Source organism: Streptomyces scabiei 87.22, from assembly GCF_000091305.1.
GTDB classification, from domain to species: Bacteria; Actinomycetota; Actinomycetes; order Streptomycetales; family Streptomycetaceae; genus Streptomyces; species Streptomyces scabiei.
Genome location: NC_013929.1, coordinates 6,821,227 through 6,877,859, shown reverse-complemented (window position 1 = coordinate 6,877,859; position 56,633 = coordinate 6,821,227). Strand labels below are relative to the sequence as shown.

General features: G+C 72.7%; 53 protein-coding genes (2 of these 53 only partly in view). 24 read left to right on the top strand and 29 right to left on the bottom strand.

Annotated elements, in window-relative coordinates:
- A protein-coding gene (locus SCAB_RS29695; RefSeq protein WP_013003793.1) for an ROK family protein crosses the window boundary here: on the bottom strand, window positions 1–545 show its 5' end (the start). Its footprint begins 676 nt before the window's first position; 545 of the gene's 1,221 nt are visible here — the first part of the coding sequence; its start codon is at window positions 543–545; its stop codon lies off the left edge, out of view.
- A 155-nt stretch (window positions 546–700) separates the two neighbouring features.
- Between SCAB_RS29695 and SCAB_RS29690 the strand changes: the two genes are divergently transcribed.
- Window positions 701–2,236: an MGH1-like glycoside hydrolase domain-containing protein gene (locus SCAB_RS29690; protein ID WP_013003792.1), complete on the top strand. Its 1,536-nt coding sequence runs from the start codon at window positions 701–703 to the stop codon at window positions 2,234–2,236.
- Window positions 2,233–4,173 carry an amylo-alpha-1,6-glucosidase gene (locus tag SCAB_RS29685; RefSeq protein WP_013003791.1) on the top strand — a complete coding sequence of 647 codons (1,941 nt, stop codon included), beginning with the start codon at window positions 2,233–2,235 and terminating at the stop codon, window positions 4,171–4,173. The genes SCAB_RS29690 and SCAB_RS29685 overlap by 4 nt, the downstream gene beginning before the upstream one ends.
- Window positions 4,174–4,432: 259 nt before the next feature.
- On the opposite strand, the gene dusB is transcribed toward SCAB_RS29685, so the two are convergent.
- Entirely contained in the window at window positions 4,433–5,587 is a 1,155-nt protein-coding gene (dusB, locus tag SCAB_RS29680; RefSeq protein ID WP_013003790.1) for a tRNA dihydrouridine synthase DusB, read from the bottom strand.
- A gap of 81 nt (window positions 5,588–5,668) precedes the next feature.
- On the opposite strand from dusB, the gene SCAB_RS29675 reads away from it, so the two are divergent.
- Complete coding sequence (locus SCAB_RS29675; protein ID WP_013003789.1) at window positions 5,669–7,114, top strand: MFS transporter; 1,446 nt, start codon at window positions 5,669–5,671, stop codon at window positions 7,112–7,114.
- Between the two features lie 132 nt (window positions 7,115–7,246).
- Here the strand turns inward: SCAB_RS29675 and SCAB_RS29670 are convergent, their stop codons facing one another.
- Complete coding sequence (locus tag SCAB_RS29670) at window positions 7,247–8,179, bottom strand: MmyB family transcriptional regulator (protein ID WP_013003788.1); 933 nt, start codon at window positions 8,177–8,179, stop codon at window positions 7,247–7,249.
- A gap of 53 nt (window positions 8,180–8,232) precedes the next feature.
- Between SCAB_RS29670 and SCAB_RS29665 the strand changes: the two genes are divergently transcribed.
- Entirely contained in the window at window positions 8,233–9,729 is a 1,497-nt protein-coding gene (locus tag SCAB_RS29665) for an MFS transporter (RefSeq protein ID WP_086022893.1), read from the top strand.
- 158 nt (window positions 9,730–9,887) lie between these two features.
- Window positions 9,888–10,094, top strand: coding sequence for a hypothetical protein (locus SCAB_RS29660; protein WP_041669800.1), 207 nt, complete (start codon window positions 9,888–9,890; stop codon window positions 10,092–10,094).
- A gap of 13 nt (window positions 10,095–10,107) precedes the next feature.
- On the opposite strand, the gene SCAB_RS29655 is transcribed toward SCAB_RS29660, so the two are convergent.
- On the bottom strand, window positions 10,108–10,512 hold the full coding sequence (locus tag SCAB_RS29655) for an SRPBCC domain-containing protein (RefSeq protein WP_037723886.1): 405 nt from the start codon (window positions 10,510–10,512) through the stop codon (window positions 10,108–10,110).
- A gap of 16 nt (window positions 10,513–10,528) precedes the next feature.
- The gene (locus SCAB_RS29650; RefSeq protein WP_013003784.1) at window positions 10,529–11,188 is read right to left on the bottom strand and encodes a CGNR zinc finger domain-containing protein; all 660 of its coding nucleotides are present in this window, start codon (window positions 11,186–11,188) and stop codon (window positions 10,529–10,531) included.
- 21 nt (window positions 11,189–11,209) lie between these two features.
- Here SCAB_RS29650 and SCAB_RS29645 point away from each other — a divergent pair, with 21 nt between their 5' ends.
- Together SCAB_RS29645 and SCAB_RS29640 are read left to right on the top strand one after the other, a co-directional pair.
- Complete coding sequence (locus SCAB_RS29645; RefSeq protein ID WP_013003783.1) at window positions 11,210–11,668, top strand: VOC family protein; 459 nt, start codon at window positions 11,210–11,212, stop codon at window positions 11,666–11,668.
- A gap of 164 nt (window positions 11,669–11,832) precedes the next feature.
- Window positions 11,833–12,948, top strand: coding sequence for an endonuclease/exonuclease/phosphatase family protein (locus tag SCAB_RS29640; RefSeq protein ID WP_013003782.1), 1,116 nt, complete (start codon window positions 11,833–11,835; stop codon window positions 12,946–12,948).
- Window positions 12,949–13,058: 110 nt separating this feature from the next.
- Here SCAB_RS29640 and SCAB_RS29635 read toward each other — a convergent pair whose 3' ends face one another.
- Window positions 13,059–14,441, bottom strand: coding sequence for a glycine--tRNA ligase (locus SCAB_RS29635; protein ID WP_013003781.1), 1,383 nt, complete (start codon window positions 14,439–14,441; stop codon window positions 13,059–13,061).
- 205 nt (window positions 14,442–14,646) lie between these two features.
- Here SCAB_RS29635 and SCAB_RS29630 point away from each other — a divergent pair, with 205 nt between their 5' ends.
- The 4 genes from SCAB_RS29630 (at window position 14,647) to SCAB_RS29615 (ending at window position 17,867) form a co-directional block, all read left to right on the top strand.
- Window positions 14,647–15,609 carry a metal ABC transporter substrate-binding protein gene (locus tag SCAB_RS29630; RefSeq protein WP_013003780.1) on the top strand — a complete coding sequence of 321 codons (963 nt, stop codon included), beginning with the start codon at window positions 14,647–14,649 and terminating at the stop codon, window positions 15,607–15,609.
- 28 nt (window positions 15,610–15,637) lie between these two features.
- Complete coding sequence (locus tag SCAB_RS29625; RefSeq protein WP_013003779.1) at window positions 15,638–16,405, top strand: metal ABC transporter ATP-binding protein; 768 nt, start codon at window positions 15,638–15,640, stop codon at window positions 16,403–16,405.
- 13 nt (window positions 16,406–16,418) lie between these two features.
- Window positions 16,419–17,375 (top strand): metal ABC transporter permease, encoded by a 957-nt coding sequence (locus SCAB_RS29620; RefSeq protein WP_013003778.1) that lies wholly within the window; start codon window positions 16,419–16,421, stop codon window positions 17,373–17,375.
- A gap of 78 nt (window positions 17,376–17,453) precedes the next feature.
- Entirely contained in the window at window positions 17,454–17,867 is a 414-nt protein-coding gene (locus SCAB_RS29615) for a Fur family transcriptional regulator (protein WP_013003777.1), read from the top strand.
- A gap of 51 nt (window positions 17,868–17,918) precedes the next feature.
- Here SCAB_RS29615 and SCAB_RS29610 read toward each other — a convergent pair whose 3' ends face one another.
- From SCAB_RS29610 to SCAB_RS29595, 4 genes are all read right to left on the bottom strand, one after another.
- Window positions 17,919–18,443: a YcxB family protein gene (locus SCAB_RS29610; RefSeq protein WP_013003776.1), complete on the bottom strand. Its 525-nt coding sequence runs from the start codon at window positions 18,441–18,443 to the stop codon at window positions 17,919–17,921.
- 3 nt (window positions 18,444–18,446) lie between these two features.
- The gene (locus SCAB_RS29605) at window positions 18,447–19,283 is read right to left on the bottom strand and encodes an isoprenyl transferase (RefSeq protein ID WP_013003775.1); all 837 of its coding nucleotides are present in this window, start codon (window positions 19,281–19,283) and stop codon (window positions 18,447–18,449) included.
- Between the two features lie 110 nt (window positions 19,284–19,393).
- Entirely contained in the window at window positions 19,394–20,143 is a 750-nt protein-coding gene (gene recO / locus SCAB_RS29600) for a DNA repair protein RecO (RefSeq protein WP_037723881.1), read from the bottom strand.
- A 157-nt stretch (window positions 20,144–20,300) separates the two neighbouring features.
- Complete coding sequence (locus SCAB_RS29595; RefSeq protein ID WP_013003773.1) at window positions 20,301–20,531, bottom strand: hypothetical protein; 231 nt, start codon at window positions 20,529–20,531, stop codon at window positions 20,301–20,303.
- A 558-nt stretch (window positions 20,532–21,089) separates the two neighbouring features.
- On the opposite strand from SCAB_RS29595, the gene SCAB_RS29590 reads away from it, so the two are divergent.
- Together SCAB_RS29590 and SCAB_RS29585 are read left to right on the top strand one after the other, a co-directional pair.
- Window positions 21,090–24,164, top strand: a complete 3,075-nt coding sequence (locus SCAB_RS29590; protein WP_013003772.1) for an AfsR/SARP family transcriptional regulator — start codon at window positions 21,090–21,092, stop codon at window positions 24,162–24,164.
- A 334-nt stretch (window positions 24,165–24,498) separates the two neighbouring features.
- On the top strand, window positions 24,499–25,155 hold the full coding sequence (locus SCAB_RS29585) for a M15 family metallopeptidase (protein WP_013003771.1): 657 nt from the start codon (window positions 24,499–24,501) through the stop codon (window positions 25,153–25,155).
- Window positions 25,156–25,174: 19 nt separating this feature from the next.
- On the opposite strand, the gene SCAB_RS29580 is transcribed toward SCAB_RS29585, so the two are convergent.
- Window positions 25,175–25,618: a phosphatase domain-containing protein gene (locus SCAB_RS29580; RefSeq protein ID WP_013003770.1), complete on the bottom strand. Its 444-nt coding sequence runs from the start codon at window positions 25,616–25,618 to the stop codon at window positions 25,175–25,177.
- Between the two features lie 225 nt (window positions 25,619–25,843).
- Between SCAB_RS29580 and SCAB_RS29575 the strand changes: the two genes are divergently transcribed.
- Window positions 25,844–26,779 (top strand): dihydrodipicolinate synthase family protein, encoded by a 936-nt coding sequence (locus SCAB_RS29575; protein WP_013003769.1) that lies wholly within the window; start codon window positions 25,844–25,846, stop codon window positions 26,777–26,779.
- A 21-nt stretch (window positions 26,780–26,800) separates the two neighbouring features.
- Here the strand turns inward: SCAB_RS29575 and SCAB_RS29570 are convergent, their stop codons facing one another.
- Window positions 26,801–27,532, bottom strand: a complete 732-nt coding sequence (locus SCAB_RS29570) for a tellurite resistance TerB family protein (protein ID WP_013003768.1) — start codon at window positions 27,530–27,532, stop codon at window positions 26,801–26,803.
- Between the two features lie 220 nt (window positions 27,533–27,752).
- A complete protein-coding gene (gene leuA / locus SCAB_RS29565) occupies window positions 27,753–29,474 on the bottom strand; it encodes a 2-isopropylmalate synthase (protein WP_013003767.1) in 1,722 nt (573 codons plus the stop codon).
- 407 nt (window positions 29,475–29,881) lie between these two features.
- On the opposite strand from leuA, the gene SCAB_RS29555 reads away from it, so the two are divergent.
- The 5 genes from SCAB_RS29555 to SCAB_RS29535 all read left to right on the top strand — a co-directional run bounded on the left by SCAB_RS29555 (window position 29,882) and on the right by SCAB_RS29535 (window position 36,141).
- The gene (locus SCAB_RS29555; protein WP_013003766.1) at window positions 29,882–30,952 is read left to right on the top strand and encodes a M4 family metallopeptidase; all 1,071 of its coding nucleotides are present in this window, start codon (window positions 29,882–29,884) and stop codon (window positions 30,950–30,952) included.
- Window positions 30,953–31,011: 59 nt separating this feature from the next.
- Window positions 31,012–31,278, top strand: coding sequence for a protealysin inhibitor emfourin (locus SCAB_RS29550; protein ID WP_013003765.1), 267 nt, complete (start codon window positions 31,012–31,014; stop codon window positions 31,276–31,278).
- Window positions 31,279–31,366: 88 nt separating this feature from the next.
- Window positions 31,367–32,701, top strand: coding sequence for a GH1 family beta-glucosidase (locus tag SCAB_RS29545; protein WP_013003764.1), 1,335 nt, complete (start codon window positions 31,367–31,369; stop codon window positions 32,699–32,701).
- Entirely contained in the window at window positions 32,698–33,951 is a 1,254-nt protein-coding gene (locus SCAB_RS29540; protein WP_013003763.1) for an MFS transporter, read from the top strand. Before SCAB_RS29545 ends, SCAB_RS29540 begins: the two co-directional genes overlap by 4 nt.
- 240 nt (window positions 33,952–34,191) lie before the next feature.
- Complete coding sequence (locus SCAB_RS29535; RefSeq protein ID WP_013003762.1) at window positions 34,192–36,141, top strand: protein-arginine deiminase domain-containing protein; 1,950 nt, start codon at window positions 34,192–34,194, stop codon at window positions 36,139–36,141.
- Window positions 36,142–36,209: 68 nt separating this feature from the next.
- Here SCAB_RS29535 and SCAB_RS29530 read toward each other — a convergent pair whose 3' ends face one another.
- Both SCAB_RS29530 and era read right to left on the bottom strand, forming a co-directional pair.
- On the bottom strand, window positions 36,210–36,920 hold the full coding sequence (locus SCAB_RS29530; protein WP_013003761.1) for a hypothetical protein: 711 nt from the start codon (window positions 36,918–36,920) through the stop codon (window positions 36,210–36,212).
- 85 nt (window positions 36,921–37,005) lie between these two features.
- Window positions 37,006–37,968, bottom strand: a complete 963-nt coding sequence (era, locus tag SCAB_RS29525) for a GTPase Era (protein WP_013003760.1) — start codon at window positions 37,966–37,968, stop codon at window positions 37,006–37,008.
- A gap of 153 nt (window positions 37,969–38,121) precedes the next feature.
- Here era and SCAB_RS29520 point away from each other — a divergent pair, with 153 nt between their 5' ends.
- Window positions 38,122–39,501 carry an ammonium transporter gene (locus SCAB_RS29520; protein ID WP_041669797.1) on the top strand — a complete coding sequence of 460 codons (1,380 nt, stop codon included), beginning with the start codon at window positions 38,122–38,124 and terminating at the stop codon, window positions 39,499–39,501.
- A gap of 2 nt (window positions 39,502–39,503) precedes the next feature.
- Window positions 39,504–39,842 carry a P-II family nitrogen regulator gene (locus SCAB_RS29515; protein ID WP_013003758.1) on the top strand — a complete coding sequence of 113 codons (339 nt, stop codon included), beginning with the start codon at window positions 39,504–39,506 and terminating at the stop codon, window positions 39,840–39,842.
- A gap of 79 nt (window positions 39,843–39,921) precedes the next feature.
- Here SCAB_RS29515 and SCAB_RS29510 read toward each other — a convergent pair whose 3' ends face one another.
- The 7 genes from SCAB_RS29510 to SCAB_RS29480 form a co-directional block, all read right to left on the bottom strand.
- Entirely contained in the window at window positions 39,922–40,398 is a 477-nt protein-coding gene (locus tag SCAB_RS29510; protein ID WP_013003757.1) for a hypothetical protein, read from the bottom strand.
- A 655-nt stretch (window positions 40,399–41,053) separates the two neighbouring features.
- A complete protein-coding gene (locus SCAB_RS29505; RefSeq protein WP_013003756.1) occupies window positions 41,054–41,413 on the bottom strand; it encodes a hypothetical protein in 360 nt (119 codons plus the stop codon).
- 16 nt (window positions 41,414–41,429) lie between these two features.
- Entirely contained in the window at window positions 41,430–41,789 is a 360-nt protein-coding gene (locus tag SCAB_RS29500; protein WP_013003755.1) for an MmcQ/YjbR family DNA-binding protein, read from the bottom strand.
- Window positions 41,786–43,090 carry a hemolysin family protein gene (locus tag SCAB_RS29495; RefSeq protein ID WP_013003754.1) on the bottom strand — a complete coding sequence of 435 codons (1,305 nt, stop codon included), beginning with the start codon at window positions 43,088–43,090 and terminating at the stop codon, window positions 41,786–41,788. The genes SCAB_RS29500 and SCAB_RS29495 overlap by 4 nt, the downstream gene beginning before the upstream one ends.
- A complete protein-coding gene (gene ybeY, locus SCAB_RS29490; protein ID WP_013003753.1) occupies window positions 43,087–43,584 on the bottom strand; it encodes an rRNA maturation RNase YbeY in 498 nt (165 codons plus the stop codon). Before ybeY ends, SCAB_RS29495 begins: the two co-directional genes overlap by 4 nt.
- Window positions 43,585–43,598: 14 nt before the next feature.
- A complete protein-coding gene (locus SCAB_RS29485; protein WP_013003752.1) occupies window positions 43,599–44,672 on the bottom strand; it encodes a PhoH family protein in 1,074 nt (357 codons plus the stop codon).
- Window positions 44,673–44,823: 151 nt separating this feature from the next.
- Window positions 44,824–45,615, bottom strand: a complete 792-nt coding sequence (locus tag SCAB_RS29480) for an IclR family transcriptional regulator (protein WP_013003751.1) — start codon at window positions 45,613–45,615, stop codon at window positions 44,824–44,826.
- Between the two features lie 109 nt (window positions 45,616–45,724).
- Here SCAB_RS29480 and SCAB_RS29475 point away from each other — a divergent pair, with 109 nt between their 5' ends.
- From SCAB_RS29475 to SCAB_RS29465, 3 genes are all read left to right on the top strand, one after another.
- Window positions 45,725–46,771: a 5-dehydro-4-deoxyglucarate dehydratase gene (locus SCAB_RS29475; protein ID WP_041671042.1), complete on the top strand. Its 1,047-nt coding sequence runs from the start codon at window positions 45,725–45,727 to the stop codon at window positions 46,769–46,771.
- A complete protein-coding gene (locus tag SCAB_RS29470; RefSeq protein WP_013003749.1) occupies window positions 46,768–48,063 on the top strand; it encodes a glucarate dehydratase family protein in 1,296 nt (431 codons plus the stop codon). Before SCAB_RS29475 ends, SCAB_RS29470 begins: the two co-directional genes overlap by 4 nt.
- A gap of 304 nt (window positions 48,064–48,367) precedes the next feature.
- Window positions 48,368–49,477, top strand: coding sequence for a carbohydrate kinase family protein (locus SCAB_RS29465; RefSeq protein WP_013003748.1), 1,110 nt, complete (start codon window positions 48,368–48,370; stop codon window positions 49,475–49,477).
- Window positions 49,478–49,528: 51 nt separating this feature from the next.
- Here SCAB_RS29465 and SCAB_RS29460 read toward each other — a convergent pair whose 3' ends face one another.
- The 7 genes from SCAB_RS29460 to SCAB_RS29430 all read right to left on the bottom strand — a co-directional run.
- A complete protein-coding gene (locus SCAB_RS29460; RefSeq protein ID WP_013003747.1) occupies window positions 49,529–50,521 on the bottom strand; it encodes an adenosine deaminase in 993 nt (330 codons plus the stop codon).
- Between the two features lie 20 nt (window positions 50,522–50,541).
- Window positions 50,542–51,450 (bottom strand): ribonuclease Z, encoded by a 909-nt coding sequence (locus SCAB_RS29455; protein ID WP_013003746.1) that lies wholly within the window; start codon window positions 51,448–51,450, stop codon window positions 50,542–50,544.
- A gap of 6 nt (window positions 51,451–51,456) precedes the next feature.
- Window positions 51,457–51,810: an HIT domain-containing protein gene (locus tag SCAB_RS29450; RefSeq protein WP_013003745.1), complete on the bottom strand. Its 354-nt coding sequence runs from the start codon at window positions 51,808–51,810 to the stop codon at window positions 51,457–51,459.
- A gap of 187 nt (window positions 51,811–51,997) precedes the next feature.
- Window positions 51,998–55,210: a S41 family peptidase gene (locus SCAB_RS29445; RefSeq protein ID WP_013003744.1), complete on the bottom strand. Its 3,213-nt coding sequence runs from the start codon at window positions 55,208–55,210 to the stop codon at window positions 51,998–52,000.
- A gap of 88 nt (window positions 55,211–55,298) precedes the next feature.
- Window positions 55,299–55,763, bottom strand: coding sequence for a hypothetical protein (locus tag SCAB_RS29440; protein WP_037723897.1), 465 nt, complete (start codon window positions 55,761–55,763; stop codon window positions 55,299–55,301).
- A 181-nt stretch (window positions 55,764–55,944) separates the two neighbouring features.
- Window positions 55,945–56,337: a VOC family protein gene (locus tag SCAB_RS29435; RefSeq protein WP_013003742.1), complete on the bottom strand. Its 393-nt coding sequence runs from the start codon at window positions 56,335–56,337 to the stop codon at window positions 55,945–55,947.
- Between the two features lie 43 nt (window positions 56,338–56,380).
- Window positions 56,381–56,633 carry the 3' portion of a 16S rRNA (uracil(1498)-N(3))-methyltransferase gene (locus tag SCAB_RS29430; RefSeq protein WP_013003741.1) on the bottom strand. It continues 488 nt past the right edge of the window, so 253 of the gene's 741 nt are visible here — the last part of the coding sequence; its start codon lies off the right edge, out of view; it ends in the stop codon at window positions 56,381–56,383.

Genomic DNA, 56,633 nt, shown 5'->3' with positions numbered 1-56,633 from the left:
GCCATGCGTGCCCTTATGTCGTAGCCGTCCCAGCCGGGCATGATCGGCGGCTGGACGACCCGGCCGGTCTCGCTGTCGACGGGGCCGGGCACGGCGAGGCCGATGCCGCAGACCGCGTGCGCCGGGCGCCCCTCCTTCGCCAGCAACTCGGCGAACCAGCGCCCCAGTTCGTCCAGTACGGCGTCGGGGCCCTCCTCGATGACCAGGGTGCCGCTGTGTTCGGCCTGGATCTCGCCGGTGAGGGAGAGGACGGCGGCACGGGCGTGGCGGGTGTCGAGGTCGGCGGCGAGGACGAGGGCATGCGCGTCGTCGAACTCCAGGGTGATGGACGGGCGTCCGCCGAGCGGGGAACCCACGGGTCCGCCGGCGCCCTCGCGGAGCCAGCCCGCACGGAAGAGACGGTCCAGACGCTGGCCCACCGTCGCCCGGGACAGGCCGGTGGCCTGCTGGAGCGCGCCACGGGTGGTCGCCCGGCCGCTGCGGACCAGCTCCAGCAGATCTCCGGCACCGGCATGACTGCCCACCCTCACACCCCTTCCGCTCATGCCGCCATTGTCGCGGCTTCTTCCGCATTCACTCCCGCGTACCCTCTTGCGTTCACCAACTCTGCATTACATATTGGGTTTTGCGTGTTAAGTAGACGTAACCCTACGGTAGCTACTGCCGAACCGGTCGGCACCTTGTCCTCAGGGAGCCCTGCGTGGATCGCACTACCCAGCTCACCGCCCGTCGGTCCGGGACGGACGCGCACGTCGGCGGCGATGTATACGATCCGTCCGCGCCGACCGCGGTGACCGGCTCCACCGCCTCCGCGGGCTCGCTGCACCGGGCCGCGGCCAGGGTGCTGGCCGACAACTGGACGGGGCGGTCCACGGTGCCGTCGCGCACGCTCTACCCCCACCAGTGGTCGTGGGACTCGGCGTTCATCGCGATCGGACTGCGCCATCTGTCGCCGCTGCGGGCGCAGACCGAGCTGGAGACGCTCCTCGGTGCGCAGTGGGGCGACGGACGGATCCCGCACATCGTGTTCAACGCCGCGGTGCCGCTGGACGCGTACTTCCCGAGCCCCGACTTCTGGCGCTCCTCGACAGCGGGACGCGCCGCGGGTGCCCCGGCCTCGCCGCAGACCTCGGGGATCGTGCAGCCGCCGGTGCACGCGCTGGCGGCGTGGCTGGTGCACCGGGCGGACCCCGGGCTCTCCCGGGCACGCGGTTTCCTGGCCCGGGCGTACCCGCGGCTGGCGGCCTGGCACCGCTATCTGCTGCACCGCCGCGACCTGGGCGGCGGCGGCCTGGTGTCGGTCGTCCACCCCTGGGAGCAGGGCATGGACAACAGCCCGGCCTGGGACGCGCCCCTCGCCCGGATCGCCCCCGCCCCGGCCCGCTCCTTCCGGCGCGCCGACCTCGACCACGGCGCGGCCGAGGACCGGCCGACGGATCTGGACTACGGGCGGTACGTGCGGCTGGCGGCGGACTACCGGGACGCCGGGTATGCCGACGGACAGGGCGAGTTCGCCGTCGAGGACCCGGCCTTCAACGCCCTCCTCATCGCCTCCGAGCACGCCCTCGCCCGCATCGCCGGGGAGCTGGGCGCGCCGGCGACCGCCCGGCACGCGCGGGCCGAGCGCCTGACGTCGGCGCTGGTGGAGCGGCTGTGGGACCCGGCCGAGGAGATGTTCCTCTGCCGGGACGTCACCACGGACGCCCTCGTTCCCGAGCGCTGCGTCTCCGGCCTGCTCCCCCTGCTGCTCCCCGGCCTCCCGCGCGACCTCACGGCCGCGCTCGTCCGGACGGTCCACGGGCCGCGCTTCGGACTGGGCGTGACCACCCGGCTCGTGCCGTCGTACGACCTGACCGGGGACGCCTTCGATCCGCACCGGTACTGGCGCGGGCCCGCCTGGTTCAACACCAACTGGCTGCTGGAGCGGGGGCTGCGGCTGCACGGGGAGCAGGACCGGGCCGACGCGCTGCGGGCGGCGCTGCTGGAGACCGCGGGTGCCTCCGGGTTCGCCGAGTACGTGGACCCGTACACCGGCGAGGCGTGCGGGGCGCTCGGCTTCGGCTGGACCGCCGCGCTCACCCTCGACCTGCTGCACCGGGGCGGCCGGCACGCCGGCCGGCAGCACGATCGTGACCACGACCATGACCGCGGGCCGCACCACGGTCCGTACGGCGAACGGCAGCACGACGACGAGGTCGTGTTCGGCATGAGTGACCAGGGAGGGGACCGGGGATGACGGACCGGCAGCACCTGCTCGTGCGCGGCGGGACGTTCGCCGCCGTGGGCGACGGCGGCGACATCAGCGGAGTACGGGGCGGCAGCGCACCGGACGGGCTGTTCGTGCGGGACGCCCGGCATCTGAGCCGGTGGCAGCTGACCGTCGACGGGGCGGTCCCCGAGACGCTCACACCGGTGGCCGGCGGGGACACGGCGCGCTGTGTGCTCGTGCCCCGGGGCGGGCGCCGGGAGCCGCCCGCGTACACGCTCTTCCGTGAGCAGGCGGTCTCCGACAGTGCCTTCGTGGAGACCCTGCGGATCACGAGCAACCGTCCGGAGGCGACGACCGTACGGATCGCCATCACCGCGGACGCCGACTTCACCGACCAGTTCGAGCTGCGCTCCGACTTCCGCACCTACGCCAAGAGCGGTGTCGTCAGGAAACGTGACGTGCTCGACGACGGGGTGGAGTTCACCTACCGGCGGGGCGAGTGGCGGTCGTGCACGACCGTGACGGCCGAGCCCGCGCCGGACGGTGTGGAGGAGACCGGGACGGGCGCGCGGCGCCTGGTCTGGGCCCTCGATCTCGCGCCGCACGGCTCGGCGGAGCTGACCTGCCGGGTGATGGCACGGCCGCACGGTGACCGGCGGGCCCTGCGGGTGCCGCGCTCACCGGGCGCCGTGCGGGACCGGCTCCTCGCGGTGGAGGGCGAGTTCATGGAGGGCGTGGCCTTCCCCACCGGCTGGCCGGAGCTGGCCGCCGCGTGCGCGCGCGGGCTCGCCGATCTGGCGGCGCTCCAGGTCCCGGCGACCGGGCCGGAGGGGGAGAACCTGCGGGTGCCCGCCGCCGGAGCGCCCTGGTTCCTCACCCTCCTCGGCCGGGACGCCCTGCTGACCTCCCTCTTCGCGCTCCCCTACCGCCCGGAGCCGGCCGCCGCCACGCTGCTCGCGCTCGCCGCGGCGCAGGCGACGGAGGTCGGCGTCGGTTCGGTGGCCCAGCCCGGCAAGATCGTGCACGAGGTGCGGCACGGTGAGCTGGCGCACTTCGGGCAGGTGCCGTACGGGCGTTACTACGGCTCGGTGGACGCGACCCCGCTGTTCCTGGTGCTGCTCGGCGCGTACGTGGAGCAGACCGGGGACGTCACCCTGGCCCGCCGCCTCGAAGCCCAGGCGCGGGCGGCGGTCGGCTGGATGCTCGACCACGGCGGCCTCACCTCGCGCGGGTATCTGGTCTACCGCGCCGACCAGGGCGGCCTCGCCAACCAGAACTGGAAGGACTCCCCCGGCTCGATCTGCTCCGCCGACGGCAGCAGGCCCGCCGCCGGACCGGTGATGGCGGCGGGCGCGCAGGGGTACGCCTACGACGCGCTGCGCCGCACCGCCGTGCTGGCGCGCACGGTCTGGGAGGACGAGGTGTACGCGGCGCTGCTCGAACAGGCCGCGGGTGATCTCCGGGACCGTTTCCAGCGGGACTTCTGGATGCCCGGGCACGGGTTTCCCGCGCTGGCGCTGGACAGCGAGGGGTGGCAGGTCGACGCGCTCGCGTCGGACGCGGGGCATCTGCTGTGGTCGGGACTGCTGGACAAGGAGTACGGGAAGCAGGTGGGCCGGCGGCTCCTGGAGCCGGACTTCTTCTCCGGCTGGGGGGTGCGGACGCTGGCCGCCGGGCAGCCCGCGTACCACCCGCTGTCGTACCACCGGGGGTCGGTGTGGCCGCACGACAACGCGCTGATCACGCTGGGGCTGGCGCGGTACGGGCTGCACGACGAGGCGCGGGCGGTGGCCTCCGGCATGGTGGACGCGGCGACGGCGGCGGGGCACCGGCTGCCCGAGGTGCTGGCCGGGTACGGACGGGACACGCATCCGGAGCCGGTGCCGTATCCGCACGCGTGTGTCCGGGAGTCGCGCTCGGCGGCGGCGCCGTTGGCTCTGCTGACGGCGGTCGGCGGAGCGTGAGCGCTCCGCTGGGTGGGGCGGGGGGCGCCTATTAGCTCGGGGGTGAGTGTGCTTGGGCGGCTGCGGGTGCGTGGGGGTTGCTCGCGCCGTTCCTCGCGCCCCTGACGGGGCCCCGGGGGTGCGCGTGATTCGACGGCCTCGGGTGCGTCGGGGTTGCTCGCGCCGTTCCCCGCGCCCCTGACGGGGCCCCGGGGGTGCGCGTGATTCGACGGCCTCGGGTGCGTGGGGGTTGCTCGCGCCCCTTGCGGGGCGCCGGTGGCTAGCCTCCGGACGTGTCCAGTTCGGCTTCCTCCGTTACGCCTGCGCAGTCGTAGGGGTCCTTGAGCCATCCGTCCGGGAGGACCACGCGGTTGTTGCCGGAGGTGCGGCCGCGTGGGCCGTCGGCTCCGGTCGGCCAGGGCTGGTCCAGGTCCAGCTCGTCCAGCCCGGCGCGGAGTTCGGCGAGGGAGGAGGTGACCGCGAGGCGCTTGCGCATCTCGGAGCCGACCGCGAAGCCCTTGAGGTACCAGGCCACGTGCTTACGGAAGTCGACGACACCCTTGGCCTCGTCGCCGCTCCACTCACCGAGCAGGGTGGCGTGCCGGACCATGACGTCGGCGACCTCCCGGAGCGCGGGCCGCGCGAGATCCTCCGTGCGCCCCTCGAACGCGGCCACCAGGTCCGCGAACAGCCACGGCCGCCCGAGACAGCCGCGCCCGACGACCACCCCGTCGCAGCCGGTCTCGCGGACCATCCGCAGCGCGTCCTCGGCCGACCAGATGTCGCCGTTGCCGAGGACGGGGATCTCGGGGACGTGCTCCTTGAGGCGGGCGATGGCGTCCCAGTCGGCCGTGCCGCCGTAGTGCTGGGCGGCGGTGCGGCCGTGCAGGGCGATCGCGGTGACGCCCTCCTCCACGGCGATACGGCCGGCGTCGAGGTAGGTGATGTGGTCGTCGTCGATGCCCTTGCGCATCTTCATGGTGACCGGCAGGTCACCCGCCCCGCTCACCGCCTCGCGGAGGATCGCGCGCAGCAAGTTCCGCTTGTACGGGAGGGCCGAGCCGCCGCCCTTGCGGGTCACCTTGGGGACCGGGCAGCCGAAGTTGAGGTCGATGTGGTCGGCCAGGCCCTCCTCCGCGATCATGCGGACGGCCTTGCCGACGGTCGCCGGGTCCACGCCGTACAGCTGGATCGAGCGCGGCGTCTCGGTCGCGTCGAAACGGATCAGCTGCATGGTCTTCTCGTTGCGCTCGACCAGCGCCCGCGTGGTGATCATCTCGCTGACGAACAGGCCCTTGCCGCCGCTGAACTCCCGGCACAGGGTGCGGAAGGGCGCGTTCGTGATACCGGCCATGGGGGCCAGGACGACGGGCGGGGTGACGGTGTGCGGGCCGATCCGCAGGGGGGCGGGCGCGAGGGACACGGGCGTGGACATTCCCCCATTGTCACGCACGGGGACACCTGCCCGCGATTCATTAGTTAGGCGCACTACAGACTCCGGCGTACGATGGGCCGCATGCCCGAGCTCAGCCGCCGCCACCGTCTGCTCGTGCTCGCGATCTGCTGCACCAGCCTGCTGATCGTGAGCCTGGACAACACCGTCCTGAACGTCGCCCTGCCCTCGATGCAGCGCGATCTGGACGCGAGCCTGGCGGGCCTGCAGTGGACGATCGACGCCTACACCCTGGTCCTGGCGGCCCTGCTGATGCTGGCGGGCTCCACCGCGGACCGGATCGGCCGCAGGCGGGTCTTCATGGCGGGCCTGGTCGTCTTCGCGGCCGGTTCCCTGCTGTGCTCCCTCGCGCCGAACCTGGAGTCGCTGGTCGTCTTCCGCATGGTGCAGGCCGTCGGCGGTTCGATGCTCAACCCGGTGGCCATGTCGATCATCACCAACACGTTCACGGACCCCCGCGAGCGGGCCCGGGCGATCGGTGCCTGGGGCGCGGTCGTGGGCATCTCTATGGCCGCCGGACCGATCATCGGCGGGCTGCTGGTGGAGTCGGTCGGCTGGCGCTCGATCTTCTGGATCAACCTGCCGGTCGGACTGGCCGCGCTCCTGCTGACCTGGCGGTTCGTCCCCGAGTCCCGCGCCCCGAAGGCCCGCCGCCCCGATCCCGTCGGCCAGCTCCTCGTCATCGCGCTGCTCGGCTCCCTCACCTACGCGATCATCGAGGCGCCGACCGCGCCGCTCCCCCGGACCCTCGCCCTCGGTGCCGTCGCCCTCGCCGCACTGCTCGGCCTGCTGCGCTACGAGCCCCGCCGCGAGGAACCCCTCATCGACCTGCGCTTCTTCCGCTCGGCCCCGTTCAGCGGGGCGACGGTGATAGCGGTCAGCGCGTTCGCCGGGCTCGGCGGCTTCCTGTTCCTGTCGACGCTGTACCTGCAGAACGTGCGCGGCCTGGACGCCCTGCACGCCGGCCTGTGGATGCTGCCGATGGCGGTCCTCTGCTTCGTCTGCGCGCCCGTCGCCGGCCGGCTGGTCGGCAGCCGGGGGCCGCGGCTGCCGCTGCTGATCGCCGGGATCGCCATGACCGCGAGCGGGGTGCTGTTCGCGGCGTTCGAGGCCGAGACCGGGAACGTCACCCTCGTCATCGGCTACGTCCTGTTCGGCCTCGGCTTCGGCTTCGTCAACGCGCCCATCACCAACACCGCCGTGTCCGGGATGCCGCGCGCCCAGGCCGGGGTGGCCGCGGCGGTCGCCTCCACCAGCCGCCAGATCGGCCAGACGCTGGGGGTCGCGGTGATCGGCGCGGTCCTGGCGGCGGGCATCGGCGCGTCCTCGTACGCCGACGCGTTCGTGTCGGCCGCCCGTCCCGCCTGGTGGATCGTCGCCGTGTGCGGCTTCGCCGTCCTGGTGCTGGGCGCGGTCACCACGGGCGCGTGGGCGCGGGAGACCGCGGCGCGGACGGCGCGGCGGCTGGAGACGCCGGAGGTACGGGATTCGGCGGGCGTGGGGTCGTAGGACGGCGGGGTCCTGGGGCGCGTCGGCGGAGTGCCGGTACGGGTGTGTCGGCGAGTGCGGGTACGTCGTGGTCGCTCGCGCAGTTGCCCGCGCCCCTGAAGGCAACGGCCCCTGCGGGCCGCACCTTGTCCCCTAGTGGTCCCCGGCCCTCCCCCGCTCCTGCTCCAGGGCCCTCGCGTGCAGTTTCTCCATGCGCCTGCGGGTCTCCTCGTCGGCCGGTACGTACGTCACCATGCGCGGGCCGGGGCGGGGGCCGAGCCAGAGGTCGGTGTGGTCGACCTCGAGGAGGCCGACGTGCGCGTTGCGGTACTGCTTGCGCTTGTTGAAGTTCTCGACGACCTCGTGCCGCTCCCAGGCCGCGCGGAACTCGGCGGACTCGGTGCGCAGCCGCTTGAGCAGCGTCTTCCAGGCCGGGTCGGTGAGGTGGTCGGCCATCGCGGCGCGCAGCTTGCCCGCGAGGAAACGGGTGGTCTCCTCCAACTGGACCATGGAGGCACGCCATTGGGGGTGGGTGTAGGCGAGGATCATGCAGTTCATGTCCTCGGGCGGCACCTCGGAGAGGTCGCAGAAGAGCAGTCCGAAGGTGCGGTTGTGGGCCAGGATGTCGTAGCGGCTGTTCTGGATGGACGCCGGGATGGGTTCCAGCTGTTCCAGCAGGGCGTACTGCGCGTCGGTGATCGTGTGGCACCGCGCCCCCGGCGCCGGGTCGGCGGCCCCGGCCAGGTTGAAGAGATGGGCGCGCTCGCCGGGGTCCAGCAGCAGGGCGCGGGCCAGGGCGTCGAGGACCTGGCCGGAGACATGGATGTCGCGGGCCTGCTCCAGCCAGGTGTACCAGGTGACGCCCACCGCGGAGAGCTGTGCGACCTCCTCGCGGCGCAGTCCCGGTGTGCGCCGGCGGCGGCCCCGGGGCAGGCCGACCTGCTCGGGGGCGATGTGCTCACGGCGGTGGCGCAGGAAGGCGGCGAGTTCGTGCCGCCGGATCACCGACTCGGGTGCGGCGGGCGGGCGTTCGGGCACCCCGGCCGCGGGGCGGGCGAGTGTCTCCGGTGCGGACGTGGTCGTCATGACTCCAGGGTGCCGCCCTGCGGATCCTGTTGCCAGGTACCGCCAGTACCAGGATGAAGAGACTCTGGTACCCGTCTGAGCGGCGCGCGAACCTGGCTCGTGTGACCGAGAGCCTTACGACACCGACACCGACACCGACACATTCCGCCGCCCGCTCCCCCGTCTCCCTCGCCGCCCTGGGCGATCTCGGGCTCTTCACCGTCCTGCTCGGCGCGGCGCTGCCCCTCATCGACTTCTTCATCGTCAACGTCGCCCTGCCGACGATCGGCCGCGACCTCGCCGCGAGCGAGGCCGTGCTGGAGCTGGTCGTCGCCGGGTACGGCGTCTCGTACGCCGTCCTGCTCGTGCTCGGCGGGCGACTGGGCGATCTGTTCGGCCGGCGGCGGCTGTTCCTGTGGGGCATGGCCGCCTTCGGGGTGACCTCGCTGGCGTGCGGGCTCGCGCCGGACGCCTGGAGTCTCGTCGCCGCGCGGGTCGCGCAGGGCGCCGCGTCCGCCGCGATGCTCCCGCAGGTGCTCGCCACCATCCAGTCGGCGACGGCCGGAGCCCGCCGGGCCCGTGCGATGAGCCTGTACGGCGCCACGGCCGGACTCTCCATGGTGGCCGGGCAGATCCTGGGCGGGGTGCTGGTGTCGGCCGACCTCGCCGGCACCGGCTGGCGCTCCGTCTTCCTGGTCAACGTGCCGGTGGTCGTCCTCGGGCTGCTCCTGACCGTCCGCTCAGTGCCGGAGACCCGCTCGGCCCGCCCCGAGCCGGTGGACGGGCCCGGCACGGTCCTGCTGGCGGCCTCCCTTCTGACCCTGCTGGTCCCGCTGACCGAGGGCCGGGCGGCGGGCTGGCCGCTGTGGACCTGGCTGGGGCTGGCCGCGTTCCCGTTCGCCGCGACCGCCTTCTATCTCGTCGAGCGGCGCGCCGACCGTGCCGGCCGTACGCCGTTGGTGCCGCCGAGCCTGTTCCGGCTGCTCTCGCTGCGGCGGGGGCTGGTGATGATCCTGCCGTTCTCGATCGGGTTCGCCGGGTTCATGTTCGTCATCGCGGTGGCGCTGCAGGAGGGTGCCCGGCTCGGGCCGACGGCGGCGGGGCTCGCGCTCTCCCCCATGGCGGTGGTGTTCTTCGTGGTCTCGCTGGCCGGGCCGCGTCTGGTGACCCGGTACGGCTCCCGCGTGGTGACGGCCGGCGGCCTGGTCCAGGGTGTGGGTCTCGCCCTCGTCGCCCTCGCCGTGTGGCGGGCCTGGCCCGAGCCGCACTGGCCGCTGCTGCTCACCGGGGTGGCGGTCGCGGGTGGCGGTCAGGCGCTCCAGCTCCCCATCGTCTTCCGGATCATCCTCTCCGAGGTCCCGCCGGCACGGGCCGGTGTCGGCAGCGGCGTGATGATCACCACTCAGCAGTCGGCGCTGGCGCTGGGCGTGGCCACGCTCGGCTCGCTGTTCCTGGGGCTGGTACCGGGGATGGGGATGCGGGACGCGCTGGTGACGGTCCTGCTGGCGCAACTGGCCGGAGTGGTCCTGACCGTGGGCCTGAGCCTGCGGCTGCCGCGCGCGGTGGTGTGACTCCTGGTCCGGGATCGCGCCCGAGGTAACACCTGGGTCAACTCCTGGGACGATCCACCCCGTTGACGCGGGTCCTGCCGGACACTCCTCATGGACCGCACGGACGGCACGGACCGCACGGACCGCACGGACCAACGGACCCTACGGCTGGAGACGTCATGCAGCGGATCGACACGAGCAAGGTGACCCGCTGGGACCAGCACGGCCGGGAGCACACGGTGCGGGTCCGGCGTTCGGGAGTGCAGCGCACGATCAGCTGCGACACGTGCGGCTGGCGCAGGGGCGCGCAGTTCCTGCCGTGGCTGAAGGCCGGGGAACACCTCGCCGAGGTCCATCAGGCGACGGTGGACCCGGCGGGCCCGTGACCGCGCCCGGCTCTCAGGTCCGCCGGTCCAGCGCCTCCACGACCTGCTCCATCACCCGCCGCCAGTGCGCCCGTTGGCGCTCCCGCTCCTCGGGGCCGGCCATGCGCTCCTGATGGAAGACGAGCACCGACCGGCCGCCCCCGGCGGCCGACACGGCGACCTGGACGGTCGTGTCGCCGTAGGTGACGCGGATACGGTCACCGGGGCGGTAGCCGCGCACCTCGCCCGTGGCGCCCGCGTCGGTCTCGTATCCGGCGCCGCGCTCGGGGGTGAGCCGCGCACCGGCCCCGAGCCACAGTGCCAGCCCGCGCGGTCCGCTGATGAACTCCCATACGGTGGCGGGGGATTGGCGCAGGGTGCGGGAGACTCCGACCTGCCATCCGGCGTCCTTGGTGAGTCCGGTGGATCGAGCCGACATGGGGATCACCCTTTCTTCAGGACTTCTGGCGTACGCGGTGGGCGCGGACCTTGTGTCGGTTGCCGCAGTGCTCCATCGAGCACCAGCGGCGGCGGCCGGGGCGTGAGGTGTCGACGTACAGGAGGTAGCAGCGGTCTCCGGCGCACATACGGATCCGCTGTGCATACGGCCCGGTGAGGAGGTCGACGGCGTCCCGGGCGACCGTGGAGAGGAGCTGGGTGCCGGTCGCCGTGCCGGCGGCCCAGCCACGGGTGCCGTCCGCACAGATCGCCGGGGCCAGCGGGCGGCGGGCCGCGGCCTCGTTGACGAGGTCCAGGTCGGCGGTGTCCGCCGGGTCGATGCCCAGCTCGGGGAGCCCGGCGCCGCCGACGGCACGGGAGACGACCGTACGGGTCAGCGCGTCGCGCAGCCGCCGGGCGTACGCCACCTCGTCGTCCGTGATCCGCAGGGCGGGCGGCGTGGGGGCGAGCCGGGACTGCTCGGCCCAGGCGACCAGGTCACCGGGGGTGTGCAGCACCTCGTAGCGGGTCAGGGCGCCGGGGCCGCCGGTGACGAGGAGTTCCAGGCAGAGGGCGCCCGGGTCGAACCGGAAGACGTTCCCGGAGTAGGACCGCAGCGGGATGCCCGACACTCCCGGGGCCTGTCCGGAAGCCGATGCGCTGGACGACGTACCCATGTAACCAATATAACCGGTTACATGACAGCCGCACTGCACTGGAAACTGGTCATCGACTCCCGGGACGCCCAGCACCTGGCGGACTTCTGGGCCGCGGCGCTGGGCTACGTGGTGGAGGATCCCAGCACGCTGATCAGCCAGCTCCTGACCGGCGGGGATCTGCCCGAGGCCGCCGTCGCCGAGCACGACGGCCGCCGCGTCTTCCGCGGCTACGCCGCCGTCCGCCACCCCGACGACCCGTACGACCCCTTCACCGGCATCGGCAAGGGCCGCCGTCTGCTGTTCCAGGACGTCCTGGAGCCCAAGTCGGGGAAGAACCGCCTGCACATCGACGTCCACGCCGGGGCGGAGGGGCTGGAGGCCCTGGCCGTCCGCATGGAGACGCTGGGGGCCACCCGCGTGGAGGAGTTCGACCGGGGCCCGGCCGGCCACTGGTGGGTGATGCGGGACCCGGAGGGCAACGAGTTCTGCGTGGCGTAGCCACGGGGCCTCCCGCCGGGCCGCCCGGTCAGGCCGTCCCGCCCGCCCCTCCGCCGGCCCGCAAATTCTCCGTGTCGTTCCCTTGGACACCTTTCGTCCGCTCTCGGACAATTCGAGATGCCGCCAGCGGACCGGCACCGGCCGCGCGGCCCTCGGGAGGGCGTATGAGCATCCGGATCGCCACCTTCAACGCCGAGAACCTCTTCCGCCGGCCGGCCGTGTTCGGCCTCGCCGACGACGGGCGGCGCAAGGAGATCCTCGACGACTTCGCCGAACTGGTCGCCCTCCTCGACAGGGAGACCTACCAGGAGGCGGACAAGGAGCGGATCGCCGAGCTGATCGTGAAGCACGGCGCGCACGACCCGGAGGCGGGCGGCGCCCGGCCGTTCCTCGTCAACCAGCCCCGCGGCGGCGCCAAGCTCTACACGGTGTCGCCCGGCGCGGGCCCCGCCGTCAGGATCGTCGCCAAGGGGCGGTCGGCGTGGGCCGGTTGGGCGGAGCTGGTGCGGGACGACATCAGGTGGGCGGCGGTGGAGAACACCGCCCGGGTGATCGCCGAGGTCGACGCGGACATCCTGCTCACCGTCGAGGTGGAGGACCGGCTCACCCTGGACCGCTTCAACTCCCAGGTGCTGGGCGGCGCGATCGGGCACGACCCGTACCCGTTCAACCTGCTCGTGGACGGCAACGACAGCCGCGGCATCGACGTCGGCATCCTCAGCCGGTTCCCGGTCACGTCCGTGCGGTCGCACATCTTCGATCCCGGCGCGGGCGGGAAGCCGGTGTTCAGCCGGGACTGTCCCGAGTTCGAGGTGGAGGTCAGCGGCGAACCCCTGTGGATCCTCGGCAACCACTTCAAGAGCAAGGGCTTCGGCCGCGCCGCCGACAACGACAGGCGCCGCAGGGCCCAGGCCGCGCGTGTCAGGGAGATCTACGAGGCCGCCCTCACCCGCTCCCCGCGGGTCGTGGTGGCAGGCGATCTCAACGACTCCCTCGCCAGTCCCCCGGTCCGGCTGCTGCTCGACGCCGGCCTGAGCGAGGCCATGACCCACGAGAGCTACGGCGCCAACCCTCCGGGCACCCACGGCACCGGCAAGCGCGACGAGCAGAAGCTCGACTACCTGCTGTTCGGCCCGGAGTTGTGGGAGCGGGTGACGAACGTGGGCGTGGAGCGCCGGGGCATCTGGGCGCCGAGGACCTTCCCGTCCTTCGACACGGTCACGTCCAAGGCCGACCAGGCCTCCGACCACGCGGCCCTCTTCGCCGACCTGGATGTGTGACGCCGAGTTCCCCGGCCCCGTCAGGGGCGCGGGGAACCGCGCGACCGGCCACGAACGACCTGCGGCCGGTCAACCGCTCAAGCCGGGCAGACGCGTACCCGGCCCTGACATCAGGCGCCCACGAGCCGGCCCGCGAGGTAACCCTCGATCTGGTCCAGCGACACCCGCTCCTGCTTCATCGAGTCGCGCTCACGCACGGTGACCGCGTTGTCGTCGAGCGTGTCGAAGTCGACCGTCACGCAGTACGGCGTACCGATCTCGTCCTGGCGACGGTAACGGCGGCCGATGGCGCCCGCGTCGTCGAAGTCGATGTTCCAGTTCTGCCGCAGCGCCGCGGCGAGCCCCTTCGCCTTCGGGGACAGCTCGGGGTTGCGGGAGAGCGGGAGCACCGCGACCTTCACCGGCGCGATGCGGTGGTCCAGGCGCAGCACAGCACGCTTCTCCAGCTTGCCCTTGGCGTTGGGCGCCTCGTCCTCGGTGTACGCGTCGAGCAGGAACGCCAGCAGCGTGCGGCCGACACCGGCGGCGGGCTCGATGACGTACGGCGTGTACCGCTCGCTGGACTCCTGGTCGTAGTACGACAGGTCCTGGCCGGACGCCTTGGAGTGGGCGTTGAGGTCGTAGTCGGTGCGGTTGGCGACGCCCTCCAGCTCACCCCACTCGTTGCCGCCGAACTGGAAGCGGTACTCGATGTCGGCGGTGCGCTTGGAGTAGTGGGAGAGCTTCTCCTTGGGGTGGTCGTACCACCGCATGTTCTCCTCGCGCAGGCCCAGGCCGGTGTACCAGTTCCACCGCTCCTGCATCCAGTACTCCTGCCACTTCTCGTCCTCGCCCGGCTTGACGAAGAACTCCATCTCCATCTGCTCGAACTCGCGGGTGCGGAAGATGAAGTTGCCGGGCGTGATCTCGTTGCGGAAGGACTTGCCCACCTGGGCGATGCCGAACGGCGGCTTGCGGCGCGAAGTGGTCTGCACCTGGGCGAAGTTGGTGAAGATGCCCTGGGCGGTCTCGGGGCGCAGGTAGGCGACGGAGCCGGTGTCCTGCGTGGGGCCGAGGTGCGTGGAGAGCAGACCCGAGAACTGCTTGGGCTCGGTGAACTGGCCCTTGGTGCCGCAGTTGGGGCAGTTGATGTCCACGAGGCCGTTCTCCGGCAGGCGGCCCTTCTTCGCCTCGTACGCCTCCTCCAGGTGGTCCGCGCGGAACCGCTTGTGGCAGGAGGTGCACTCGGTGAGCGGGTCGGAGAAGGTGGCGACGTGGCCGGAGGCGACCCAGACCTCGGGGGCCAGGATGACGGACGAGTCGATGCCGACCACGTCCTCGCGCGACGTCACCATGTAGCGCCACCACTGACGCTTGATGTTCTCCTTGAGCTCGACACCCAGCGGTCCGTAGTCCCAGGCGGCACGCTGGCCGCCGTAGATCTCGCTGCACGGGAATACGAAGCCACGGCGCTTGCTCAGGCTGACGATGGTGTCGATCTTGTCGGCGGCCACGGTGCTCTCTTCATTACGACGACGGGCGACGAAGCGATGCGCCCCTGGAGGGAAGCGAACGCGCTTCAGAGCGAATGCTTCAGATTACCGGCGCATGCCGCCCTGCAATCAAATCGGTTCGGTGCCAGACCGGACATAGGCCTTACCAAGGGCTTACCACCAGGCTTGTTGACAATCGTTTCCAGATAAGATGAAAATGACTGTCATGAACGTAGGACGACGACGACTTCTGATACCCGCGGCGGCGACCGCGGCGGCCGCTCTCGGTCTCACCACTCTCACGGCCTGCGGCGGCGACAGCGCGGCCGCGGGCAACACCGGCAAGTTCGACGTCGTCGCGTCGTTCTACCCGATGGCCTTCCTCGCCGAGCAGATCGGCGGGAAGTACGTGAACGTCACCAGTCTGACCGAACCCGGCCAGGAGCCGCACGACCTGGAGATCAGCGCCAAGCAGACGGCCGCGCTCCAGGAGTCGGACGCCGTGCTCTACCTCAAGGGCCTGCAGCCCTCCGTCGACGACGCGGTCGCGCAGTCCGAGGTGAAGACGAAGATCGACGCGGCCGGCCTGACGTCGATGGAGCACCACGGCAACGAGGTGGGCGGCCACTCCGCCGAGCACGACGACCACGAGAACGAGGAGCTGGAGGGCAAGGACCCGCACATCTGGCTCGACCCCGTGAAGTACGCCGAGGTCGCCAAGGGTGTGGGCGCCGCCTTCGAGAAGGCCGACCCCGACCACGCCTCCACGTACAAGACCAACACCGAGGCCCTGGTCATGAAGCTGGGCGCGCTCAACGACCAGTTCGAGAACGGTCTGAAGAACACCGACACCAAGGTCTTCATCACCACGCACGCCGCCTTCGGCTACCTCGCCGAGCGCTACGGCCTCACCGAGGAGGCCATCTCCGGCCTCGACCCCGAGTCCGAGCCGAGCGGCGCGCGGGTCAGGGCGCTGGAGAACATGGCGAAGGCCGACGGCGTGACCACCGTGTTCTACGAGACACTGGTCAGCGACAAGACCGCGAAGACCATCGCCGCCGACGCGAACCTGAAGACCGACGTCCTCGACCCGATCGAGGGCATCACCTCCAAGTCGCGCGGCAAGGACTACTTCGCGGTGCAGGAAGCCAATCTGAAGGCCCTCCGGGCAGCCCTGGGAGCCAAGTGACCTCGTTGACCATCCGGAGGCAGCAGGCATGACCGAGCCCGTCATCTCGTTGCGCGGCGTCCGTGCCGAACTGGGCTCGCGCACCGTGCTGCGCGGCATCGACCTCACCGTGCACCGCGGTGAGGTCGTCGCGCTGCTCGGCGCCAACGGCTCCGGCAAGTCCACCGCCGTACGCGCGGTGATCGGGCAGGTGCCCGTCAGCGACGGGGAGATCGAGCTGTTCGGCACCCCGCGCCGCCGCTTCCGCGACTGGCGGCGCCTCGGGTACGTCCCGCAGCGCACCACGGCCGCGGGCGGTGTCCCGGCGACGGTGACGGAGATCGTGGCCTCGGGACGGCTCTCCCGCACCCGTCTCGGCATCCTGCGCAAGGCCGACCACGAGGCGATCCGGCGCGCCCTGGACCTCGTCGGCATGACGGACCGCGCCAAGGACTCGGTGAACGCCCTCTCCGGCGGCCAGCACCAGCGCGTCCTCATCGCCCGCGCCCTCGCCTGCGAACCCGAACTGCTGATCATGGACGAGCCGATGGCGGGCGTCGACCTGGCCAGCCAGGAGGTCCTGGCCGCGACCCTGCGCGAACAGGTCGCCAAGGGCACGACCGTGCTGCTCGTGCTGCACGAACTGGGCCCGCTGGAGCCGCTGATCGACCGCGCGGTGGTCCTGCGCGACGGCTGCGTCACCCACGACGGCCCGCCCCCGGAGGCGGTCGGCCAGCACGCGCTGCCCGGCCACGACCACGTCCACCCGCACGCGGCCCCCGGCATCGAACCGGTCCGCACCGGCCTGCTGAGCTGAGAAGGCACCCACGATGGAAATCCTCGACTACGCCTTCATGCAGCGGGCCCTGCTCGCCGCCGTCCTCGTCGGCGTCACCGCCCCCGCCATCGGCGTCTACCTCGTCCAGCGCCGCCAGGCCCTCATGGGCGACGGCATCGGCCATGTGGCGATGACCGGGGTCGGTCTCGGGTTCATGCTGTCGTGGTCCCCGGTCTGGATGGCGACGCTCGTGTCCGTGGTCGGCGCCGTCCTGATGGAGCTGATCCGCTGGTACGGGAAGACACGCGGCGACATCGCCCTCGCCATGCTCTTCTACGGCGGCATGGCGGGCGGTGTGATGCTCATCAACCTCGCGCCCGGCGGCACCAACGCCAACCTGATGTCGTTCCTCTTCGGCTCCCTGTCGACCGTCTCGCAGGAGGACATCACCGCGATCTGCGTCCTGGCCGCGTTCGTGATCGTGATGACGCTGGCGCTGCGGCGGCAGCTGTTCGCGGTCAGCCAGGACGAGGAGTTCGCGCGGGTCACCGGCCTGCCGGTGCGTGCGCTCAACCTCCTGACGGCGGTCACGGCGGCCGTCACGGTGACGGTCGCCATGCGCGTCGTCGGCCTGCTGCTGGTCTCCGCGCTCATGGTCGTCCCCGTCGCCGCCGCCCAGCAGCTCACCCGCAGCTTCGCGGCCACCTTCGCGGTCGCCGTCGCCATCGGGGTCACCGTGACCATCGGCGGCACGGTCACCTCGTACTACCAGGACGTGCCGCCCGGCGCGACGATCGTGCTGCTCGCCATCGCCGCGTTCATGCTGCTCACCGCGCTGGCGACCCCGCTGGCCCGGCGGCGCGCCAAGGCGCTGGAGGCGTTGGCCGGCGACCCCGCGGAGTGCGTGATCCCGAAGCCCGGCGAGGCCGCCGGGCCCGTCGCCGGGGCGGGAATGCCCCGGGACACCGTGCCGGCCAGCCGGAGCTCCGCCGAGGGGTCCGGGGGCTGACCGGTGTCCGCCGCAACCCGGGGGGCCCGCGCGGGCTGGCACAATGGCCCGGCAGGACCGCTACGTGAGGAGGCAACGGTGACGACCGCCGGACCCGTACGAGGTCGTTCCACCCGGCAGCGGGCGGCCGTGGCCGCGGCACTCGACGAGGTCGAGGAGTTCCGCAGCGCGCAGGAACTCCACGACATGCTCAAGCACAAGGGCGACTCGGTCGGGCTGACCACCGTGTACCGCACGCTGCAGTCCCTCGCCGACGCGGGCGAGGTCGACGTCCTGCGCACCTCCGACGGCGAGTCCGTGTACCGCCGCTGCTCCACCGGGGACCACCACCACCATCTCGTCTGCCGTGTCTGCGGCAAGGCGGTGGAGGTGGAGGGCCCGGCGGTCGAGAAGTGGGCCGACGCGATCGCGGCGGAACACGGCTTCGTGAACGTCGCCCACACGGTGGAGATCTTCGGCACCTGCGCGGAGTGCGCGGCGAAGGCGTCGTAGGGCGCCCCGGACCCACCGGCCCGTCTCCCGTGCCCCTCCCCGCCCCTCCCCCTACAGCCGGGTCAGGCCCTCGCGGGTCAGGACGGCGCGGAGCCGGTCGGCGTCGGCGGGGGTCGCCAGGCCACGTTTGGGGAGCACGGTGAGACGGGGCGCCTGGGCGCCGCCGAGCAGGACGAAGGTGTGCGGCGTCTCCGCGTACCGGGAGACCTGGGACCAGCGGGCCGGGCGCTCGGTGCCCCGGTCGTGCGCGACCGTCACGCCCCACGGATCCAGCACGGCGCGGTGCAGCCCGAGGGCCGCCGCCCGCCGGTGCAGGAGGCGGGCCTGGAGCCGGGGCAGCAGGACGAGCCCGCCCGCCGCCGCCACCGGCATCACCAGGGCCCGCGCGTCGGGCACGGCACCCAGGGCGAGCGTCACGGCCGTGACGAACAGGCCCGCCCCGGCGGCGAACAGCAGCAGACCCCGGCCCCACCGGCCGGCGGAGGAGGCACGCGTGGACGCGCGGACCGCCTCGCGGAAGTCCCCGGCCGTCGTCCGGTACACCAGCTCCACGTTCTCCCCGCCGGCCTGGGCCAAGGCTCAGTCCTCCGTCCGGCCCTCCATGGCCAGCAGCTCCTCGTTCGGGATGGCTCCGCCGAAGCGGCGGTCGCGGGAGGCGAACTCCACGCAGGCGCGCCACAGGTCACGGCGGTCGAAGTCGGGCCACAGCACGTCCTGGAAGACCATCTCGGCGTAGGCGCTCTGCCAGAGCAGGTAGTTGGAGGTGCGCTGCTCGCCACTGGGGCGCAGGAAGAGGTCGACGTCCGGCATGTCCGGGTAGTACAGGTACTTCGCGAAGGTCTTCTCGGTGACCTTGGAGGGGTCGAGGCGGCCCGCGCGGACGTCCTCGGCGATGGCCTGCGCCGCGTCGGCGATCTCGGCGCGGCCGCCGTAGTTCATGCAGAAGTACAGCGTGAGCCGGTCGTTGTCCTTGGTCTGCTCCTGGGCGACCTGGAGTTCCTTGGCGACCGACTTCCACAGCTTGGGCATCCGGCCCACCCAGCGGACCCGGATGCCGAGCGCGTCGAGCTGGTCGCGGGTCTTGCGGATGAAGTCGCGGTTGAAGTTCATCAGGAAGCGGACCTCGTCGGGCGAGCGCTTCCAGTTCTCGGTGGAGAAGGCGTACAGGGAGATGTTGCGCACGCCGATCTCGACCGAGCCCTGGAGGACGTCCAGCACGCGCTCGGCGCCGACCTTGTGGCCCTCGGTCCGCGGCAGCCCGCGCTCCTTGGCCCAGCGGCCGTTGCCGTCCATGACGATCGCCACGTGCTTGGGGACCAGCTCGCCCGGGAGCTTGGGCGCGCGGGCGCCGGACGGATGCGGCGTCGGCGCCTCGTACTCGCGGCGCTGACGCCCCAGGAACCCGCGTACCACCATGTGCTTCTCGTCTCCTCTGTGCTGCTCTGTGGTGCTCGACTCTGTGGTGCTCTGTGGTGCTCCGACGCCGGACGGTGCCCGGCTCCGCCGCGCGAGGGCCGTGCGCCCGCCTACGACTTCTCCACGTACCGAAGAGAGCGCAGGCCGCGCTCCAGGTGCCAGTGCAGATAGGCGGAGACCAGCCCGCTGCCCTCCCGCACGTGCCGCGGCTCGCTCGTGTCCGCGGTCTCCCAGTCTCCCGTGAGGAGCGCGGCGAGCAGCCGCAGCGTCTGCGGTGAGGGTACGACGCTGCCGGGCACCCGGCAGTCCACGCAGACGGACCCTCCGGCGGCGACCGAGAAGAAGCGGTTCGGGCCGGGCATGCCGCACTTGGCGCAGTCGCCGAAGCTGGGGGCGTAGCCGTTGACCGCGAGCGAGCGCAGCAGGAAGGCGTCGAGGACGAGGTGGGGCGCGTGCTCGCCGCGGGCGAGGGTGCGCAGGGCGCCGACCAGCAGCAGGTACTGCTGCACGGCGGGCTCGCCCTCGTGGTCGGTGAACCGTTCGGCCGTCTCCAGCATGGCCGTCCCGGCGGTGTAGCGGGCGTAGTCGCTGACGATGCCGCCGCCGTACGGGGCGATGGTCTCGCTCTGGGTGCACAGGGGCAGCCCGCGCCCGAGCAGCTCGCTGCCCCGCGCGAAGAACTGCACGTCCACGTGCGAGAAGGGTTCGAGCCGCGCGCCGAACTTGGACTTGGTCCGCCGCACCCCCCGGGCCACCGCCCGCACCCGCCCGTGCCCCCGGGTGAGCAGGGTGATGATGCGGTCCGCCTCACCCAGCTTCTGGGTGCGCAGCACCACACCGTCGTCCCGGAACAGACTCACCACTCACCCCCGCGGCCTGCCTGCTGCGGGAGGCACGCTGGGCCTCGCCCGGAGGGCGGCGGCAGCGCGTCCGCCGCACCCGGCATCCGGGTGCGCGGGACGACGCCGCCGTCGCGGAACAGGCTCATGCCGCCCATTCTCGCCTACCGTCACCCCTTCAAGGGACCTCGCCCCGGCTGCGGGCGTTCTCGTACGCGGTGGCCGCGCGGAGCCGTTCTATCGTCGTGGCGGCCCGGACGGCCTCGGGGGCGCAGTCCCACTCCCTTCCGCCGCCGACCGGCCGCAGCTGGACGTACGGGCCCTCGTGGCCCATGACCCGGCCGACCCGGCCCGTGCGGGTGTCGACCGCGTAGGTGCCGACCGCCGGCTTCTTCCCGTGACCGCTCACCGCAGAGCCGCCGCCGAATTACCCGGTACCGGAAGAACAATTCCTGCTTTTCCGGCTTTCCGCCGCAATTCCTCCACCGCATCCTCCGCCTCTTCGGCACACCCGCCGGATCCCGCCCGCCGGGCCTTCTCGCACCGCCTCCACGGTGCTCCCCCGCATCATCGGGTTTCACTCTTCGTATCCCCCCGGTGACCTGCGGTGTCTACACTCGGCTGGAGTCTGTCCCGGGCGATCGCGGGGCGGCGCGAAAGCGCTGCGCCGGGGTGCCGGAACCGAGGGAACCGGGCATGGAAACCGATGGACCGGGGCATCGGAACCGATGAACCGGAAAGGCCGTGGGCGAGAAGCGGCGCAGTCCTCACAGCATCGTCACAGGTGGTCCTCAGACAGGTGGGGAATCTCCGCGTTGTCCACCTAGGATTCCCTTTGGTTCCCCCGTTTTCCGGCAACTCGTCGACGCATCGGGCGTCATGGGAAACCACTCGGCGTGCATGAGCGTCGAACGTTGCGTGAGCAACCGCTGTCCCGGCGGTCCGACAGCACGGAAGATGGGGACCCGTGGAGCTGGAATTCCGACTGCTCGGTCCGGTCGAGGCGTGGCACGGAGACAGACCCCTGCGGCTGGGCGGGCCGAAACCGCGGGCCCTGCTGGCCGTGCTGCTCCTGCGGGCCGGTCAGGTGGTGCCCGCGGACGCGCTGGTGGACGTGATCTGGGGCGACGAACCCCCGGACACCGCGCGGGCACTGGTGCAGACGTACGTGTCGGCGCTGCGGCGGGCCCTGCCCGGCGAGGCGGCGGAGGCGATCGAGACCCGGCCGCCGGGATATGTGATGCGGCCCGGGACCGGCCGGGTTGATCTGCTGGAGTTCGAGGCAGGCACGGCACACGCGCGCCGGGCCGCCGCCGAGGGGGACCACACGGGAGCCGCCCGCTTGCTGCGGGAGGCGCTGGAGCTGTGGCGCGGCCCCGCGCTCGGCGGCGTCGGGGACGCGCTGCGCGGTGAGGCCGGCCGGCTGGAGGAGGCCCGGCAGGCGGCGCTGGAGGAGCGGATCGCCGCCGAGCTGGAGACCGGCGGGCACGAGGCGGAACTGGTCACGGAGCTGACCTCGCTGGTCGAGGCCCGGCCGACCCGGGAGCGGCCGCGCGGCCAGCTGATGCTGGGGCTGTACCGGCTGGGCCGGCAGGCCGACGCGCTGGCCGTCTACGCGGAGGGCCGGGCGGTGCTCGCCGACGAGCTGGGGCTCGACCCGGGCCCGGAACTGACCAAGCTGTACGAGGCCATCCTGCGGGCCGACCCGGCCCTGCTCACCGCCACCACGGCCGCCGCCCCGCAGCCCGTCACCGCTCCCCGGCCCGTGTCGCTCCTGCCGCCCGCCATCGGGGACTTCACCGGACGGGAGGAGGAACTGGGGCGGGTGGTCGGGGCGTTGACCGGCGAGCGGGAGGCGATGCCCGTCGTCGTGGTGTCGGGGGCGGCCGGGGTCGGCAAGTCGGCGCTGGCGGTGCAGGCCGCGCACCGGGTGGCCGGCGCGTACCCCGACGGGCAGCTCCACGCGGAACTGCACGGCTTCAGCGAGCCCGTACCGCCCGCCGAGGTGCTGGGCCGGCTGCTGCGGGCGCTCGGCGCGGACCCGCCCGAGGACACGGCCGAACGCGGCGACCTGTTCCGCAGCCTCGTCGCCGGACGGCGGATCCTGCTGGTCCTGGACGACGCGGGCGGCGAGGCCCAGGTACGGCCGCTGCTGCCGGGCAGCGCCACCTGCGGGGTGCTGGTGACCTCCCGGGCCCGGCTCGGGGGGCTCGTCGGGGCCCGGCGCACCGACCTGGACGTCCTGGACGACGCGCGCGGCCTGGAACTGCTCACCCGGGTCACCGGCCCGGAACGCACCCCGGACGACCCGCGCGAACAGGCCGCGGCGCGGCGCATCGTGGAGCTGTGCGGCGGGCTGCCGCTGGCCCTGCGGATCGCGGGGGCCCGCCTGGCGACCCGGCGCCATTGGACGCCCAGCGTGCTCGCCGAGCGCCTCGCCGACGAGCACCGCCGCCTGGACGAGCTGTCCGTGGGCGACCTGGAGGTACGGGCCGGTCTCGGCCTCAGCTACCGGGCCCTCGACGCGTGCGCCCGCCGGGTGCTGCGCCGGATCGCCACCCTCGGTCCGGCGGACGTCGCCGTGTGGGCGGTGGCCGCGCTCTCGGGCATGCCCGAGGACGCGGCGGAGGAGGTCCTCGAACGGCTCCTGGACGCCCAGTTGATCAACTGCCCCGGCACCGACCAGGTCGGCCAGCCCCGCTACCGCCTGCACGATCTGGTCCGCGTCTACGCCGCCGAACGCGCCGAGGCGGAGGACCCGGTGGAGGACCGTACGGCGGCGGTGGGCAGGGCGTTGGGCGCGGGCCTGTGGCTGATGGACCGGGTGACGGAGAAGTCCCCTTCGGGCGCGGTCACGCTGCGGCAGGGCTTCGCCCGGAAGGGGCACGGGCAGCCACGGCGGACCGGGGGCCGCGCACCGGCGGACGCCCCCGCCCCGGTGGGCGCACGCACCACGCGCCGGGCCCTGGAGGACCCCTTCGCCTGGTTCGACGCGGAGGCGGACACCCTGACCGCCGCGGTCGAACGGGCGGCGGCCCTCGGCCTGCACACCCTCGCCTGCGAAGCGGCTGCGGCCCTGTGCTCCTCCTCGTTCGCCATCAAGAACCGCTTCGACGCCTGGTGGCGCAGCCACGACGCCGCCCTCGCCGCGGCCCGTCGCGCCGAGGACCGCTCGGGCGAGGCCCTGCTCATCATCGGCCTGGGCCAGCTCCGCTACGAGCAGGACCGAATCGCCGAGTCCCAGGAGTACTTCCGCACCGCGGAACGCGTCTGCACCGAGCTGGGCGACGTGCTCGGCCGGTCCGCCGCCCTCGCCGGCCTCGGCAGCGCCTGCCGCGAGGTCGGCGAACTGCGCGAGGCGGAACGGGCCCTGACCGACGCGGCCGAGGGCTTCCGGCGCGTCGGCGACGACACCGGGGTCGGGGTGGCCTGCCGGTACGGCGGTTCCGTACGCCTCGAACTCGGTGACCAGAAGGGCGCGTTCCCGCTGCTCGACGAGTCGCTGCGGGCGTACCGGCGGCTCGGCAGCCGGCGCGGCGAGGCCCTGGCGCTGCGCACGCTCAGCCTGGTGCACCGCTCGCTCGGCGCGTACGAAGAGGCCGCGCGCGTGGCCGAGCAGGCGCTGGAGATCCTGCGGGAGATCGGCGACCCGCACATGGCGGCGTACGCCCTGCGGGCCCGGGCCAAGGCGCGGCTGCGGCTCGGGCACGTCCGGGAGGCGGAGGCGGAGCTGCGCGAGATCCTGGAGGTCTGCCGGGCCCACGAGGACCGCTTCGGGGAGGCGCTGACGCTGCGCACGCTCGGCGAGTGCGCGCTGGCCGACGGGCGGCCGGCGGACGCGGAGGGGCTGCTGACGGCGTCCGCCGCCCTCTGGGGCGTCCTCGCGCTGCCGCTGCCCCGGGCGCGTGCCCTGCGCAACCTGTCCGTCGTACGGGCCGCACGGGGCGACCGGGCGGGCGGGGAGGCGCTGCGGGCCGAGGCGATGGCGGTGTTCGACGCCTGCGAGGCCCGCGAGCGGGACGAGCCCTGGCCCTGGGTGTGATCCCGGCCAGGCCGAAACCCGCTTGCGGCGGACTTGCAGAGAACTTCCAGCGGGGTGCGCCATTCTCGGTGCTCTCGGGGGAACAACGGATCGGCCGGGCGACCACCGCCCGGCCGGTCGGCCCACCGGAGCGCACAGGGGACGGACCGGTGGGAACGTGACGACAGTGGGTTCGGAACAGCAGGACGGACTGGGGGACCGCCCCGACCCGGACCGCAGACCACCACTCAAGGGGGGAAGCCCCCGGGGAGGGACATCAGGGGATCAGGTCCCTCCCCGGGGTGCTGCCGCACCCCCCTCCGCCGCACACCTGCCGCCCGGTGGAAGACGACCCATGCCTTCGATCATCCTCATGAGCGACCCCCGGGTCGCCGGTGTCCCGGTGCAGGAGTGCGGTGAGCCCCTCGTCGATCTGAGGGAGCTGCCCTTCGTGGTGGTCGACTCCCGTCAGGCCGATCCCGAGGGGTCGTACGCGCATCTGCGCGAGGGTGTCGCCTGGCGTCTGGCGCGGGCCGCCCGCCTGCTCCCCGAGGGGCTGCGACTGCTGGTCACCGAGGGGTACCGGCCACTGGCCCTGCAGATCGAGTACTTCGAGGCGTACGCCGCCGAGCTGCGGCTCGCCCACCCGGAGTGGACCGAGGAGCACCTCCGTGTCCAGGCCAGCCGTTCCCTCTCGCCGCCGGAGATCGGGCCGCACGTGGCGGGCGCCGCGGTCGACCTCACCCTGTGCACCGCCGCGGGGGAGGAACTCGACATGGGCACCCGTCTCGACGCGAGCCCCGAGGAGAGCGACGACGCCTGCTACACGGACGCGCCGAACATCTCCGACGCCGCCCGAGGCAACCGCCGCGTCCTGAGCGCGGCCCTCACCACGGCCGGGCTGGTCAACTACCCCACCGAGTGGTGGCACTGGTCGTACGGGGACCGGTACTGGGCGCTGATGACGGGTGCCGCGAACGCCCTGTACGGGCCCGCGAGGACCGCCGGCTAGCCGGTCCGGCCGGAGCCGGTCAGGTCCCGAAGCGCCGTACGTACCGCCGCTGCCAGGGGGTCTCCACGGCGTGCCGGTCGTAGTGCCGGCGCACGTACGACACGGCCTCCTGCGGCGGTACGCCGTCCAGCACCGCCAGGCAGGCCAGCGCGGTGCCGGTGCGGCCCCGGCCGCCGCCGCACGCCAGCTCGACCCGCTCGGTGGCCGCCCGGTCGAAGGCGTCCCGCAGCACCCGGGCGGCCTCCGTCCGGTCGGCGGGCAGCCGGAAGTCGGGCCAGCGCAGCCAGCGGGACGTCCAGGGGACCGTGGGCGGGTCCTGGCCGAGGCAGTACACGGCGTACGTGGGGACAGGTCCGTCCGGGAGCGGACGGCGCAGCCCCCGGCCGCGCACCAGCCGCCCCGAGGGCAGGCGCAGGACACCCGGCGCGGCCGGGTCCCAGGGTTCGGTCGTCTCCGCGGACATGCGCCGCATCGTACGCGCGTCCGGACAAGCGCCGCAGGGCGACGGAACGGTTCGCGGCGCGGAGATCCCGCGGGTGTTCTCGGCCGAGTCGGCCCCCGGCCACCGCTGCGGCTGCCACCATCCTGTGCGGGAGCAGGAGTGGACGCGTGACCGGGCCCGTCCGGGCGCCGGGCCGCGTCCGCGCCGGGCTCCGTACGCGATCCGTAGCGCCGAGGGAGCCGCCAGATGCCCGTGCCCGCCCCGCTGACCGGTGTCGTCCCGCCCGTCTGCACCCCGCTGACGCCGGACCGCGAGGTGGACGTCCCCTCGCTGACGCGGCTCGTCGACCACCTGGTGGCGGCCGGTGTGGACGCGCTGTTCGTGCTCGGCTCGTCGTCGGAGGCGGCGTTCCTGACGGACGCGCAGCGGCGGCGGGTGGTGGAGACGGTCGTCGGGCATGTCGGCGGCGGGCTCCCCGTGCTCGCCGGGGCGATCGACATGACCACGCCCCGGGTGCTGGACCACGTCCGGGCCGTGACCGCCGCCGGGGCGCAGGCCGTGGTGGCGACGGCTCCCTTCTACACCCGGACACACCCGGCGGAGATCGCCCGGCACTTCCGGCTGCTGGCCGCGGGCTCCCCCGTCCCCGTCCTCGCCTACGACATCCCGTCGGCCGTGCACACGAAGCTGCCGGCCGACGTGGTCCTGGAACTGGCGGCCGAGGGGGTCATCGCCGGTCTCAAGGACTCCAGCGGCGATCTGGCCGCATTCCGCACGGTGGTCACGGGCGCCCGTACGGACCCCGCGATCAGCGGTTTCAGCGTCCTCACCGGCTCCGAACTCGTCGTCGACTCCGCCCTCGCCCTGGGCGCGGACGGCGCGGTGCCGGGCCTGGCGAACGTCGACCCGGCCGGGTACGTCCGTCTCGACCGCCTCTTCCGGGCCGGCGACCGGGACGGGGCCCGTGCCGAGCAGGAGCGCCTGTGCGCCCTCTTCGGGCTGACCGGTGTCGGCTCCTCCGCCCGCATGGGCGGCGGCTCCTCCGCCCTCGGTGCCTTCAAGGCGGCCCTGCACCTGCGCGGCGTGATCGCCTGCCCGGCGACCGCGGAGCCGCAGGTCCCGTTGTCGGAGGCGGAGGTGGAGCGCGTAGGGGCGTACCTGGCGGCGGCGGAGCTGCTGTAGGCGGCCGGGGCCGCGCGCGGGCTACGAGGGCGTGCGCGCCGCCGCCAGCAGGCGGGTCACGTCGTCCGAGCAGATCGTCAGGGCCGCCCCGACCGTGGCGAGCGCGTCCCGCTCCGCCGGGGTGTACGGGCCGTCGGCCAGGGCGATCCGGGCGCCCTGGAGGAGGATCGCCTCACGGCCGGTGGAGGCGAGGTGGGGGGCCAGCGGGTCGAGGGCCTCGTGGAGCTCTATGGCGAGGCCCGGGCCGCAGGGTTCGCTGTGGACGCGGCCGGTGTCGGCGGCCAGGGCCTCGACCAGGGCGTCCAGCTGGTCCTCGGTGCAGTCGTCGAAGCCGGCGGAGCGGACGGCGGAGGCGGCGACGGACAGGGAGGTGCGGGAGCGGCTGCCGCCGGCCGCGAGGACGGCCAGGGCGACGGTGTGGACGGCGTCGCGGAGCATCGCGGAGAAGCGGGTGGTGGTGGGGTGGTCGAGGACGTCCGTGGCGTAGTGGTGGCGGCAGGCCGCGCACTCCACCACGGGGCCCGTCTCGCCGCGCGGCAGGACCGGCACGCCGAGGAGGGTGAAGCGGCGGCGGCCGGTGAGGCGTTGGTAGTTGCGGTCGCCTCCGCAGCCGGGACAGAAGAACTCGCCGTCACCGACGCCCGTCCACGCGATCCGCGTGCCCATCACCCGCGACAGACCGGTGGCACGGCTGGTGCACCCGGCGCGGGCGGACGCGGCGGCGTCGCCGATCGGGTCCCGTCCTGGCAGCACGTGGCACCTCCGTAACTCCCCCACACACGGCCCTCTTGGGCGCGGGAAGTGCCCCCTCGGCAACATTGCCGCGCTCGGTGATGTTAGCCACATCCGTGAGGCGCAGTCAGTACTCCGGACGAGCCCTACCCGCGACCTGCACAGGGTTTGGCCGGTAAACGACGGGCCCCGTCCGCCGGATTCCGGTGAACGGGGCCCTTCAAACCGCCGGTCGGGCTGGTCAGCGAGCCGCTCGGTTGACGGCGGAGACGACCGCCTTCAGCGACGCACGCGTCGTGTTCGCGTCGATACCGATGCCCCACAGAACCTTGTCCTCGATGGCGACCTCGATGTACGAGGCGGCCTGCGCGGAGGCGCCCTCGCTCATCGTGTGCTCCTGGTAGTCCAGCAGCCGTGCGTCGATGCCGACGCCCTGCAGCGCGTCGAAGAACGCGGAGATCGGGCCGTTGCCGGTGCCGACCAGGGTGGTCGGCGCGCCGTCGACCTCGGCCTCCACGGTCAGCGTGTCCACGCCGTCCTTGTCGGTGGTCGACTGGTTGTTGCGGACCTGGACCCGGCCCCACGGGTTGTCGGGGTTCGGCAGGTACTCGTCCTGGAAGACGGCCCAGATGTCGGAGCCGGTGACCTCGCCGCCCTCGGCGTCGGTCTTGGCCTGGATCAGCTTCGAGAACTCGATCTGCATCCGGCGCGGCAGGTCCAGCTTGTGGTCGTTCTTCAGGACGTAGGCGATACCGCCCTTGCCGGACTGCGAGTTGACCCGGATGACGGCCTCGTAGGAGCGGCCGACGTCCTTGGGGTCGATCGGCAGGTACGGCACGGCCCACTCGATGTCGTCGACCGTCTTCCCCTGCTCCTTCGCGGACGCCTCCATGGCGTCGAAGCCCTTCTTGATGGCGTCCTGGTGGGAGCCGGAGAAGGACGTGTAGACCAGGTCGCCCACGTACGGGTGGCGCGGGTGGACCTCCATCTGGTTGCAGTACTCCCACGTGCGACGGATCTCGTCGATGTCGGAGAAGTCGATCTGCGGGTCGACGCCCTGCGAGAACAGGTTCATGCCCAGGGTGACCAGGTCGACGTTGCCGGTGCGCTCGCCCTGGCCGAACAGACAGCCCTCGACGCGGTCGGCGCCGGCCATCAGCGCCAGTTCGGCCGCCGCGACGGCCGTACCGCGGTCGTTGTGCGGGTGGATGGAGATGCAGACGTGCTCGCGGCGGGAGATGTTGCGCCCCATCCACTCGAAGCGGTCCGCGTGCGTGGACGGGGTCGAACGCTCCACCGTGGCGGGCAGGTTGAGGATGATCTCGCGGCCCGGACCGGGCTGCCAGACGTCCATGACCGCCTCGCAGACCTCCAGCGCGAAGTCCAGCTCGGTGTCGGTGAAGATCTCGGGGCTGTACTGGTAGCCGAACTCGGTCTCGGGGCCCAGCAGTTTCTCGGCGTACTCCATCACCAGCCGCGTGCCGTCCACCGCGATCTGCTTGATGTCGTCCTTGGAACCCCGGAAGACGACCCGGCGGAAGACGGGGGCGGTCGCGTTGTACAGGTGGACGGTCGCCCGCTTGGCGCCCTTCAGCGACTCCACGGTCCGCTCGATCAGGTCCTCACGGGCCTGGGTCAGGACGGAGATGGTGACGTCGTCCGGGATGACGCCCGGCTCCTCGATGATCGACCGTACGAAGTCGAAGTCCGTCTGGCCGGAGGCGGGGAAGCCGACCTCGATCTCCTTGTAGCCCATCTTGACCAGCTGGTCGAACATCCGGCGCTTGCGCTCGGGCGACATCGGGTCGATCAGGGACTGGTTGCCGTCGCGCAGGTCGGTGGAGAGCCAGCGGGGGGCGACGGTGATCCGGTTGTTCGGCCACGTGCGGTCCGGGATGTCGACCTGGTCGTACTGCCCGTACTTGTGGATCGGCATGGACGTGGGCTGCTGGCGGTTCGCCATGATGCGTGGGCTCCTCGATGGTCCGGAAAGGACGGCCGACGACGCAACGCCAAAGCACCGCGGGGAGGGGGTCGGCCTCGACTACAGGCCCTCGCCGCGGCAGCTAAGGAGAAGCAGCCCGAAACGCATGATGCGGAGCAGCCTAGCCGAGCCGTCCCTGCCGCGCGGGGTCGTATCAGTATGCGGGACCGGCACCGAATAGGGGGCAAAAGGTGCGCAAGCCCACATGGAGCACGGCAGTGCGCCCGTCAGGGGCGCGGGGAACTGCGCGAGAACCCCACCCACGGAAGGCCCGACCCCAACCCTCCGTAACACGGCGGTGACGATCCACAACCCATACGGCGACATTTCACCAATCATGGTGGCCCCTAGTGACACGCCCCTAACGGAGTGCAATCGTGCGGAACATGACGACCAACGGGGGCCACGAGCCCGTCTTCTGCACCGTCGTACCACCCCACGTCCTCGACAAGCTCTCCCGCGCCGAGGACCCCGTGCTCGCCGGCGCCGCGCGCAAGACCCTGGAGCGCGACGCCTTCGAGCGCACCCACCGCCGGCTGACCACGGTCATCGGCGCCCCCGGCATCGCCGCGCCCCTGGGGGCCGAGGCGGGCCGGCCGCACCGCACGATCCACGACGCCCGCCACGGCACGGACCTGCCCGGCAGGAAGGTGCGCGGCGAGGGCGAGGAGCCCGGCAGGGACGCCACGGTCAACCGCGCGTACGCGGGCCTGGGTGCCACGTACGAGCTGTTCTGGCAGTCCTTCGCGCGCGACTCGATCGACGGCAACGGCCTGCCGCTGGACGCGACCGTGCACTACGACCGCGACTACAACAACGCCTTCTGGAACGGCGAGCAGATGGTGTTCGGCGACGGCGACGGCGAGATCTTCCTCGACTTCACCATCCCGATCGACGTCATCGGCCACGAACTGAGCCACGGCGTCACCCAGTACACGGCGAACCTCACGTACTTCGGGCAGCCGGGCGCGCTCAACGAGTCCATGTCGGACGTCTTCGGCGCGCTCATCAAGCAGTACACGCTCGGCCAGACCGCCGCCGAGGCGGACTGGCTGATCGGCGCCGGCCTGCTCGCCCCGCGGGTCACCGGCACGGCCCTGCGTTCGATGAAGGCCCCGGGCACGGCGTACGACGACGACGTCCTCGGCAAGGACCCGCAGCCGGCGACCATGGACGGCTACGTCCGCACGGGCCGCGACAACGGCGGCGTCCACATCAACTCCGGTATCCCCAACCACGCGTTCTACCTGGTGGCCACCGCGCTCGGCGGTCACGCCTGGGAGCGCGCCGGGCAGATCTGGTACGACGTCCTCACCGGGGGCGAGCTGAGCAAGCAGGCCCTCTTCGTCGACTTCGCCACGCTCACGGTGAAGGCGGCGAAGGACCGCTTCGGGCAGGGCGACGAGCTGACGGCGGTGCTGAAGGGCTGGGAGCAGGTGGGCGTGCGGACGCTGTGAGGGCCGGGTCCGGCCACGCGGTGCTGCGGCCGGGCCCCGATCCGTACTAGACATGACCCATGCGTATCGAAGTGCGGCGCACGGGCGGTTTCGCGGGCATCGAGCGGCACGCGGTGGTGGACACCGCCGGACGGCCCGATGCCGAGGAGTGGAGGGCCCTGGCCGAGTGCGCGCTCGCCGCCGGCCGGGACTCGCCGCCGTTCGGGGTGCCGGACGGCTTCCGCTACGAGATCACGGTGGACGGGAGGACGGTGCACTGCGCGGATCCCGGGCTGACCGAGGGGCAGCGGGAGCTGATCAGGAGGGTGCTCAAGGAGGGGGCGTGAGCGGCCCCGCCGGGGCGCCGGGGGTGCGTAACGGGCACTTCACCCCAGGGCGTTGACTTCCGTTACCCGTGGTACGGATGATCCGCCCATGGCGACGATTCCGACGAACCCGATACCCCAGTTCCCGGCAGGCTTCCTGTGGGGCGTCTCGACCTCCGCGCACCAGATCGAGGGGGCCGCGGCCGAGCGCGAGTCGTCCGTGTGGGACGCCTTCACGGCCGGGGCGGGGCACGTCAAGGACGGCTCGACGGCGGAGGTGGCCTGCGACCACTTCCACCGCTACCCCGAGGACGTGGCCCTCCTGCGCGACCTGGGCGTGGGCGCGTACCGCTTCTCGGTCTCCTGGACCCGGGTGAACTCGCCCGGCGGGCTCGACTTCTACGACCGCCTGGTGGACGAGCTGGTGGGCGCGGGCGTACGCCCCGTGCCGACCCTCTTCCACTGGGACCTGCCGTCGTCGCTGGAGGAGGCGGGCGGCTGGCTGAACCGGGACACCGCCGAGCGGTTCGCCGAGTACGCCGCCGTCGTGGCCGCCCGGCTCGGCGACCGCGCCACCAAGTGGATCACCATCAACGAGCCCGCCGAGCACACCCTGCTGGGCCACGCCCTCGGCACCCACGCGCCGGGCAAGCAGCTGATGTTCGACGCGCTCCCGGCCGCCCACCACCAGCTGCTGGGCCACGGCCTGGCCGTCCGGGCCCTGCGCGCGGCCGGGGTCACCGACATCGGCATCGCCAACTCGCACGGGCCGACCTGGGCGGCGTCGGAGGCACAGGCCGACGTCGAGGCGGCCGGCTTCTACGACCTGCTCCTCAACCGCCTCTTCGCGGAGCCGATCATCCTCGGTGAATACCCGGAGGGGATCGGCGAGCTGATGCCGGGGACGGACATCGGCTCCGATCTGAAGATCATCTCCGAGCCCCTGGACTGGTACGGCGTCAACTACTACGCCCCGACCCGGGTCGGGGCGCCCGAGGGCGAGGACATCGAGTTCGGCGGCATCACGATTCCGGCCGAACTCCCGTTCACGGTCAAGGAGATCGAGGGCGCCCCGACGACCGACTTCGGCTGGCCGGTGGTCCCCGCGGGCCTCACCGAACTCCTCACCACGTTCCGTGAGCGCTACGGCGACCGGCTGCCCCCGATCGTCATCACCGAGAACGGCTGCTCCTACGAGGGACTCGACGACCAGGAGCGCATCGCCTACCTGGACGGCCATGTGCGGGCCCTGCACGAGGCGGTCGCGGCGGGCGTCGACGTCCGCGGCTACTTCGTGTGGTCCCTGCTCGACAACTTCGAGTGGGCCGAGGGGTACGCGCGCCGGTTCGGTCTGGTCCACGTGGACTTCGCGACGCAGGAGCGGACCCCGAAGGCGTCGTACGCCTGGTACCGGGACCTGCTGCGGGCCCAGAGCAGAGCATGACGACCACACGACCGACGGAGGCCCTCGCCGAGCCCGTCGAGCGGGTCGGCGGGGGCTGGACCTCCGCCCTGGCGCTGGCCAACGGGGCGATCTGGGTGGGCTGGTACGGCCCGCTGCAGATCCTGCTGGCCTCCCAGGCGGAGGACTTCGCGCCCGGCGCCGGCATGTCGAAGGAGACGATGCTGGCGTGGGTGACCGGCGCCGGGGCGGTCGTCTCGCTGCTGGCCACCCCGCTGTTCGGGGCGCTGTCGGACCGGACGACGTCCCGCTGGGGCCGCCGTACGCCCTGGATCGTGGCCGGGTCGGCGGGCGGGGCGGTGTCGCTGCTGCTGCTCGCGGGCGCGGGCGGGCTGTGGACGATGGCGGTCGGCTGGTGTCTGGTGCAGCTGACGCTGAACGCGTCCTGGGCGGCGGTCACGGCGGCGGTCCCGGACCGGGTGCCCCGGCTGCAACGCGGCGCGGTGGGCGGCTGGCTGGGGGCGGCGCAGATCGTGGGCGTGGTCGGCGGCACGGGGCTGGCGACGCTCGGCGGGGGCGTCGGCGCGGGGTACGCGGCGTGCGCGGTGTTCACCCTGGCGGGCGTGCTGCCGTACGTCCTGGGCCACCGGGACCAGCGGCTGCCCGTGGCGGCGCGCCCGGTGTGGTCGTGGCGCGGGTTCCTGACGGGCTTCTGGCTGAGCCCACGGCGGTACCCGGACTTCGCCTGGGCGTGGCTGACGCGCTTCCTGATCAACCTGAGCAACAGCCTCGGCCTGCTCTACCTGCTGTTCTATCTGCGGGACCGCGTCGGGTACCCCGACCCGGAGGAGGGCGTGCTCATCCTCACGGTGGTGAACGCCTCGACGCTGCTGGCGACCGTGGTGGTCTCCGGGGTGTGGTCGGACCGGGTGGGGCGGCGCAAGCCGTTCGTGTACTGGTCGGGGATGCTGATGGCGGGCGCGACCGGGCTCATCGCCCTGTGGCCGACCTGGCCGGGCGCGCTCGTCGCCTCGGCCCTGCTCGGACTGGGCTTCGGGGTGTTCACCTCGGTCGACTTCGCCCTGATGACCGACGTGCTGCCGAAGGCCCTCGACCGGGGCAAGGACCTGGGCGTCATCAACGTGGCCAACTCCCTTCCGCAGGTGGCCGCCCCGGTGCTGGCCGCGCCGATCGTGACGTATCTGGGCGGCTACCGGGTGCTGTACGTGGTGGCGGCGGTGATCGGGCTGGCGGGGGCGGTGTTCGTGGGGCGGATCCGCTCGGTGGAGTAGACCCCGCGGGCGGGGGCGGCGCGGTGGATCGGCGGGCGGGGTACGGCGGTTCACGGGCGGAGTGCGGTGCGTCACACGGGCGAGTGCGCCAGATCACGTGACGCACAGGCCGTTCACAGACAACGGATCGGTCCCTCCGTACGTCTTCCGTGCTGACCACGCTCGCCGCCGAAGGGACGCTCTGTGCCTACGCGTTCAACCAGACCACTCCGAACCCGCTCCGCACGGCAGGCGATAGCCGTGCTGGCGGTGTCCGGCACGCTGCTCGCGACGCCCTCGCTGGCGGCGCCCTCGGCGTTCGCGGCCGGGGCGCCCCCGACCGATCTGCGCGTGGACACGAACCGGGACGGGAACGTCGACGTCACCGGCACCACCGACACCGCCGGCGAGAACGGCTGGACCGTCGCCCGGGGCGCGCTGATGCTGCCCAACATCGACGACGACACCAAGCGCTGCCCGGTGACCGGCCCGAAGGGCAAGCCCCTCTCGGACGCCAAGCTGGCCGCCTGCAACGACGCCTCCGACACCAAGGTGAACGGCACCGCCGACGCCGCCGACCTGGCCCGTGTGCGGTCCGTGCCGATGGCGGGCGTCCCCGCCGGGGCGCAGGGCACCGTGAAGGTCACGGCGGGCGCCGCGCAGACCCGGGTGTTCGTCAAGCGGGGCACCAAGTGGGAGCCGGTCACGGCGAAGACCCGGCTGTCGCGGGCCGAGCTGAAGGCCGGCGTCGAGTTCGGCGTCGAGGCCCGTGACGTGATCCGGGACACCGCGAAGTGGGACGGCACGGCCCGGGTCCGGCTGACCGTGACGTCCTCCAAGGGCACCACCGCCGACTCCGTGACCCTGCGCGTGGCCCCGCTGCTGACCCACCACCACCTGCAGAACGCCCAGCAGATGCTGGTCACCAAGATCTCCGGCAGCGACCACGGCGGCTACGCGAAACTCAACCGCGTGTTCCGCGAGGGTCTGGACAAGGCCGCCAAGAGCGCCGGCATCACCAAGCCGACCGTGAACTTCACCAAGTACGGCGACATCTGGGCCCAGGACTTCGTCGAGCCGGCGTACGTCAGCATGACCGGCGCGGACGGCAAGCGGCAGGCCATGCGGGTGATGCTCCGCTCCGCCCAGCTGGACCGGGAGGCCGGCCGGGAGCTGTTCGAGAAGATGCGCGGTCCGAACATCGGTGCCGTGCAGGTGACGGGCCGCAAGGACTCGGAGGAGTGGACGCTCAACTCCATGGGCAACCTGGAGACCATTCCGCCCTACGCGCAGGGCGACCGCTCCTACCCGGCGGGCCGGATCATCATGGGCCAGCGCCCGGACACCGGCTCCAAGCCGGCGAAGGTGATGCGGACGTTCCTGAAGTCGCAGGGGCTGCAGGACCCGCTGTTCCTCGACACGTCCTGGCTGCACGTCGGCCACGTCGACGAGTTCGTGCAGTTCCTGCCCGCCGACACCCCGCGCGGCTGGAAGATCGCGATCGCCGACCCCGCCGCGGGCCTGAAGCTGCTGCGTGACGCGAAGGCGGCGGGCCACGGCTCCACGTCGATGTTCTCGCTGCCGGGCGTCCCCTGGGAGAGCATCTCCGAGGCGCTCGGCTCCAAGCACCTGGTCTCCGACAACAACCTCGCCACGCGCCGCATCGAGGAGAACCTCGCGGTGCTCCAGCGCGAGACGGGCGTCACGGACGCCGAGGTCGTCCGCGTCCCGGCGCTCTACACCCGGGGCCGGGAGATGGTCGGCGAGTCGCAGTCGGGCGGCGACGAGAAGCTGCGTCTGCCCCGGCTGACCCGCCTCGGCGCCGGAGCCGAACTGCCCGAAGCCGCACGGGACTACGGCCAGCAGCGCCGGCTCGACGACCGGGCGGCGGACCAGGGCGCCCTGACGCCCGACAGCTCGGCGGCGGCCTCCCCGGCGGCCCCCGCGCCCTCCGTGATGACCAGCGCCTACGTCCCCGGCGCCGTCAACGGCATCGTCCTCAGCCGCACCCACTACCTCGCCCCGCGCCAGTGGGGCCCGGTCATCGGCGGCAAGGACATCTTCACCGAGGCGGTGACGGCCGCGTACACCGCCGCCGGCATGAAGGTGTCGTACCTCGACGACTGGGAGACGTACCACCTGGGCATGGGCGAGATCCACTGCGGTACGAACACCCTGCGCAGCACCTCGGCGGCCTGGTGGACGCGCTAGCCCTCACCTCCGCCCGACCCGTGTGAGACACCCGCCGCCGCCCCGGAGAACCGGGGCGGCGGCTTTTTTCACACCGGGCCCCGCCCCCGCAGGTCCTCCAGCCGCGCCAGCGCGTCGTGGACGGTGTCCCGCTGCCCGTCGGTGAGCGGGACCGCCCCGGCCCGTTCGAGCACGGCGGCGGCCGTCTCCTCGTCGCCGAGCCGGACGGCGATGTCGCCCCGCAGCACGAGCAGCCGCAGCAGCTGGGGTGGGGCCGGCCGGTCGTCGAGCGCCAGCACCCGGTCGATCACCCGTGCCGCGGCCGCCGGGTCGTCCTTGGAGTCCGCCAGCAGGGACGCGTGGTGCAGGGCCCGCGCGAAGGTCTCCTTCGGGGCGGGCCGGTAGCTCTGGTCCGTGCTCGTCGGCTGCCCGACGCGTATGCAGTTGCCGCCCGGGTCGGTCATCAGGAACTGCCGCATGCCGTACGACATGTCCTTCAGCGGCCCGAGCCGGGGCAGCCCCCGGGTCGGGATCCGCCCGTACGTCTCCTTGAGCCCGGCCCTGAAGGCCGTGTACAGGCCGTCGACGTCGTCCGTGACCACGTAGCACGTGCTGAACGAGCTCGCGGGATCGAACGACTTCAGCCCGAAGAACTGCAGCTCCACCTCACCTCGTTCCACCACCGCGTACGGGTTGGGACTGCGCTGTCGCAAGGTCACCTCGAAGCCGAGGGCCTCGTAGAAGTCCAGCACGGGCTGGAGGGTCCGGCAGGGAAGGATCGGAATCGTCTTCTCACCCATCCCTCCACTCTAGTCAAATTTGACCAGTACAGGGAAGAACAGGGGCGCCGGTTTCGCCACGGCGCCCCTGCGTGTCCCCGCTCCGTCAGAAGCCCAGCTTGCGCAGCTGGCGCGGGTCCCGCTGCCAGTCCTTGGCCACCTTCACATGGAGGTCCAGGAACACCGGAGTGCCGAGCAGCGCCTCGATCTGCTTGCGGGACTTGATGCCGACCTCCTTCAGGCGCTTGCCCTTGGGGCCGATGATGATGCCCTTCTGGCTGGGACGCTCGATGTAGACGAAGGCGTGGATGTCCAGCAGGGGCCGGTCGGCCGGGCGGTCCTCGCGGGGCAGCATCTCCTCGACGACCACGGCGATGGAGTGGGGCAGCTCGTCGCGGACGCCCTCCAGGGCCGCCTCGCGGATCAGCTCGGCGATCATGACCTGCTCGGGCTCGTCGGTGAGGTCGCCCTCGGGGTAGAGCGCGGGCCCCTCCGGCAGCAGCGGGACCAGCAGGTCGGCCAGCAGGTCCACCTGCTTGTCGGCGACCGCCGAGACGGGCACGATCTCGGCCCACTCGAAGCCCAGCTCCTTGCCGAGCTGGTCGATGGCGATCAGCTGCTCGGCGAGCTGCTTGCTCTCCACGAGGTCGGTCTTCGTGACGATCGCGATCTTCGGCGTCTTCTTGATGGACGCCAGTTCCTTCGCGATGAAGCGGTCGCCGGGGCCGAGCTTCTCGTTCGCGGGCAGACAGAAGCCGATCACGTCGACCTCGGCCCACGTCGTGCGGACCACGTCGTTCAGACGCTGGCCGAGCAGCGTGCGCGGCTTGTGGAGGCCGGGGGTGTCGACCAGGATCAGCTGGGCGTCCGGCCGGTGCACGATGCCCCGTACGGTGTGCCGCGTGGTCTGCGGCTGATCGGCCGTGATCGCCACCTTCTGGCCGACCAGAGCGTTCGTGAGGGTGGACTTGCCCGCGTTGGGGCGGCCCACGAAGCAGGCGAAGCCGGCGCGGTGGGCGGCCTCGGCCGGCTGCTCGGATGACTGGGTACGGACGCTCATGGCGCCCATTCTCCCTGATCCACGGAGCCCCGCCGCACCCGGCACCGACGGTGAGCTTTCCGAAACCCCCACGCAACGAAACGTCACCGAAACACACTTGTGCGCGTCCGGAAACGCACGCCGATCACCCTCTGACGAGCCCCCGCCCGCCCGAGAAAGGTCCTGCCGACCGTGACCCTCGCCGCGCCCCTCGCCGCGCCGCTCGCCGCGCCGGCCATCGCCGCGCCGTCCGTCGACACCGGCGACACCGCCTGGCTGCTCGCCGCCACCGCCCTCGTCCTGCTGATGACCCCGGGCCTGGCCCTGTTCTACGGCGGCATGGTGCGGACGAAGAGCGTCCTCAACATGCTGATGATGAGCTTCGTGTCGATCGCGCTGGTCACCGTGGTCTGGCTGGCCGCCGGATACTCGCTCGCCTTCGGGGACGACGCCTTCGGCGGACTGGTCGGCGGCCTCGACCATCTCGGCATGGCCGACCTCGGCCCCGCCGACGTCCACGGCACGGTCCCGACCCTCCTCTTCGCCACCTTCCAGCTCACCTTCGCGGTCATCACGGCCGCGCTGATCAGCGGCGCGATCGCGGACCGGGCGAAGTTCGGGGCCTGGCTGGTCTTCGTGCCGGTGTGGACGCTGCTCGTATACGTTCCGGTCGCCCACTGGGTGTGGGGGCCGGGCGGCTGGATCCTCGACGGTCTCGGTGCCCTCGACTTCGCGGGCGGCCTGCCGGTCGAGGTCACCTCCGGCGCCTCGGGACTCGCCCTCTGCCTGGTCCTCGGGCCGCGGCTCGGCTTCAAGAAGGACGCGATGCGTCCGCACAACCTGCCCATGGTCATGCTGGGCGCGGGCCTGCTCTGGTTCGGCTGGTTCGGCTTCAACGCCGGCTCCGCGCTCGGCGCCAACGGCCTGGCCGCCGCCGCGTTCCTCAACACCCTCGCCGCCGGCTGCACCGGTCTGCTCGGCTGGCTCTTCGTCGAGCAGAAGCGCGACGGCCACCCGACGACGCTGGGCGCGGCCTCCGGCGCGGTCGCGGGCCTGGTCGCCATCACCCCGTCCTGCGGCTCGGTCTCGCTGCTGGGCGCGCTGGTCATCGGCCTGGCCGCCGGTGTGGTCTGCTCCTACGCGGTGGGCTGGAAGTTCCGGCTGAACTACGACGACTCGCTCGACGTCGTCGGTGTCCACCTCGTCGGCGGCGTCATCGGCACGGTCCTGATCGGTGTCTTCGCCGCCCGGTCGATGACGGGCGGGGCCGAGGGGCTGCTGTACGGCGGCGGGTTCGGCCAGCTCGGCAGGCAGCTGGTCGCCGTGGCCGCCGTCGGGGCGTACGCGTTCGCCGTCACGTGCGGCATCGGGAGGGTGATCGACAAGGTGCTGGGCTTCCGCGCTGAGGAGGAGCACGAGCACACCGGTCTCGACCTTACGGTGCACGCCGAGACGGCATACGATCACGGCGTCCTGGGCCACGGCGCCCCCGTCGGCGCGTCCGTCGCCTCGCCGTCGTCCACGTCCTCCACGTCCTCCACGTCCTCCACGCAGAAGGCATAGGCATGAGACTCATCACCGCGATCGTCAAGCCGTACCGCCTCGACGCGGTCAAGACCGCCCTGCAGGAGATGGGCGTCCACGGTCTGACCGTCAGCGAGGCCAGCGGCTACGGCCGGCAGCGCGGCCACACCGAGGTGTACCGGGGCGCCGAGTACCAGGTGGACCTCGTGCCCAAGGTCCGGATCGAGATCGTCGTCGAGGACGCCGACTCGGACGCCGTGATCGACGCGATCGTGAAGGCCGCCCACACCGGGAAGATCGGCGACGGCAAGGTGTGGGCGCTGCCGGTGGAGACGGTCGTACGGGTGCGGACGGGCGAGCGGGGTCCCGACGCGCTCTGAGCGCACGGAACGGATCGAGGGGTGGTGCCGCCGGCGGGCGGCACCACCCCTCACCCGTCGCTCGGGGCGTGCGGACGGCTCAGTCGAAGACGAACGGTCCCGGCGACTGGGCCGCGCCCGCGGTGCACGTCACGGGGAACCCGAAGATCACCATCTGCAGCGAGCCGCCGAAGGCGTCCAGCGAGTCCCCGGGGGCGACGGTGCCGGTGAGGGGCCCGACCTGCACGCCGTCCCCGGCGGCCAGGGCCGGGTTCTCGGTGCCGGTGAAGGCGACGGTGCCGCCGCTCGCGTTCACCAGGGTGAGCGTGGACTGGATGGAGTCCTCGGCGAGGGCGATCGGAGCGGTGATGCCCTCGGAGGTGACGGTGACGGTGGCGGAGGTGCCGTCCTGGGTGGCCGTGAGCGTGGCCACCCCGGAACCGCCGATCGTGCAGGTGGCGTTGATCGTCGCGACGTCAGGAGTGACGGCCGCGGCGGTGGGGGCGAGCGCGAGGCCGCCGACGGCCAGCGTCCCCGCGAGGAGCGCCGAGCCGGCTCCGAGTCGTATGCGTCTCATCGAGCGAAGTCCCTTCCCTGGTACGGGAGGTGCACGAGGGCATGGGGGAGCCCCCGTACGTCCCGGTACGGGCGTTGCCATGTGGGGGCGGTGCACTGCGCGGCCGCACAGCGGAATATGACGGTCCGTCAGGAGAACGGCTCCATTGAGACGCGGGCGGCTCAATATTGCAAGGGGCGCTCCCCCGCCGGTGCCGGGGCGGGGGAAAGTGGCCGAACCCGTTCGCCGACGGCACCGCCCGCGCGTCCGGGGCCCGGTGCCGGCGCGCCGGTCTGTCCTGTTCCCCGCCCTTTCGCCGGTGGCCCGGCGGGGAGGTCCACTCGCCCGCGCACGGTTTTCGAGCGGCTCGAAGGGCCGTTACCGGCCGTAACACTCCGCGGTGAGCGCCCCGGCCCCACCCACCGGCCAGGACCGGGCGCCTCGTGACGGCCCCGCCGGGACTGCGGACTCCAGGGCTGGTCCACGCGCGGCGCCCGCCGTCGGCCGGCCGCTCGGGCCCGGCGCCACGCGGCGGCAGCCGTTCGGGCCCGCTCGCGTCACGGGTGGCGCCTCGTCCTGCTCGTCCCGCCGACGGGCCCGGGCGAGCGCACCGACCGGCCGCCGTGACGGCAGCGCGGCGGGCGCCCACACCCCGGCGCCAGTCCCCCGGTGGCTCTCAGCCCGCCCGGAGCGTCGTCCGTACGGATCCGTCCGGGCCGGCCAGGAGGACCGGGGTCTGCGGGCCGCCGAGGTCCCGTACGGCGGCCCGGTCCTCGTCGGAGACGGTGTCGGCGGCGGTCACCACGGCCGCCGCCTCCAGGGACGTGGCGCCGGAGGCGACCGCCATGGCGACGGCCGTGCGCAGCGCGCTCAGCCGCAGGGAGTCGAGGGCCACGGTCCCGGCGACATACGTACGGCCCGTCTCGTCCCGGACGGCCGCCCCCTCGGGCACCGCGTTGCGGGCCCGCGCGGAACGGGCCAGGGTGACGATCTTGCGGTCCTCGGGGTCGAGGTCGAGCGCGCTGCTGTCGGTCATGAGCCGAGCATACGGTTCACGCCCGGTCGAGCCGGAGCCGGTCCGCGCGGGGCAGCCCAGCCACCACCAGGTCGTACGAGTCCTCGATCAGCTCCCGGACCAGACCGTCGGGCAGGCCCGCGTCGAGGGTCACGGTGTTCCAGTGGCGCTTGTTCATGTGATAGCCGGGGGCGATCAGGCCGGGGTGTGCGGTGCGCTGCCGGATCGCGTCCTCGGGGTCGCACTTGAGGTTGACCTTGAGGGGGCGCTGGTCGATCCAGCTGAGGGCGAACATCTTGCCGAGGACCTTGAAGACGGAGATCTCGGGGCGGAAGGGGAAGTCCTCGACGGCCTCGTCGAAGGAGAGGCAGACGCTCCTCAACTCCTCGGGGGTCACTCGGACTTCGCCCCCTCCGGCGGCCCGGCGGGGCCGATCGGCTCCACCAGCACCGTGACGATCTTGTTCCGGCGGCCGGCCGCGGCCTCCGCCGTGAGGCGCAGCTCGCGCTCGTCCGGCAGCGCGACGACCGAGGAGGCCCCGGCGATGGGGACGCGGCCCAGGGCCTTGGCGAGGAGGCCGCCCACGGTCTCCACGTCCTCGTCGTCGTAGGCGTCCAGACCGTACAGCTCGCCGAGGTCGGTGATGTCGAGGCGGGCGGTGACGCGGTAGCGGTCCTCGCCGAGGTCCTCGACGGGCGGGATCTCACGGTCGTACTCGTCGGTGATCTCGCCGACGATCTCCTCCAGGATGTCCTCGATGGTGACGATCCCGGCGGTGCCGCCGTACTCGTCGATGACGACGGCGACGTGGTTGCGTTCCTGCTGCATCTCGCGGAGCAGGTCGCCGGCGTTCTTGGTGTCGGGGACGAAGACGGCGGGGCGCATGGCCGTGGAGACCAGTTCGCTCTCGGCGTCCCGGCTGATGTGCGTCTTGCGGGCCAGGTCCTTCAGGTACACGATCCCGACGATGTCGTCCTCGTTCTCGCCGGTGACGGGTATGCGGGAGAAACCGGAGCGCAGGGCGAGGGTGAGTGCCTGACGGATCGTCTTGTAGCGCTCGATGGCGACCAGGTCGGTGCGCGGGACCATCACCTCGCGGACCAGGGTGTCGCCCAGCTCGAAGACCGAGTGCACCATGCGGCGCTCCTCCGCCTCGATCAGCGACTCCTTCTCGGCCAGGTCGACGAGCGCGCGCAGCTCCGCCTCGGAGGCGAACGGGCCGCGCCGGAAGCCCTTGCCGGGGGTGAGCGCGTTGCCGATGAGGATCAGCAGGTTGGGGATCGGGCCCATGATCCGGGCTAGCGGCAGCAGCACGTACGCCGCCGCCGTGGCCGTGTTCAGGGGGTGCTGGCGGCCGATGGTGCGCGGGGAGACGCCGACGGCCACGTAACTCACGAGGACCATCACGCCGATCGCGACGACCAGCGCCTCCCAGGTCGCGTCGAACTCCTGGAGGCAGGCGTACGTGACGAGCGCCGCGGCGGCCATCTCGCAGGCCACGCGAAGCAGCAGCGCGACGTTCAGATAGCGGGTCGGGTCGGCCGTGATCTGGGCGAGGCCCGCGCTGCCGCGCCGCCCGGACCGTACGGCCTCCTCGGCGCGGAAGCTGGAGACGCGCGCGAGGCCCGCCTCCGCGCAGGCGGCGAGCCAGGCGACGACGACCAGGGCGACGGCACCCCCGATGAGAGTCGCGCTCATGACACGGTCGGTGCCGGGGAGGGGCCGGTGAAGCCCTTCTCCGCGCGCCAGCCGTCCACGATGGCGGCCTGGAGGCCGAACATCTCGGCCTTCTCGTCCGGCTCCTCGTGGTCGTAGCCGAGCAGGTGCAGCACCCCGTGGACGGTGAGGAGCTGGAGCTCCTCGTCCATGGAGTGCTGCGTATCGGCGTCCTTGCCCTGCTTCTCGGCGACCTCGGGACAGAGCACGATGTCGCCGAGCAGGCCCTGCGGCGGCTCGTCGTCGTCCTTCGACGGCGGCCGCAGCTCGTCCATCGGGAACGACATCACATCGGTCGGACCGGGGAGGTCCATCCACTGGATGTGCAGCTGCTCCATGGCATCCGCGTCCACCACGATCACCGACAGCTCGGAGAGGGGGTGGATGCGCATCCGTGTCAGCGCGTAGCGGGCGATGTCGAGGATCGCCTGCTCGTCGACCTCGGTTCCGGACTCGTTGTTGACGTCGATCGACATGGTGCGGTGTCTGTCTACTTCCCCTTGGGCCCGGACTGCCTGCCCCGGCCGCCCTGGTGACCGCCGTTCTCGGTGCCGTGCTCGCTGTCGTACTTCTCGTACGCGTCGACGATACGGCCGACGAGCTTGTGCCGGACGACATCCTGCGACGACAGCCGGGAGAAGTGCACGTCGTCCAGCCCCTCCAGGATGTCCTGGACCTGGCGCAGACCGGACTTCGTGCCGTTCGGCAGGTCGACCTGGGTCACGTCACCGGTGATGACGATCTTCGATTCGAAGCCGAGGCGGGTCAGGAACATCTTCATCTGCTCGGGCGAGGTGTTCTGGGCCTCGTCGAGGATGATGAAGGCGTCGTTGAGCGTACGGCCGCGCATGTACGCCAGCGGCGCGACCTCGATGGTCCCGGCGGCCATCAGCCGCGGGATCGAGTCCGGGTCGAGCATGTCGTGCAGTGCGTCGTACAGGGGACGCAGATAGGGGTCGATCTTCTCGTAGAGGGTGCCCGGGAGGAAGCCCAGGCGCTCGCCGGCCTCGACCGCCGGGCGGGTCAGGATGATCCGGTTGACCTGCTTGGACTGCAGGGCCTGGACGGCCTTGGCCATGGCCAGGTAGGTCTTGCCGGTGCCGGCGGGGCCGATGCCGAAGACGATGGTGTGCTTGTCGATGGCGTCGACGTACCGCTTCTGGTTGAGCGTCTTGGGGCGGATCGTGCGGCCGCGCGAGGACAGGATGTTCTGCGTCAGCACCTCGGCCGGGGTCTCCTGGCCGTCGCTCTTCCCGTTCTCGCTCGCTCTCAGCATGGCGATCGAGCGTTCCACTGCGTCCTCCGTCATCGGCTGTCCGGTGCGGAGCACCAGCATCATCTCGTCGAACACGCGCTGGACGAGAGTGACTTCGGGGGCCTCGCCGACCGCGCTGATCTCATTGCCCCGGACATGGATGTCGACCGCCGGGAAGGCCTTCTCGATCACGCGCAGGAGGGAGTCGCCGGAACCCAGCACGGTCACCATGGGGTGCGCCGCGGGGACGGTGAACTGCGCTCTCGCCTTGCCCTGCGCGGAGGTGTGAGCTGTGCGTGTCTGAGTCATGGGCCGGCTCTGTAGGCCGCGGTTCCTCCTCTTGGCCGTGGGGCTCCTGTTGCCCTTCCCAGGGTACGACGCGGCGGTGACAGTGCCGTAGGGCTTTTACCGGGAACGGTGGGGCCGCGCCCCGGACCCTTCCGAGGGCGGGCCCGGCCGTTCAGCGCCAGACCGGTGCTCCCGCCCCTCCCGGGACGGCCGCCTCGATCTTCGCGCGGATCTCCCGCATCACCTCCACGATGCGGCGCTCGTGCTCCGGGGTCAGCCGGGCGACCGGGACCGAGCAGCTGACGGCGTCCTCGGCCGGGGTGTCGGTGCGCAGGGCGAAGCCGAAGCCGACGATGCCGGTGACGCCCTCCTCGCGGTCGACGGCGTAGCCGCGGGCACGGACGGCGGCGAGGTCGGCGGCGAGGGCCTCGCGGGTGGTGCGGGTGTTCGGGGTGAGCGCCTCGTAGGGGCCCTCGGGTAGGTGGCTGTCGGGGCGTTCGGCGAGGAGGGCCTTGCCGAGGGCGCCGGCGTGGGCGGGCAGGCGGCGGCCGACGCGGCTGATCGTGCGCAGGTACTCGTGGGACTCGCGGGTGGCCAGGTAGGCGACGTCCGTGCCGTCGAGACGGGCGAGGTGGATGGTCTCGCCGAGGGCCTCGGACGCCTCGTCGAGATACGGCCGTACGGCACGCACGCGTGGGTCGGAGTCCAGGTAGCCGGTGCCGGTGAGCAGGGCGCGGATGCCGATGCCGTAGAGGGAGCCCGTGGTGTCGGTGCGGACCCAGCCGCGGCCGATCAGGGTCTGCAGCAGCGCGTACATCGAGCTGCGCGGGACCCCCAGCTCGTCGGCCAGCTCCTGGAGGCGTGCGGGGCGGTCGCCGCGCGCGGCCAGCAGTTCCAGCAGGTCGACCGTGCGGGCCGCCGATTTCACCTCGCGGACGCCTCCGGCGCCGTCTGTCTCCGCCATGGGCCGATCGTATGCGGGCCGCCGCCCGCGCCCGCGGGCCTCTTGACGCTCCTGGTTCACTTACCTAATCTCCATTTCCATACATGAATGACGTCTCCATAGGAAGATGATGCGTGTGGCCATCGACACGGACCCGGCGACCGGCTCCGCGGCCGGCCCGGCCGCGAACCCCTTCTCCGACACGGTCCGGCGGCTGCGGGAGGGCATGGCGAAGGGCGTCCTGTCGTTCCCGCTCACCAGCTTCCGCGCCGACGGCTCCCTCGACCCCGACGGCTTCCGCGCGCACCTCGACGCGCAGGTCGCCACCGCTCCCGGCGCCGTCTTCCCCGCCTGCGGCACCGGCGAGTTCTTCTCGCTCGACGAGGACGAGTACCGGCAGGTCGTGACCGCCGCCGTGGAGGTCACCGCGGGCCGGGTGCCCGTCGTCGCGGGCATCGGCTACGGCTGGGCGCAGGCCGTACGGTTCGCGCGGATCGCCGAGGAGGCGGGCGCCGACGCCCTGCTCGTGCTGCCGCACTACCTCGTCGCCGCCCCGCAGGAGGGCCTGGTCCGGCAGCTGGAGGAGATCGCCGCCCGCACCCGGCTGCCGCTCGTCGCCTACCAGCGCGGCCAGGTCGCCCTCACCGCCGCGTCGCTGCGGCGGATCGCCCGGATCCCGCACGTCGTCGGCCTCAAGGACGGTCACAGCGACCTCGACCGGCTGCAGCGCCTCACGCTCGCCGCACCCGAGGGCTTCCTCTTCTTCAACGGCGCCGCCACCGCCGAGATCCAGGCCCGCGCGTACGCCGCCGTCGGCGTCCCCGCCTACTCCTCCGCCGTGCACGCCTTCGCGCCCGAGATCGCCGGCGCCTTCTTCGACGCGCTGCGCCGCGGCGACGACGCGACGGTGGACCGGCTGCTGCGCGGCTTCTACGTGCCCTTCGTCGAGCTGCGCGACCGCTGCCCCGGATACGCGGTCTCGCTGGTCAAGGCGGCGGCCCGGCTGCGCGGCCGCCCCGTCGGCCCCGTACGCGCCCCGCTCACCGATCCCTCGCCGGGCGACCTCGCGGACCTGGAGAAGCTACTCACCGACGGCCTCGGCCTGGTCGGCGGCCCGCCCGCCTCCGGCCCCACCCGCACCGTGTCCGCCGCACCGACCGCCGGAGCCGCCCTGTGACCCGCGACCTGACCGTCACCGACGTCCGGCTGACCCCGATCCTGGTCGCCGACCCGCCGCTGCTGAACACGCAGGGCGTGCACCAGCCGTACACCCCCCGGCTCGTCGTGGAGGTCGTCACCGCCGACGGGACCACGGGGGTCGGCGAGACGTACGGCGACACCAAGTACCTGGAGCTGGCCCGGCCGTTCGCGCGGAAGCTGGTGGGCCGCCGGGTCGGCGACCTGAACGCGCTGCCCGTCCTCGCCGACGAGGTGGCGGTCGACGGGGCACGGGTCTCGCGGCAGGTCGACGTGGGCGGGCTGCGCGGTGTGCAGACCGCCGACAAGCTGCGGCTGTCGGTCGTCTCCGCGTTCGAGGTCGCCTGCCTCGACGCGCTCGGCAAGGCGCTGGGGCTGCCCGTGCACGCCCTGCTCGGCGGGAAGCTCCGGGACACCGTCGAGTACAGCGCGTACCTCTTCTACAAGTGGGCGGAGCATCCCGCGGGGGTCGCCTGCCGGAAGGACGACTGGGGAGCGGCGGTCGACCCGGCCGGGGTCGTCGCGCAGGCCCGGAGGTTCAAGGACCGGTACGGGTTCACGTCGTTCAAGCTCAAGGGCGGTGTCTTCCCGCCGGATGAGGAGATCGCGGCGGTCCGCGCGCTGGCCGAGGCGTTCCCCGGTCACCCGCTGCGGCTGGACCCCAACGGGGCGTGGACCGTCGCCACCTCCCTGCGGGTCGCCGACGCGCTGGCGGACGTGCTGGAGTACCTGGAGGACCCGGCGCTCGGGACGCCCGCGATGGCCGAGGTGGCGGCGGGGACGTCCGTGCCGCTCGCCACCAACATGTGCGTGACGACCTTCGCGGAGATCGAGGAGGCGTTCACGAAGGGGGCCGTGCAGGTCGTCCTCTCCGACCACCACTACTGGGGCGGTCTGCGCAACACGCGTGAACTGGCCGCGATCTGCCGGACGTTCGGTGTCGGGGTCTCCATGCACTCCAACACCCACCTGGGGATCAGTCTGGCGGCGATGACCCAGGTGGCCTCGACCGTGCCGAATCTGCACCACGCCTGCGACTCCCACTATCCGTGGCAGTCGGAGGACGTCCTCACCTCGCGGCTCACGTTCGAGGACGGGGCGGTCCGGGTGTCGGACGCGCCGGGCCTCGGGGTCGAACTCGACCGGGACAAGCTGGAGTTCCTGCACCAGCGGTGGCTGTCGGACGACGGTTCCCTGCGGGAGCGGGACGACGCGGCGGCGATGCGCGCGGCCGACCCCGGCTGGGTGACGCCGCGGATGCCTCGCTGGTAGGCCGCCGGGTGCGTTTGTCGGGTGCGGCCCGGTGGGGCTGCTCGCGCAGTTCCCCGCGCCCCTGAAGAGCAAGGGCTGCGCCCCATGTTTTTCAGGCCCGCAGGCCGTCGCTTTCAGGCCCGCGGGGCCTGGGCCTTCAGGCCCGCAGGGGCCTGATGCTTTCAGGGGCGCGGGGAACTGCGCGACCAGCCCGCACGCACCCGCACCCGACAACACACCCGAGCACCCACCACCCCGACCGCACCCCCGAGCGGAGCGCCGTGGTGCAGACTGGCTGGATCCGCACCACGTCAGGGAGCACATCGTGACCGTGTTCAAGGGAGAGCGACCGCACCGGCCCCAGGTAGACCCGCTGAGGGCCCTGCGCGCACCGGACGACCCGCCCTGGGACGTCTACCTGACGGGCACCGTCTTCCTCGACATCATCTTCACCGGCCTCGACTCCGCCCCGGTGCGCGGGACGGAGTCCTGGGCGCGCGGCATGGGGTCGAGCCCCGGCGGTGTGGCCAACATGGCCACGGCCCTGGCCCGGCTGGGCCTGAGGACCTCCCTCGCGGCGGCCTTCGGCGACGACCACTACGGCGAGTACTGCTGGGACGCCCTGGAGCAGGGCGAGGGCATCGACCTCTCCGCCTCCCGCACGGTCGCCGGCTGGCACTCCCCGGTCACGGTCTCCATGGCCTACGAGGGCGAACGCACGATGGTCTCCCACGGCCACGCGGCACCCACGGAGCAGTCCGAGCCCGAGTACCCGCCCCACGCCCGCGCCGCCGTCGCCTCCCTCACGCCCGGCGTACGCGCCCCCTGGATCGCGCGGGCCGCGAGCGCGGGCACCCGGATCTTCGCGGACGTCGGCTGGGACGAGACCGGCGCCTGGGACCTGGCGGGCCTGCCCGACCTCGCCCACTGCGAGGCGTTCCTGCCCAACGCGGCCGAGGCGATGCGGTACACCGGCGCCGAGTGCCCCCGGGCCGCCGCCCGCGCCCTGACCGACCACGTCCCGGTGGCCGTGGTGACCCTCGGCGCGGAGGGCGCGTACGCCGTGGACGGCCGGACCGGTGAGACGGCGGAGGTCCCGGCCATCGCCGTGGAGGCCCTGGACCCCACCGGCGCGGGTGACGTGTTCGTCGCCGGTTTCGTCGCCGGCACGCTGGCGGACTGGCCCCTCGCGGACCGGCTGGCCTTCGCGGGCCTCACCGCCGCGCTGTCGGTGCAGGAGTTCGGCGGATCGCTGTCCGCTCCCGGCTGGTCCGAGCTGGCCGCGTGGTGGCGCCGGGTGCGGTCGCTGGACGACCAGGACCCCGAGGCGCTGCGCCGGTACGCCTTCCTCGCGGACCTGCTGCCGACGGACCACGTCAGCCCCTGGCCGCTGCGCCGGGCGGTCCCCACGATCGGCTTCCGCCGCTCGGCCTGAGGGCCGCCGCCGGGCACCCGGACGGTTCGTCCGCGGGGCACGGCCCCCGTCTCAGCCGAACTCGTAGGCGTCCACCTCGGCCAGATACCGGGCCCGCCGCTCCTCGTCGTCCTCAAGGAAGGACGCGGTGAAGGAGTTGCGGGCCAGTTCGCGCAGCCGCTCCTCGCTCAGGCCGAGCGTGCGCCGCACAGCGTCGAAGTTGTCACCGGCGTACCCGCCGAAGTAGGCCGGGTCGTCGGAGTTGACCGTGCACAGCAGGCCCGCGTCGAGCATGGCGGGCAGGGGGTGGTCGGCGAGGGTGTCGACGGTCCGCAGCCGGACGTTCGACAGCGGGCACAGCGTCAGCGGGATGCGGTCCCGCACCAGCCGCTCGACGAGGGCCGGGTCCTCCACGCACCGCAGCCCGTGGTCGACCCGTTCGACACCGAGGACGTCGAGGGCCTCGGTGATGTACTCCGGCGGCCCCTCCTCCCCCGCGTGCGCGACCCGCCGCAGGCCCAGCGCGGCGGCCGCCTCGTACACCTCGCGGAACTTCACCGGTGGATGCCCGACCTCGGCGGAGTCCAGTCCGATCCCGGTGATCCGGTCGAGATACGGTTTCGCGGCCTCCAGGGTGGCGAGGGCCGACTCGGCGGACTCGTCCCGCAGAAAGCACATGATCAGCCGCGTCGAGACGCCGTGGGTCTCCTCGCTGCGCCCCAGCGCCCCCCACAGTCCCTCGACGACCGTCCCCATCCCGACACCGCGCGCGAGGTGGGCCTGCGGATCGAAGAAGATCTCCGCGTGCCGTACGCCCTGGGCGGCGGCCCGGGCCAGATAGGCGTCGGCGAGGTCGGCGAAGTCCCGCTCGGTGCGCAGGACGGCCATCAGCTCGTAGTACAGGTTCAGGAACGACTGCAGGTCCTCGAACTCGTACGCCTTGCGGAGCGCGTCCGTGTCCGCGTACGGCAGCGCCACCCCGTTCCGGGCGGCCAGCGCGAACGCCAGCTCCGGCTCCAGGGTGCCTTCGATGTGCAGGTGCAGTTCAGCTTTGGGGAGGGGCATCAAAGCATCGTACGGCCGCTCTACCGCCGTTTCGGAAGCGCCACCCGCATGAGGTCGTGGGCCACGGTCAGCTCCCCCTCGAACCCGGCGGCGCGTGCCTGCCGTTCGAACTCGGCGGGCTCGGTGTACCGCTGGCTGAAGTGGGTGAGCACGAGGTGCCGTACGCCGCAGTCGCGGGCGACCGAGGCGGCCTGTCCGGCCGTCAGATGCCCGTGGTCCACGGCGAGTTGCACGTCCTCGTCGAGGAACGTGGACTCGATGACGAGCATGTCGGCCGCGTCGGCGAGGGCGTAGACCCCGTCGCACAGCCGGGTGTCCATGACGAACGCGAACCGCTGTCCGCGCCGCGGCTCGCTCACGTCGTCCAGGGTGACGTCGCCGACCGCGCCCTCCCGCTGGATCCGTCCGATGTCGGGCCCCGCGATCCCGCGCTCGGCGAGCCGCTCGGGCAGCATCCGGCGCCCGTCGGGCTCGACGAGCCGGTAGCCGTAGGACTCGACGGGGTGCGAGAGCCTGCGCGCGTCGAGGGTGTACGAGGAGTCGGCGGCCAGCGTCCCGCCGTCCCCGTCGACCGGCGCCTGGACCAGCTGGACGGTCTCCCGGTACGCGGTGGCGTACCGCAGACGGTCGAAGAACCGCTGCCCGGAGCGCGGGTAGTGCGCGGTGACCTCGTGCGGGACCCGGTCGAGGTTGATCCGCTGGATGACACCGGCCAGCCCCAGCGAGTGGTCCCCGTGGAAGTGGGTGACGCATATCCGGTTCAGGTCGTGTGCGGCGACCCCGGCGCGCAGCATCTGCCGCTGGGTGCCCTCGCCCGGGTCGAACAGCAGCCCCTGCGCGTCCCAGCGCAGCAGATAGCCGTTGTGGTTGCGGTGCCGGGTCGGGACCTGGCTGGCGGTGCCGAGGACCACCAGTTCACGTACGGACACGGCGCGCTACCCGGGGGGCCACTGCAGACCGCGGCCGCCGACGACGTGGGCGTGCGCGTGGAACACGGTCTGCCCGGCGCCCGTGCCGGTGTTGAAGACGATGCGGTAGCTCTCCAGCTTGTCCTCGTCGGCGACGGCCCGCGTCTCGCGCAGCACGTCGGCGGCGAGGTCCGGGGCGGCGGCGGCGAGGGTCGCGGCGTCCTCGTAGTGCGCCTTCGGGATGACCAGGACGTGCGTCGGTGCCTGGGGGTTGATGTCCCTGAACGCGACGGTCGTGTCCGTCTCCCGCACGATCGTCGCCGGGACCTGCCCCGCCGCGATCTTGCAGAACAGACAGTCGTCCTGCGGCTCCCCAGCCATGCGTGCCTCCCAGCCAGCGGTGATCCCTTACCGGGGGCATGGTAGCGCCAGGGGGCGACGGGGGCGCGGGTGTTGGTGCGGGGGTGCGTGGTCGGGTGCGGCCCGGTGGGGCTTCTCGCGCAGTTCCCCGCGCCCCTGAAAGACCCGGCCCCACTCACCCGCACCCGACCACGCACCCCCACCCCCGCTACGCCTCCGGCAGCAGGGGTGCCGTCTTCGCCGGGGTCGTCTCCAGGCCCTCCAGCGCGATCCGGATCGCCTCGTCCAACTGCGGGTCACGCCCCGCCGCGTGGTCCTGCGGCGCCTGCACGACCTCCACGTCCGGATCGACCCCGTGGTTCTCCACGCCCCACCCGTACCCCTCCAGCCAGAACGCGTACTTCGGCTGTGTCACGAGCGTCCCGTCCACCAGCCGGTAGCGGCTGTCGATCCCGACGACACCGCCCCACGTCCGCGTCCCCACCACCGGCCCGATCCCGAGCGCCTTGACCGCCGCGTTGACGATGTCCCCGTCGGACCCGGAGAACTCGTTGGCGACGGCGACGACGGGCCCCCGGGGCGCGTCGTCGGGGTAGCTGGTCGCGCGCATCCCGCGCGGCAGGTCCCAGCCGACGATCCGCCGCGCCAGTTTCTCCACGACGAGCTGCGAGGTGTGCCCGCCCCGGTTCTCCCGGACGTCCACGACGAGCCCCTCCCGGGCGACCTCGACCCGCAGGTCGCGGTGGAGCTGCGCCCAGCCGGAGCCGACCATGTCGGGCACGTGCAGATACCCGAGCCGGCCGCCGGACCGCTCGTGGACGTAGGCCCGCCGGTCGGCCACCCACGCGTGGTACCGCAACGGCTCCTCGTCGGAGATGGGCACCACCACCGGATGCCGCAGGTCCCCGCCGCCGGCCGGCAGGACGGTCAGCTCGACCGCCTTGCCCGCCGTGCCGACGAGCAGCGGTCCGGGCCCGGCCACCGGGTCGACCGGACGGCCGCCCACGGCGACGATCGTGTCCCCGGCCCGCACGGCCACGCCGGGCGCGGCGAGCGGGGAGTGCGCGTCGGGGTCGGAGGTCTCCGACGGCAGCACCCGGTCGATGCGCCAGCCGCCGTCCTCGTGCCGGGAGACGTCCGCGCCGAGCAGCCCCTGCCGCCGGTCGCCGGAGCCGCCCCGGCCGCGCGGGGTGACGTACGCGTGCGAGGTCCCCAGCTCACCCTGGACCTCCCACAGCAGGTCCACGAGGTCGTCGTGGGTGGCCACCCGCTCCAGGACCGGGCGGTAGCGGTCCAGGACGCCGTCCCAGTCCACCCCGCCGAGGTCCGGGCGCCAGAAGTTGTCCCGCATCAGACGGCCGGTCTCGTCGAACATCTGGCGCCACTCGGCGGCCGGGTCGACGGTCAGCCGTACGCGCGAGAGGTCGACGGTGATGTTGCTGTCGCTCTCGTCGTCGTTCGAGGCGCGCCGGTCGCTGGGGACGACCTTGAGCTTGCCGTCGGTCCACAGCAGGACCCGTTTGCCGTCGCCGCCGACGGCGAAGTGGTCGGCGTCGGAGGCGAGGTGTTCGAGGCGTCGCTGGGCGAGGTCGTAGCGGACCAGCGAGGTCTTCGGGTCAGGGTCGTCGGGAGTGGCCCGGGAGTGGCCGAGGACCCCGGTGACGGGGTGGTGCAGCCACAGGACGCCGTCCTTGGCGGTCCGGAGCGTGGAGTAGCGGCCGGCCTCCACCGGGAAGGGGACGATCCGGTCGGCGAGTCCGTCCAGGTCGATCCGGGTCGCCGGGGCGCCCTCGCCGTCGGGGGTCTCGTCCTTGTCGGGTGCCTCGAACGGGCGGCCGTGCCGCTGCGGCCCGAAGGGCGAGGGGGTGGTCGCGGCGAGCGTGATGAGGTGCGGCCGGGCCCCGCTGACGAAGTGCAGGTCGAAGACGTGTTCGTCGTAGACGGGGTCGAAGGCGCGGGCGGAGAGGAAGGCGAGGTGCTTGCCGTCGAGGGTGAACGCCGGCGAGAAGTCCTGGAAGCGCAGCGGGGTCGCCTCGGTGACGGACAGGTCGGCGGTGTTGGCGAGCTTGAGCTGCCGCAGCGGGCGCGGGCCGGGGTGCGACCACGCGAGCCAGGCGGAGTCGGGCGAGAAGACCAGCCCGGACACCTCGCCGTCCTCGCTGCGGTCGACCTCCCGCACCTCCCCGGTCTCCCGTTCGACGAGCAGCACCCGGCCGTCGTGCGCGGCGACGGCGACCCGGCTGCCGTCGGGCGCGACCGAGAGCCCGAGGACGCGGCCCAGCTGCCCCGCGGCGAGCCGGCGCGGTGTGGCGCCCGGGGCGGCACCGGTCGCCGGGGCGAACTCCAGCGCGTCGTCACCCTCCGCGTCCGTCACCCACACCACCCACTCCTCGCCCTCCACCCGGAAGGTACGCGGCAGCCGGGCCCGTACGCCCTGCTCGGCGGCGAGCGCGCGGGCGGGGCCGGAGCGGTGGGTGATCCAGTGGATCGAGCCGCGGACGGAAACGGCGCTGCCCCGGGCGGTGTGGTCGGGCGAGGCGGAGCCGAACCAGCGGGCCGCGTTCACCGGGACGGGCTGGAGGTCGACGCGCTGTCCGCCGAGCCGGATGTCGAGTCGGCGCGGTTCGGCGCCGTCCAGGTCGTCCAGCAGCCACAGTTCACCCGCCGCCGTGTACACGACCCGGGTGCCGTCGGTGGCCGCGTGCCGGGCGTAGAAGCCGTCGAGGGGTGTGTGCCGGCGCAGGTCGGAGCCGTCGGCGAGGGAGGAGTACAGCGCCCCGACGCCCTCGTGGTCGGAGAGGAACCCGATCCGGTCCCCCACCCACAGCGGGTATTCGAGGTTGCCGTCCAACTCGGCGTGCAGACGGGTGAATTCCCCGGTGTTCTCGTCACCGGCGTCGGAGCGGTCGATCCACAGCTTGCCCGCCGTGCCGCCCCGGTAGCGCTTCCACCAGGCGGCCTCGCGGCCCATCGGCGCGGACAGCAGCACGGTGGCGGGGCCGTGGGCGACGTCGCCGACCGGACCGTACGGCAGGGTGGTGGCCGGGCCGCCGTCGAGCGGGACGGCGCGGGCCCAGCTCCGCCGGAGGCTGGCCTGCCCCTGGGTGCTGAGCGCGAGGACCCGGCCGTCGGGCGTCCAGCCGCGCACCTGGGTGCGCCAACTCCCCCAGTAGGTCAGGCGCCTGGACGATCCGCCGTCGACGGGCGCCACATGCACCTCGGGCGCGCCGTCCCGCGTGGAGGTCCACGCGAGCGTGGTGCCGTCCGGGGAGATCCGCGGATGGTTCACGGGCACGTTGTCCGCGCTGACCCGCCAGGCACGGCCGCCGTCCAGAGGCGCGAGCCACACGTCGTCCTCGGCGGTGAAGGCGACCAGGTCGCCGTGCAGGTGCGGATACCGGAAATACGCGAGCTGAGTCACCCGGTCACTTTAAGCAGCGTTCGGTCCGATGGGGAGGGGTTTGGATCATGTCCCTCGCCCCGGGCCCGAGTTGCCGCGGGGCCGGGCCTCACTTGCCCTCGGGCACGCACGCGGGGTCCTTCTGGCACCAGATGGTCTGGGTGACGGTGACCGTCACGGTCGGTCCCGGCCCGCCCCGACCGCTCGGCCCGGTGCTCGGGGCGGGGGCGTCGCAGTTGCCGAGCCCCTCGACGTGGAACCACTCCTTGCCGCCGGCCTTGGCGGTCAGGTCCCCGCGCACGCACCGGCCGTTGACCCCTCTCGTCACCTTCCCGGTGACGCTGATGTCCCGGCCTTCCTTGTCCTCGCCCGTGCAGTCGACCTGCGCGACGGTGGCGGCGGACGCGGACGGCGACCCCGACTTCCGCGCGCCGTCGCCGTCGTACGAGGCCGTGCAGGTGAGCCACCGGACGTCGAGGCCCTCCCGCTCCAGTTCCTTGGTGGCCAGCTGGTCCGTCGTGAACGCGACCGCGCCGGTGTTCAGCCCGCCGCCCTCACAGGCCACCAGACTCATGACGGCGCCGAGTCCGAGCCCGGCTCCCAGCAGGAGCCGGCGCCCGCCGGTCCGGTGCGCCCTGACACGCCTCCATACCCGCATGCACGGCAGCCTGCCACCGCCCGCCGCGCCGCGGAAGACCGCGTGCGGCCATGCCGCCGGGAAGGGTGAACCGGGGGTGCGCCGGGCGCACGCGGCCTCAGCCGCGCATCAGCAGCCATTCCTGCAGCTCCACCAAGTTCCCCTCGGGGTCCTTGAGATGGGCCACGCGCATCCGGTCGGTCATGGGTGCGGGCCCGTGCAGCAGCTGTGCGCCGCGCTCGGTGATCTGCTCGCAGTACGCGTCGAGGTCGTCGACCCGCAGCACGACCAGCGACCGGTGCCCGTTGGCCGTGCCGGCCAGTTCGCCGAGGACCTCCGCCATCATCGCCCGGTCCTGCAGGGCGATGCCCGCGGACCCGACCGCCGGGCTGAACTTCTCGTACGGACCCTCGGCCGCACCGGACTGCGGCTTCAGCCCGAGGACGTCGGCATAGAAGCGATAGCACGCGGCGAAGTCGGAGACGAGCAGTCTGACCTGTGCGAGTTCCACGATGCTCCCTGGGGTCGGGGGACGGCGGCCGGGACCGGGGCGGTCAGGACCAGCGTCCGGTTCTGCCCAGCAGCAGCGCCCCGGCCGCCGTTCCGGCGGTCGACGTGCGCAGCACACTGGGCCCGAGTCGGTACGCCCCCGCGCCCGCCTCGCCGAAGAGCGCCAGCTCCTCCGGTGAGACACCCCCCTCGGGCCCCACGACGAGCACGATCTCCCCGGCCGCCGGCAGCTCGGCCGTCGCCAGGGTCTCGTCGCCGCTCTCGTGCAGGACGGCGGCGAAGTCGGCCTTCACCAGC

Bases quoted from the DNA above. Each gene is read 5' to 3' on its own strand.
- SCAB_RS29625 (WP_013003779.1), top strand. From the start codon at position 15,638: ATGACCGAGCCCGTCATCTCGTTGCGCGGCGTCCGTGCCGAACTGGGC.
- SCAB_RS29650 (WP_013003784.1), bottom strand. From the start codon at position 11,188: ATGGGTACGTCGTCCAGCGCATCGGCTTCCGGACAGGCCCCGGGAGTG.
- SCAB_RS29660 (WP_041669800.1), top strand. From the start codon at position 9,888: ATGCAGCGGATCGACACGAGCAAGGTGACCCGCTGGGACCAGCACGGC.
- SCAB_RS29685 (WP_013003791.1), top strand. From the start codon at position 2,233: ATGACGGACCGGCAGCACCTGCTCGTGCGCGGCGGGACGTTCGCCGCC.
- SCAB_RS29450 (WP_013003745.1), bottom strand. From the start codon at position 51,810: ATGGCTGGGGAGCCGCAGGACGACTGTCTGTTCTGCAAGATCGCGGCG.
- dusB (WP_013003790.1), bottom strand. From the start codon at position 5,587: ATGTCCACGCCCGTGTCCCTCGCGCCCGCCCCCCTGCGGATCGGCCCG.
- SCAB_RS29515 (WP_013003758.1), top strand. From the start codon at position 39,504: ATGAGACTCATCACCGCGATCGTCAAGCCGTACCGCCTCGACGCGGTC.
- SCAB_RS29440 (WP_037723897.1), bottom strand. From the start codon at position 55,763: ATGAGTCTGGTGGCCTGTGAGGGCGGCGGGCTGAACACCGGCGCGGTC.
- SCAB_RS29540 (WP_013003763.1), top strand. From the start codon at position 32,698: ATGACGACCACACGACCGACGGAGGCCCTCGCCGAGCCCGTCGAGCGG.
- SCAB_RS29460 (WP_013003747.1), bottom strand. From the start codon at position 50,521: ATGCCCCTCCCCAAAGCTGAACTGCACCTGCACATCGAAGGCACCCTG.
- SCAB_RS29645 (WP_013003783.1), top strand. From the start codon at position 11,210: ATGACAGCCGCACTGCACTGGAAACTGGTCATCGACTCCCGGGACGCC.
- SCAB_RS29505 (WP_013003756.1), bottom strand. From the start codon at position 41,413: ATGACCGACAGCAGCGCGCTCGACCTCGACCCCGAGGACCGCAAGATC.
- SCAB_RS29480 (WP_013003751.1), bottom strand. From the start codon at position 45,615: ATGGCGGAGACAGACGGCGCCGGAGGCGTCCGCGAGGTGAAATCGGCG.
- SCAB_RS29640 (WP_013003782.1), top strand. From the start codon at position 11,833: ATGAGCATCCGGATCGCCACCTTCAACGCCGAGAACCTCTTCCGCCGG.
- SCAB_RS29665 (WP_086022893.1), top strand. From the start codon at position 8,233: ATGAAGAGACTCTGGTACCCGTCTGAGCGGCGCGCGAACCTGGCTCGT.
- SCAB_RS29620 (WP_013003778.1), top strand. From the start codon at position 16,419: ATGGAAATCCTCGACTACGCCTTCATGCAGCGGGCCCTGCTCGCCGCC.
- SCAB_RS29670 (WP_013003788.1), bottom strand. From the start codon at position 8,179: ATGACGACCACGTCCGCACCGGAGACACTCGCCCGCCCCGCGGCCGGG.
- era (WP_013003760.1), bottom strand. From the start codon at position 37,968: ATGGGCGCCATGAGCGTCCGTACCCAGTCATCCGAGCAGCCGGCCGAG.
- SCAB_RS29575 (WP_013003769.1), top strand. From the start codon at position 25,844: ATGCCCGTGCCCGCCCCGCTGACCGGTGTCGTCCCGCCCGTCTGCACC.
- SCAB_RS29530 (WP_013003761.1), bottom strand. From the start codon at position 36,920: ATGGGTGAGAAGACGATTCCGATCCTTCCCTGCCGGACCCTCCAGCCC.
- SCAB_RS29550 (WP_013003765.1), top strand. From the start codon at position 31,012: ATGCGTATCGAAGTGCGGCGCACGGGCGGTTTCGCGGGCATCGAGCGG.
- SCAB_RS29605 (WP_013003775.1), bottom strand. From the start codon at position 19,283: ATGGTGGTACGCGGGTTCCTGGGGCGTCAGCGCCGCGAGTACGAGGCG.
- SCAB_RS29585 (WP_013003771.1), top strand. From the start codon at position 24,499: ATGCCTTCGATCATCCTCATGAGCGACCCCCGGGTCGCCGGTGTCCCG.
- SCAB_RS29555 (WP_013003766.1), top strand. From the start codon at position 29,882: ATGACGACCAACGGGGGCCACGAGCCCGTCTTCTGCACCGTCGTACCA.
- SCAB_RS29580 (WP_013003770.1), bottom strand. From the start codon at position 25,618: ATGTCCGCGGAGACGACCGAACCCTGGGACCCGGCCGCGCCGGGTGTC.
- SCAB_RS29655 (WP_037723886.1), bottom strand. From the start codon at position 10,512: ATGTCGGCTCGATCCACCGGACTCACCAAGGACGCCGGATGGCAGGTC.
- SCAB_RS29475 (WP_041671042.1), top strand. From the start codon at position 45,725: ATGCGTGTGGCCATCGACACGGACCCGGCGACCGGCTCCGCGGCCGGC.
- leuA (WP_013003767.1), bottom strand. From the start codon at position 29,474: ATGGCGAACCGCCAGCAGCCCACGTCCATGCCGATCCACAAGTACGGG.
- SCAB_RS29510 (WP_013003757.1), bottom strand. From the start codon at position 40,398: ATGAGACGCATACGACTCGGAGCCGGCTCGGCGCTCCTCGCGGGGACG.
- SCAB_RS29495 (WP_013003754.1), bottom strand. From the start codon at position 43,090: ATGAGCGCGACTCTCATCGGGGGTGCCGTCGCCCTGGTCGTCGTCGCC.
- ybeY (WP_013003753.1), bottom strand. From the start codon at position 43,584: ATGTCGATCGACGTCAACAACGAGTCCGGAACCGAGGTCGACGAGCAG.
- SCAB_RS29630 (WP_013003780.1), top strand. From the start codon at position 14,647: ATGAACGTAGGACGACGACGACTTCTGATACCCGCGGCGGCGACCGCG.
- SCAB_RS29545 (WP_013003764.1), top strand. From the start codon at position 31,367: ATGGCGACGATTCCGACGAACCCGATACCCCAGTTCCCGGCAGGCTTC.
- SCAB_RS29675 (WP_013003789.1), top strand. From the start codon at position 5,669: ATGCCCGAGCTCAGCCGCCGCCACCGTCTGCTCGTGCTCGCGATCTGC.
- SCAB_RS29485 (WP_013003752.1), bottom strand. From the start codon at position 44,672: ATGACTCAGACACGCACAGCTCACACCTCCGCGCAGGGCAAGGCGAGA.